The sequence below is a fragment of the Herbidospora solisilvae genome, from assembly GCF_009901565.1.
Lineage (GTDB): Bacteria > Actinomycetota > Actinomycetes > Streptosporangiales > Streptosporangiaceae > Herbidospora > Herbidospora solisilvae.
Genome location: NZ_WXEW01000004.1, coordinates 561,821 through 619,491 on the forward strand (window position 1 = coordinate 561,821; position 57,671 = coordinate 619,491).

The window sequence follows — 57,671 nt, forward strand, 5'->3', positions numbered from 1 at the left end:
CCATCCGCGACCTGCGCCTGCTGCTCCTGCGCGGCGGCGCGCCCGCCTCGCGGCCGCCGCAGCCCATGGACATCGCCCGCTGGCAGGGGTCGGCGGCCGGCCGCCGGGTCGCGGCCGACGCGGCGGCCTACTGGGAGGACGCGCACCGGCGCATCCCGCCTACGATGTTCCACGTGCCGTCGGGCGCCGGGGAGTCGCCGCCCGTCTGGCGGGCGTCGCTGCGCTCCCCCGCCGTCGACCTGGCCGCCCAGCGCATCGCGGTCCGGCACGGCACGAGCACCTCGACGGTCCTGCTGACGGCGGTGACGGCGCTGGTGTCGGAGATGACGGGGCACGAGACGGTGGCGATGCTCCCGATCGTGGGCAACCGGTTCCGGGCCGACACCCGGACGGCGGTGACCACGATGTCGCAGGAGGGGCTGTTCGTCCTGGACGTGGAGAAGGTGCGGTTCGACGAGCTGCTGAGCCTGGCGGGTCCGGCGGCGCTGCGGGCGTACCGGAGCGCCTACCACGACCCCGCCGACCGGTCGGCGGCGTTGGAAAGGGTGGCGGCCGACCGGGGCACGGTCGTGCATCCGTGGTGCTGCTTCAACGACATGCGCTTCGCCGACAACCCCGTCTACCGCGACGAGGCGCTGATCCGCCGGGCGCTCGGCGAGAGCACGCTGAGCTGGCCGATGTCGCAGGACCAGCTCAACTGCCGGTTCTGCGTCCACCTGAGCGGGACCATGGACGTGTCGGTGACCGCCGACACCCGCTGGTTGTCGAAGCCCGACATGGAGCGGTTCCTGCACGGGCTGGAGACGATGCTGGTCGAAGCGGCGCTGCGGTGATCGCCTACGCCGAGGCGACCTCGTGCCCCCAGGGCCGCCCGCTCACCTTCCGGCTCGACGGCGACAGCGGCGTGCACGTCCACGACGCCACCACGGGCGCCCACGTGCTGACGACCCGCGCCACCGGCCCGGTGTGGACCCTCGACATCCCCGGCGACTGGCCGAGCTCGCTCTACCGCGCCCACTTCACCGACGCGCCGTCGTCGGAGGTGCCGAGGGCGACGGGTGAGCTGCCCGGCGTCAACGTCTCCGGCGACGACGAGGTCTACTTCGTCGTGACCCCGTCCGGACCGAAGAAGGACATCCTGGTGTCCATCCCGTTCGGCACCTGGCAGGCCTACAACCGCGCCGGGGTCCCGGGTGAGGGCCTCTACTGGACGGAGGACCCGTCGCGCGCGACGGAGGTCACCTTCGACCGCCCGGGCGGCGGCCCCTCCCCCGAACGCTGGGAGGACGGCTTCCTGCGCTGGCTGCGCCCGGCGGGCTTCGAGGCCGACTTCTGCGACGGCCTCGACCTGTCGCCGGACCTGCTCGACGGCTACCGCCTGCTCGTGGTCAACGGCCACGACGAATACTGGACCCGCGAGATGCGCGACGCCTGCGAGGAGTTCGTCCGGCGCGGCGGCAACATGGCGATCTTCGCCGGGAACACCGCCTGGTGGCAGGCCCGCCTGGAGGGCCGCACCCTGGTCTGCCACCGCGACCCCTTCACCGACCCGGTCGACGACCCGTCGCTGGTCACCGCCGAGTGGTCGGCCGTCGGCCGCCCGGAGAACAGCTTGACGGGCGTGTCGTTCCGCGCGGGCGCGGGCACCTGGGGCCCGTCGATGCCGCTGATGAACGAGGAGTCGTACGTCACGCGTTTCGCCGGCCACTGGGTCTTCGAGGGCACCGGCCTGACCGAGGGCGACAAGTTCGCCCAGGGCGCGCTGGGCTACGAGACCGACGCGGCCGAGTTCGTCGAGGTGGGCGGCGTCCCGAGGGTGACCTCACGCGACGGCACTCCGTCGTCGTTCACCGTCCTCGCCACGGCCGACCTGCGCCACTGGCGCAGCGGCGGCCAGGGCGGCTGGGCGACCATGGGCGTGTTCACCTCGGGCCGCGGCACCGTCTTCAACGCCGCCACGGTGAACTGGGGCAACACCCTCCACGACCCGGTCGTCGACCGCATCACCCGCAACGTGATGACCCGCCTCAGTTCCGTATATGACGGCTGGGACGTGATCGGCGAGCCGTCCGACATCCGCGCCCTGGCCGCCGACGCCCGCGTCCTCTACGGCGTGACCTCCGACGGCGCGCTGATGAGCCGCGAACTGTGCGCCCAGAACCTCCCGTGGCGCCCCATCGGCTGGGCCGGCGACGTGACGTGCCTCGACACCCCGCGCGAGGCGGCGGGCACCCGAGGCGTCCTCCTCTACGGCGTGACCGCCGACGGCGTCCTGCGCTCCCGCGCGGCCGTGGAGGTCCCGGCCCCCTGGACCGACGAGGCCCGCTGCCCGGAGGGCACCGTGGCCCTGGCCATCGCCGACTGCACGTTCTGGGTCGCGACCGCGGAAGGCCGCCTGTGGGCGATGCCCTTCACGGGCGAGGAGTGGCTCGACCGGGGCGCGTGCGACGCGGTGGCGATGAGCGGCATGAACGGCCGCCTCTACGCCCTGACGAGCACGGGAGACCTGGTCACCCGCCGCCCGGACACGACGGATGACTGGCACCCGGCGGGCGACCTCCCGGAGGGCACGACGACGTTCACCGCCCACGCGGGCCGCCTGGTCGCCACCACCCCGGGAGAACCGCTGCGCTGGCGGGCGACCCCGCGGGCCGCAGGTCAGAGCTCGACCGGACCGTAGACCGCCGCCTCCCGCCCCCGCGTCATCGCCCAGTAACGGTCGCCGTAGGACCAGTGCCACCACTCGGTCGGATAGTTGACCAGCCCGACCGCCTCCAGCGCCGTCGCCAGCACCTTCCGGTTCTGCACGGCCTCGGCGGAGATGTCGGTGGACGCCGTGTAGCAGGCCCCGTCGCTCTGCTCCGGCGTCGCGTTCACCTCGGTCCCCATGTCGAGTTCGACGCCGTCGTCGTCGCACAGGGTCAGGTCGACGGCGGCCCCGGCCGTGTGGGGCGCGACCTCGACGGGCGAGACGAACCGGCTCGCCGCCACGTGCAGCTCATCACTCGACATGTCCGGAAACGTCGTGCGCAACGTCTCCCGATACTCCTCGAACCACTTCCGCTGCAGCGACACCGGCCGGTAGCCCTCGACGACCATGAGGTGCACGCCCAGCGGCAGCACCACCCGCCGCAGCCGCTCGGCGACCCCCTCCCGCAGGTGCGCGAACGCACCCGCCGGGTCGGCCAAGCGCGGGTCGACACGCAGGAAAGCGCGCACGTCGACGAGCGGCTCAAGGCAATCGATCACCGGTATGGAGGTCACCCGGGGGTCGGAGATCAGAATGACGTCACCCATCATGATCTCCACGCCTCAGGCGATGAGGGGACCGGAACGGGAGGGTGGTGTGGGCCTGAGCGTGCCCTGACCTGACAGGTTGGCGCATCAGATCTCCGTTTCTCGCTTTGCGGACGCGTGGTGCTGTTAAAAGGATCCTGTGACTCGTCAGTGCGCACTCCTCCGGGCTGCTTCCACGCCGATGCGACGGCCGTCCATTCGCGGCATCCGTGCGTAGGTCGTTCAAGTACCTGCTGCGACCCACCTGTAAGCAGGCCGTCGCACTCGCCGCGTGCCTGGAGGAGCACCGGCAGCTTTACAACGCCGCCCTGGAGCACCGCCGCATCGCCTACCGCAGGGCGGGGGTGACGGTTCGCTACGGCGACCAGTCGGCGGAGTTGAAGCACATCCGCTCGGACGATCCTGAGGGGCAGGGCCGCTGGTCGTTCTCCTCCCAGCAGGCCACTCTGCGCCGTCTGGACAAGGCGTACCGCGCGTTCTTCGCCCGGGTCAGGGCCGGGCGCACGCCGGGTTTTCCCCGGTTCAGAGGTCGGGGCCGCTTCGACTCCGTCGAATGGCCCACGGACGGTGACGGCTGCCGGTGGAACTCCCAGCCCGACCATCCCACCGCCACGTTCGTACGGTTCCAGGGTGTCGGGCATGTCCGCGTCCATCGGCACCGTGCGGTCGAAGGCCACGTGAAGACGGTCAGCGTCAAGCGTGAAGGTTCCCGCTGGTACGTGGTGCTCTCGTGCGACGACGTACCGGCGCGACCACTGCCCGCGACGGGTGCGGCGGCCGGGATCGACATGGGCGTCGCCTCCTTCCTCACGACCTCCGACGGCGACCACGTCGTCAACCGGCGCCACCTGGTCACCTCCGCCGACCGTCTGGCCGAGGTCCAACGAGACCTGGCCCGCAGGCAACAGGGCAGCGGACGGCACCGGAGAACCGTCGCGCGCATCGCCGCGCTGCACGCCAAGGTGCGACGCCGACGACTGGACGGCGCCCACAAGGCGGCGCTCACGCTGGTCCGCGCATATGACGTGATCGTCCACGAGGACCTGCGCATCACCGCTATGACCCGCTCGGCCGCCGGCACGATCGAGCGCCCCGGACGGAACGTGGGAGCCAAGTCGGGTCTCAACCGAAGCATCCTGGACGCGGGCTGGGGGGTGTTCTTGAGAATCCTGACGGACAAGGCTGAAAGCGCCGGTCGCACGCTGATCTCGGTGAACCCTTCCGGCACCTCCCGCATGTGCGCCCACTGCGGGCACAGCGCGAAGAAGAACCGCCCCACGCAGGCAGAGTTCGCGTGTACGGCGTGCGGGCACATCGCCCACGCCGATGTCAACGCGGCGATCAACATCCTCAGGGCAGGGCTTGCCCTTCGCACGGTCGTCAACGCGGCTTAGCGAGAAGCCGCCTCGTCCGGGGGGCGGAGGAGTCACATCGTCAGACCGTATCCGAGAAGACCTGTTCCCTCGCCTCCTCCAGGGCGGCCACCAGCGCCCCCCGGAGCACCGGGTTGCCGTCGACTTCCGTCACCGCCACCCGAGGCCGCGACGGACACACGCGGGCCACCTCGTCCTCCACCCGCGCGGCCAGCTCGTGGCCGCCGGCCCGCCCGACGTCGCCCGACAGGACGATGAGCCCGGGGTCGAGGACCACCGCCACGGCCGCGACGCCGACGGCCAGGCGGCCGGCGAGTTCGTCGAGGAAGCTCCCGTTCCCCTCGGCGACGGCCTTGGCGACCAGTTCGGCCACGGGCGCCTCCCCCGGCTCCACCCCGTGGGCCAGCGCCATGCCGTGCAGGGCGTCCCCGCCGACCAGGCGCTGGAAGGAGCCCGACTGGGGGTCGCGCACGTCGGAGGGCAGCGGCTCGCCCGGCACGGGCAACCAGCCGATCTCGCCCGCGCCGCCGGTGATGCCCCGGTGCAGCCGGCCGCCGAGCATGACGCCGAGGCCCTGCCCTATCCCGGCCCACATGATGACGAAGTCGTCGAGGCCGCGCGCGGCGCCGTGGGCCTGTTCGGCCAGGGCGGCGAGGTTGACATCGTTCTCTATGCGTACCGCCCGGCCCAGGTCGGCGCGGAGTTCGGCCAGCACGCCGAAGTGCCACGCGGGCAGGTCGAAGGAGTAGCGAACGTCCCCGCTGCGGGGGTCGACGACGCCGCGGGTCCCGATCACCAGGCCGCTGAGCTGGTCGAGGACGATCCCGGCGCACTCGCAGGCGCGGAAGAGGGCGTTGTGCACCAGCTTGACGGGGTCGCGGGCCTCACTGGGGTCGACGGTGACCTCGGCGATGGCCCGGCCGGTGATGTCGGCGACCCCGGCGGTCACGCTGTCGGGCGAGACCTCCAGGCCGGCGACGTAGGCCGACTCGGGATTGACGGCGTAGAGCGCCGCGTTCGGGCCGCGGCCGCCGGCCCGTTCGCCGGCCGTCGTGACCAATCCGCGATCTTCCAGCCGGGCCAGCAGCTGGCCTGAGGTGACCTTGCTCAGTCCGGTGAGTTCGCCCAGCTCGGCACGGGTGAGAGGGCCCTGCAGGAGAAGGAGCTCCAGGGCCGATCTGTCGTTTATCTGCCGGAGCAGCCGGGGCGTGCCGGGGCGTCGGGCCACCGCTGTCTCCCTTCTCGTCACGATCCGCTAACGCGGGTTTTTTTTAAGAAAGTTTCTTGTTAGTTTAACGGCAGTCACCCCATAGGCAAGCGATCAAGCCTCTGAGGTGCCACAAACGCCGACCGTCAGCAACCCCAAGGTGCCTGGCCCGCCGACACCTCAACTTGCCTAGACGAGAAGCCGGGAAGGGAGAACCCCCAACGTGAAGATCGTGAAGATCGCCGGCATCACCGCCGCCCTCGCCCTGGGTGTCGCCGCTTGTGGTGGTGGCGAGACCGCCGAGCCGGCCCCCGCCGCCTCCGCCGCCGAATCGGCCCCCGCCGCCTCCGGTCCCAAGTTCGCCGGTCAGACGCTGACCATGTGGCGTCTCGGCGACTCGAACCCGCCGGCCCAGGCCTACATGGACGACCTGAACGCCGAGTTCCAGAAGGTCACCGGCGCCACGGTCAAGCTGGAGTGGATCCCGTGGCCGCAGGTGAACGACAAGTTCACCGCCGCCGCCGCGGGTGGCGCCGGCCCCGACGTCACCGAGATCGGCAACGACCAGGTGCCGCTGTGGGTCAGCCAGGAGGCGCTGAGCCCGATCACGGCGCTCACCAGCGCCGGCGACCAGGCCCAGATCCCGAAGAACCTCTTCGGCCTGGAGACCATCGACGGCGAGGTCTACGCCGTGCCGTGGGGCGCCGGCACCCGCGCGGTCCTCTACCGCAAGGACTGGTTCGACGAGCTGAAGATCGAGGTGCCGAAGACCTGGGACGAGGTCGTCGCCGCCGCGAAGAAGATCCAGGAGGAGAAGGGCAAGGACGTCGACGGCTTCGCCTTCAACGGCGGCTCCGACGCCAACCACCTCCTCGGCGCCATGGCCTGGTCCGAGGGCGGCGACTACGCCGTCAAGGAAGGCGACAAGTGGGTGGGCAAGCTCACCGACCCGACCTTCAAGGCCGGCTTCGAGACGTACACGGGCCTGGTGACCAGCGGTCTGTCGGGCAAGTCGCGGCTGACCCAGAACACCGTGGACATCCGCACCCGCTTCGCCAACGACAAGGTCGGCATGTACCTGACCGCGTCGTGGGACATCCCGGGCATCGAGACCGACTCCAAGGGCAAGGTGAAGGCCGACCAGCTCGCCTTCTTCCCGCTCCCCGCCAAGACCGGCGGTGAGGCCCCGGCCTTCTTCGGCGGCAACGACATCGCCGTGTGGGGCACCACCAAGAACGCCGAGCTCGCCCAGGAGTACATCAAGCTCGCCACGAGCAAGCAGTGGGCCGACCGCTACGCCAAGGACGGCGGTCTGCTCCCGGTCTACCCGGACACGCTGGCCTCGCTGGCCAGCGACCCGGTCCAGGCCCCGTTCGCGGCGGCGTTCGCCAAGGCCCGGTCCTTCCCGGCCGACCCGAACTGGACCGAGGCGGGCGAGACCAAGGCGGTGCTGCAGAACGCGGCCCGCTCGGTCATCGAGGGCAAGGCCTCGGCCGATGAGGCGCTCGCGACGGCCAACAAGGAACTCGAAGACATCCTCAACCAGTAGCGACGATGACCGACACGTCGATCGCCCGCCGCTCTCACCGTCCACCGAAGAAGGCCTCGGGTCTCAACCCGAAGTACATCCCGTACGCGCTGCTCATCCCCGGCATCGCCGTGATCGCCGCGCTGCTGCTCTACCCGATGTTCCAGGTGTTCGTCATCTCGTTCCAGAAGGTCGGGCTACCGCAGATCCGGGACGTCAACCCCAAGCCGGCCGAATGGCTCGGGTGGGAGAACTACACCAAGGTCTTCGAGAACGACATCTTTTGGTCGTCCCTCCGCAACACCATCGGGTTCGCCGTGATCACGGTGACCCTCACCCTGGTCGTCGGCACCGCCGTCGGTGTGCTGCTCAACCAGCTCAGCAAGCGCATGTCCACATTCGTGATCGTCGGCATCATGGCCGCGTGGGCGGTCCCGCCGGTCGCGCAGGGCGTGATCTGGCGCTGGCTGTTCGACGCCGAGGCCGGGATCATCAACTGGGCGCTGAACCTGCTGCCCGACTTCCTGTCCACCGCCCTGTTCGGGCGGGCCGACTGGAGCGGTGAACCGTGGACCAACGAAGCGGTCTCGATCTACGTGATCCTGATCGTGATGGTGCTCTGGTCGTCGTTCCCCTTCGTCGCCGTCTCGGTGCTGGCCGGTCTCAAGGGCATCCCCACGGAGCTGTACGAAGCGGCCCGGGTGGACGGGTCAAGCCCCTGGCGGACCTTCTGGAAGATCACCTTCCCGCTGCTGAAGCCGGTCTTCGCGGTCCTGACGATCCTGTCCATCATCTGGGACTTCAAGGTCTTCTCGCAGCTCTACACCCTGATGAACGGCCCCACGGTGCGTGAGGCGTTCAACCTGTCCGTCTTCTCGTTCGCGGAGGCCTTCAAGGCCCCGCCCAAGATGGGCTCCGGCGCGGCCATCGCGGTGATCCTCACGATCATCCTGCTGATCGTGACCGCGTTCTACGTCCGTCAGATGGTGAAGTCGGAGGAGGTGCAGTGACCGCTCCACCGATTTACCGGAATCAGGACGAGCTCGCCCGCATGCGGAACAACGGCAGGTTCCGGAAGAAGGCCCGCAGGATCGCCCTCAACACGACGGCCACGCTCGTGTTCCTCGTCGCGATGTTCCCCGTGTACTGGATGGTCTCCACGGCCTTCAAGACCAACGACCAGATCTTCACCACGGAGTTCATCCCGTTCCCGACGAGCTTCACCTTCGAGCACATCGACCGGGTGCTCAGCGAGGGCGTCGCCGGCAACTCCATCTGGCTCTACCTGCGCAACAGCGCGATCGTCGCCCTCGGCACGGTCGCGGTGGGCGCGGTCTTCTCGCTGCTGGCCGCCACCGCGGTGGCCCGCTTCAAGTTCAAGGGCCGCACCTCGTTCCTGATCACTCTGCTGGTCGTGCAGATGATCCCGGCCGAGGCGCTGCTGATCCCGCTCTTCCTGAGCGTCAAGCGACTGGGCCTGTACGACCAGTTGCTCGGCCTCATCGTCATCAACGTCGGCCTGACGCTCCCGTTCGGCATCTGGATGCTGCGCACCTTCGTGGCCGCCGTGCCGAAGTCGCTGGAGGAGGCCGCCTGGATCGACGGCGCGAGCCGGATGACGGCGTTCTGGAAGGTACTGTTCCCCCTGGTGGCGCCCGGTCTGGTCGCGACCAGCATCTTCTCCTTCATCACCGCGTGGAACGAACTGATCTTCGCCCTCGTGCTGATGAGCCCCGACGGCTACACCATGCCCGTCGCGTTGCAGTTCTTCTTCGGACAGCGGGGCACCGACTGGGGCGCCATCATGGCCAGCTCCACCCTGATGACGATCCCCGTCGTCGTGTTCTTCCTCCTGGTGCAGCGACGCATGGTCTCCGGCCTCGTCGCGGGCGCCGTCAAGGGCTGACCGCCCAAACCCTGAGCGGGTACGGCCCCGGGACCCGGGGCCGTGCCCTCCCATGTCCATGATCGGAGTCATGAATCCCCATGCCTGAAGTACCCGCGAGCCACAGCGATCGGGGGCTGCGCCGTCTCGCGGCCGGCACGCTGCTCGTGACCTTCCGAGGCCCGGCCGCGCCCGACTGGGTGCTGGACGGCCTGTCCGGAGGTCTCGGCGGCGTCTGCCTCTTCGGCTTCAACGTCGAAGGCCCCGAACAGGTCGCCACGCTCACGTCGAGCCTGACGAACGCCGGCGACCCGGTGATCTCCCTCGACGAGGAGGGCGGCGACGTCACCCGGCTCGCCTACCACGTCGGCAGCGAATACCCGGGCAACGCGGCGCTCGGCGCCGTCGACGACGTCGACCTCACCGAGCGGGTCTACCGCTCGATCGCGGGCGACCTCGTGAAGGCCGGCGTCAACCTCGACATGGCCCCGTCGGCCGACGTCAACACCGCCGACGACAACCCGGTGATCGGCACCCGCTCCTTCGGCTCCGACGCCGCGCTCGTGTCCCGCCACACGGTCGCCGCCGTCCGCGGCCTCCAGTCGCTCGGCGTGGCCGCCTGCGTGAAGCACTTCCCCGGCCACGGCGCGACCACGGAGGACTCCCACCTGGCCATCCCGGTCGTGGACGCCTCCCTGGAACTGCTGCGCGAGCGCGAGCTGGCCCCGTTCCGGGCCGCGATCGAGGCCGGCACCCGGTCGATCATGACCGCCCACGTGGCCGTCCCGGCGCTGACCGGCGACACCCCCGCCACGCTCAGCCCGCGCGCGCTGACCACGCTGCTGCGCGGCGAACTCGGCTACGACGGCGTGGTCGTCACCGACGCCCTCGACATGCACGCCATCACCAAGAGCGTGGGCCTCGGCGGCGGCGCGGTGTTGTCGCTGAAGGCGGGCGCCGACCTGCTGTGCATGGGGTCGATCCCGACGCAGGCGGAGACCGAGGCCGTCATCGGCGCCATCGTGGCGGCGGTCCGGGCGGGCGACCTGGCGGTCGAGCGCCTGGAGGAGGCCGTGGCCCGTGCGCAGCGCCTGCGCGACTGGGCCCGCGAGACCCGGGGCCAGCACACCGAGGACACCGTGATCGGCCTGCAGGCCGCCCGCCGCGCGGTCCGGATCAGCGGGGCCACGCTGCCGCTGCGCAACCCGTTCGTGGTCGAGGTCGACACCCCGCCCACGATCGCCGTCGGCGACGTGCCGTGGGGCGTCGCGCCGTGGTTGCCGGAGGCGGAGATCGTCCGGGTCAAGCCGGAGGAGGCCCACGCCGCCGACCTGCTCACGCGGGCCCGGGGCCGGTCGCTGGTCGTGGTCGTCAAGGACGCCCACCGCTACCCCGCCAGCCGCGACCTGGTGACCGAACTCGTCTCGGCCCGCCCCGACGGCGTGGTCATGGAGATGGGACTGCCGATCTGGCGCCCCGACCACGGCGTGCACATCGCGACCTACGGCGCCGCCCGCGCCAACGCCCGGGCGGCGGTCGAACTCCTCACCGCCTGACTAGGACGCGAAGATCTCCTCGCGCGCCTGTTCTAAAGCGGCGATGACCGCGCCGCGCAGCACCGGGTTGCCGGGCACCTCGGAGGTCACGACCTGCGGCCGGATCGGGCAGATGCGGGCCACCGCCTGTTCGACCCGGCCGGTCAGGGACACGCCTCCGGCCAGCCCGACCTCTCCGGCGAGCACGACCAGCCCCGGGTCGAGCACCACGCACACCGACGCCACCCCGAGCGCCAGCCGGGAGGCGATCTCGTCGAGCAGCCGGTCGCCCTGGTCGCCCGCGTCGACGGCGGCGGTCACGCACTCGGCCGCTGTGGCCCCCTCGAACCCGAGGTCGCGGGCCAGGTCGAGCACCGCGACGGAGCTCACCAGCGACTGCAGACCACCCGCGAGCGAAGGCAGCCGCCCCGGCTCCGACCGCACGTCCTCGGCCAGCGGCACGCCCGGCACCGGCAGGTAGCCGATCTCGCCCGCGCTGCCCGAACGCCCGCGGTGCAGCCGCCCGCCCAGCACGACGGCCAGGCCGATGCCGCGCCCGACCCAGAGCAGCACGAAGTCGTCGGCCCGCCGGGCCGCGCCGTTCGACCGCTCGGCGATGGCGGCGAGGTTCACGTCGTTCTCGATCCGCACCGACCGCTTCAGGTCGCGCGCCAGCGCCTCGTGGATGCCCTCGTGCCAGTGGGGCAGGTCGAAGGAGAACTGCACGTCGCCGGTGCGCGGGTCGACGACGCCGGGCGTGCCGATCACGACGCCCTTCAGCCGCGACAAGGCGACCTTGGCCGACCGGCAGGCCTTCACGACCGCGTTGTGCACCATCGAGACGGGGTCGTCGGAGCCGTTGGGCGTGGCGGTGACCTCGGCCACCACGTCGCCCTTGATGTCGGCGATGGCCGCGGTGACGTGTTCGGGCCCGACGTCGAGCCCCGCCACGTAGGCGCACGAGGCGATCACGCCGTAGAGGGCCGCGTTGGGCCCCCGGTTCCCCGCCTGCTCTCCGACGACCTCGACGAGCCCCCGCTCCTCGAGTCGTGACAACGTCTGGGAGGCGGTCACCTTGGACAGACCGGTCAGGTCACCGATCTGGCCGCGCGTCAGCGGCCCGGAGGCCAGCAGAAGTTCGAGGGCGGCCCGGTCGTTGATCTCCCGGAGCAACCTGGGCACGCCAGGACGTCGCTCCATGCTCCTGCTTTCTATGATCGCCCCCGCGACAACTGTCAACAAACTTTTCCGGCCAGCTTAGCGACTATACGGGCTCCCGGAAATCGACCCTTGATACCGCTCCCACCCGGGCGAAAGGATCACTTCATGCGTCCGGTGGCGGCAGTGACTCTGGGTCTGCTCCTTTTCATGGACGCCGTGCGCGTCCTGTTCCCGTCCCTGATCACCATCTACGGCCAGGCCGGCGACACCCCGCCGGAGCAACTGGGCCTCTTCGCGGCGTTGTGGTTCGTCCTCCCGCTGGCCGCGCTGCTCTTACCGGCGAGATGGGCGCTGCTGGGCGGCGGCGCCGTCCTGGCGGTGGGCCGCCTGGCCCTCCAGGCCACCGACGGCGGTCTCCCCCAGCTCTATGTGAGCGCCGTGTCGGTCACCGCCGGCATCGTCTTCCTGTACGGCGCCGCCAGGCTCGTGGCCGCCCCCCACGCCCGCCTGGCCCTCCCCCTCGGCCTCGCGCTCTCCCAGGCCCTCCACCTGTCGATCGGCCATGTGGACCTGGTCTGGCGCGACGGCCCGCTGCCGTGGATCCCGACGCTGTTGATCACTGCGGCCTTCGCCTGGGCGGTCGCGGGCGTGCGACCCGCCGACGACCCGGCGCCGGGCCACCTGTGGTTCGTCCTCGGCCCGGCGATCCTGCTGACCGGCATGTACCTGGGCCCGGCCGCCCTGATCGGCGACGGCGTGACTCCGGATCTGCGCGGCCCGCTGATCGTCAACCTGGTACTGGTCCTGATCCTGTTGCTGGCGGCCTCCCTGCGAGGCCCGACGGGCTTCCTGGGCCCGCTCGCGCTCCTGCTGGGGATCTGGGCCGCCTACACGGACGGCCGCGTGCATCTGGCCACCCTCCCGATCTTCGTCCTGGGACTCGGCGGTTGTCTCCAGATCAGCGGCTCGGGGCCAGCCGGCCGGCGGGCCGGGGGCGCCCTCCTCGGCGGCATGCTCGTGCTGTTCGCCGGGACCTTCGTGTACTACGCCGCCTATGACCTGAACCTGGGCTTCGACAACGGCCACGTCGTGATCGCCCTGGGAGTGCTGATCGCGGGGACGGCACTCAGCCGGGAAATCCGGCCTCGCTGGCAGTACGCCGTCGCGACCGTGGGCCTGGCCGTTCCCGCGCTGGTCGGGGCGCCGTTCAGCCCGTCCTCCGACCCGGGGCGGCCGATCGCGGGCGACGAGTTCACCGTGATCGCGTACAACATCAGAATGGGGTTCGGCACCACGGGAACCCTGGACCTCGACGCGATCGGCGCATGGGCGCGGTCGAGGAACCCCGATGTGGTGCTGCTGAGCGAGGTCGACCGGGGCTGGTTCCTCAACGGCGGCCACGACGATCTCGACCGCATCGCGTCGGTACTCGGCATGCGCTACTACTTCGCCCCGGCGGCCGACGCCATGTGGGGCGACGCGGTGCTGACGAACCTGCCGGTGTCCGATCTCGTGAGCCACCCGCTCAGGAGCTACGGCTACCCGACCGGCGCCCAGGCCCAGACCTTCACGATCGAGGTCGGGCGGCACCGGGTGGGCGTGCTGAACACCCATCTCCAGTCTCCCGAACGCCAGAGCGCCGACCTGCCGGTCCTCCTGCCGCCCGCGCCCGCCCTGCTCGCCGGCGACCTCAACCTCACCCCGGACGACGCCGCATTCACCGAGTTGCTGCGCCGGACCGGGCTGACCGACCCGCTGACGGCCTTCGGCGACCCGCCGACCTCGCCCGCCGACGATCCGGTCAAACGCATCGACCACGTGCTGCTCAGCCCGGGACTCACGGCCGTGTCCGCCGAGGTTCCCCGGGTGCCGTTCTCCGATCATCTGCCCGTCGTCGTGCGGATCCGCGTCGGCTGAGATGGGGGACCCAGGCCAACCAGTGCCAACCAGGCGGGATAATCGTTTACATGCGACTTTCTGCGCGTGTCGACTACGCCCTGCGGGCGGCGGCCGAGCTGGCCGCGTCCGGCGACGGCCCGACCACGGTGGGCGAACTCGCCAAGGGCCAGGAGATGCCGCCCAAATACCTGGAGAACATCCTGCTCCAGATGCGCCGGGCCGGCCTGGTCCGCGGCCAGCGCGGCCCCGAGGGCGGCTACGTGCTGGCCCGTCCGGCCAACCAGATCTCCCTGGCCGACGTGATCCGCGCGGTCGACGGCCCGCTGGCCAACGTCCGCGGCGAACGCCCCGAACACGTCGGCTACACCGGCGCGGCCCAGGCCCTCCAGCAGGTCTGGATCGCCCTGCGGGCCAGTGAACGGGCCATCCTCGAAGAGGTCACCCTCGACCAGATCGCGACGGGCGACCTCCCGAAGCGGGTCACCGACCTCTCCGACGACCCCTCGGCCTGGGACTCCCCCAACGCGCCCGTCTGATGCCTCAAGGGCCAACGCCCGGAGCCCCGACACCGGAAAGCCCGGTGCCTGAGAGCCCGGTGCCTGAGAGCCCGGTGCCTGAGAGCCCGGTGCCTGAGAGCCCGGTGCCTGAGAGCCCGGTGCCTGAGAGCCCGGTGCCTGAGAGCCCGGTGCCTGAGAGCCCGGTGCGCGATCGTTCCCTGCTCGGGTGTCCGGTCACCGGAGGCGCAGGTGCCTGAGGGCGACGCCGTCTACCGCACCGCGAAACGGCTGCGGGAGGCGCTCGACGACCGGGAGCTGACCCGCTCCGACTTCCGGGTGCCCCGCTACGCCACCGCCGACCTGCGCGGCCGGCGGGTGCTGACCACGGTGAGCCGGGGGAAGAACCTGCTCACCCGGGTCGAGGGCGGCGTGACGCTGCACACCCATCTGCGCATGGACGGATCCTGGCGGGTGACCAAGGCGGGCGCCCCGCTGAGGGGCGGCGACGTCGTCAGGGTCGTGCTGGCCAACAGTGTTTGGCAGGCCGTCGGCATCAAGCTCGGCGTGGTCGACCTGCTGCCCACCGCGAGGGAGGACCAGGTCGTCGGGCATCTCGGCCCCGACCTGCTCGGCCCTGACTGGGACACGGGGAAGGCCGTCGCCAACCTGCTGAAGGATCCTGACCGCACGATCGGGGAGGCGCTGCTCGACCAGCGCAATCTCGCGGGGATCGGCACGATTTGGCGGGCGGAGACGCTCTTCGTCACCCGCGTCGGGCCGTGGCGGCGCACCGGGGACGTGGCGGATCTGGCGGGGCTGGCCGAAACGGCCCACCGCCTCTTGGTGGAGAACAAGAACGAACATGGACCGGTCACGACCGGCGACCCGAGACCGGGTCGTGCGTTGTTCGTCTACGGCAGGGCACACCTTCCCTGCCGCGTCTGTGGAACGATCATCGAACGTGGAGAAATGGGATCACAACCGCAGGAGCGGGTGATCTACTGGTGCCCGCGCTGCCAGCCGGGCTAGGCGGCCACCATGTCCTTGACTTCGGGGAAACCGTCGAACTCCGGACCGGAGGGCACGGTCTCCGTGATGGGCAGGCGCTCACGCTCGGGCACGTCGGCCAAGACAGGCGCGTGCTGAAGCTCGGCGAGCGCGAACTGATCGGAGACTTCCCGCAACACCTGCGAAAGCGGCACACCCAGGGCACCGCAGATCGAGGCGAGCAGCTCGGACGACGCCTCCTTCTGACCACGCTCCACCTCGGACAGATAGCCGAGGGAGACCCGTGCCAGCGTGGAGACCTCGCGCAGTGTGCGGCTCTGCCGCACCCGTAGCCGCCGCAGGACGTCGCCGAGAAGCTGACGCAGCAGGACCATCTGTCGCTCCCTTCCCGGCGCGGGAGCCGTCACGACGCTCCGCGCTTTCGGTTCATATCGCCCGTTCTTTCCACGCCCTTCGTACATACTCCTCGCCGTCATCATTGGCTCGCTCGGCCCCTGCGCCGGGCGCGCCGTGGACTTGCTCCTCGCCGATGGCTCACGGACCTCACTCACAGCTCCACCGTACCTGTATCGAGCGACACCACGGCAGACCATGGTGAGCATGTTCGCTGGGGACGTAACGCGGTAATCACCCCGAATGTTCCCCCGAATTGGCCAGCAGCACACCTAGAAGTAGATCCAAAGCCATCTCACACGTATGGATACGGATGGATGAGCGGTCTCCGGTCAATCGCAGGTCAACGACTTTCGAGACGTCTCCGGGACCACTCAGGCCGCAGAAGACGGTGCCGACCGGCCTGCCGTCCTGGGGCTCGGGGCCGGCCACGCCGGTCACCGCGACCGCCCAGGTCGCCCCGGTGAGCTTCCGAACACCGGCGGCCATCGCGGCGGCCACATCGGGGTGGACGGCGCCCTCGCGGGCCAGCAGATCGGCCGGCACGCCGAGCAGCCGGGCCTTCAGGTCGGTGGCGTAGCTGATCACGCCGCCCACGAAGGCGGCCGAGGAGCCGGCCACACCGGTCACGGTCGCCCCGATGAGCCCACCGGTGAGGGATTCGGCCACGGCGAAAGTCTCACCCCGCTCCGCGAGCAGGGAGATCACCTTCGCTGCGGTCGAGCCGGTCACACCTGTTCCCTCCGGGCCACCTGGCGCAGTCTGACTGCCCGCACAACGTAGTCGACGCCGGTCGCCACCGTCACCAGGACGGCGGTCCCCATGGTGGCCCAGCGCACGACGTCGAGCAGGTCCGGCACGAGGAAGAACCCGACGGCGAAGATCTGCAGGACGGTCTTGATCTTCCCGCCGGTGCTGGCCGGGATGACGCCGAACCGGATCACCACGAACCGCAGCGCCGTCACGCCCAGCTCACGCGCGATGATCACGACGGTCACCCACCAGGGCAGCTCGCCGAGGAGCGACAGGCAGACCAGCGCCGACCCGATGAGCGCCTTGTCGGCGATCGGGTCGGCGATCTTGCCGAAGTCGGTGATCAGGCCGTATCTGCGGGCCAGGAAGCCGTCGAGCTGGTCGGTGATCGAGGCGAACATGAAGACGCCCAGGGCGGCCAGCCGCCAGCCGTCGCCCTCCAGGAACAGGAACACGATGAACGCGGGAACGACCAGCAGCCGCACGACCGTGAGCGCGTTGGCGATGTTCCAGGCGCTCACGGGAGGCGCGGCCGGCTCGACCGGATCGGTCACCACCAGCCGCTCGGGGGCGGCGTCGGCCATGACCGACGGGGCCGAGTCCCGTGGCTGGTCGTTGCTCTGGGTCACGTCGTGGCCTTGATCCTCGCGATCAGGTCAACCCCTTCCGAGTCGACCGCGACGGCGCGGACGATCTGCCCCGGCACCAGGCCGATGCCCTGGACCGTGACCGAGCCGTCGACCTCGGGGCCCTGGTGGGCGGCGCGGCCCTCGTAGCCGCCGTCGCCCAGGTCGTCTTCTACGAGCACCGACAACTCGGTGCCGATGCGCTCCTCCGCCCGCTGGGCGGTGAGCTCCTCGGCCAGTTCGGTGAGGATCGCCACCCGCTCGTCGACGACGTCCTGGTCGAGCTTGCCCTCGAACCCCGCGGCCTCGGTGCCGTCTTCGTCGGAGTAGCCGAACACCCCGATGACGTCGAGACGCGCCTCTTCGAGGAACGCGACCAGCTCGCCGAACTGTTCCTCGGTCTCGCCGGGGAAGCCGACGATGAAGTTGGACCGCACGCCCGCCTCGGGGGCCCGCTCGCGGATCTGCTTCAGCAGGCCGAGGAACTGGGCCGGGTCGCCGAACCGCCGCATGCGGCGCAGCACCGCGTTGCTGGCGTGCTGGAAGGACAGGTCGAAGTAGGGCGCGACGCCCTCGGTGCCGGCGATCACGTCGAGCAGGCCGGGCCGGAGCTCGGCGGGCTGCAGGTAGCTGACCCGGACGCGGTCGATGCCCTCGACGGCGGCGAGCTGCGGCAGCAGCTTCTCGAGCGCCCTGAGGTCGCCCAGGTCCTTGCCGTAGGAGGTGGAGTTCTCGCTGACCAGGACGAGCTCCCGCACGCCCTGACCGGCCAGCCAGGCGGCCTCGGCCAGCAGGTCGTCGGGGCGGCGCGAGACGTAGGCGCCGCGGAAGGCCGGGATCGCGCAGAAGGTGCAGCGCCGGTCGCAGCCCGAGGCCAGCTTCAGCGAGGCGACCGGCCCGCCGGTCAGCCGCCTGCGCAGCGTGCGCGGGCCGGAGGCGGGCGCGAGCCCGGCCGGCAGGTCGCCGTGGCCGGGCACCGCGACGGGCGCGGCGTGCCGCTCGACCGGGCTGATGGGCAGCAGGGTCCGCCGGTCGCGCGGCGTGTGGGCGGTCAGCGCCCGCCCTTCGAGCACGTCGTCGAGGCGGGCGCCGATGTCGGTGTAGTCGTCGAACGACAACACCGCGGCGGCCTCGGGCAGCGCCCCGGCCAGCTCGGTGCCGTAGCGCTCGGCCATGCACCCGGCGGCCACGACCTTGGCGCCCGAGTCGGCCGCCGCGAGGATGGTGTCGATCGAGTCCTTCTTCGCCGACTCGATGAACCCGCAGGTGTTGACCACGATCACGTCGGGGTCGTCGTCGCCCAGCGCCCAGCCTGCGGATTCCAGCCGCGCGGCGAGCTCCTCTGAGTCGACCTCGTTGCGGGCGCAGCCCAGCGTGATCATGGAAACGGTTCGGCGTGAAGACATGATGAAGCTACGGTATCGGGGATCGGCCACTAGCGGGGACGCGGGACCTCGACCCCGTAGGTCCGCTTGACGGTCTCCCCGGGGCGGCCCGGGGCGCCCAGGTCGCGGCCGTTCACGTTGAGCTGCACCGACCCCGCGTTGCCGAAGGTCAGGCGGGCCTTCTCCTTGACCCGGAAGCTGCGGCTGTCGCCGGTCGGGATCACGCCCATGAAGACGTTCTTGTTCTTGGCGTCCCGGACCTGGATCCAGGCCTCGCTGGTGGCGGTGATCTTCACGGTGACGTGGGTGGCCGCCTTGGCCGGGGCCGCCGGAGCGGCCGCCGGAGGCGCCGCCTTGGCCGCCGCCGGCGCCGAGTTGACCTTGACCGCCTGCTTCTCGGGCGTCTTGATCGCGCTGCCCATGATGCGCCCGACGCCGAAGACCGCCACGATGGCGATCGCGACCGCCATCGCGAGCGTCCAGTTGGGCGTTCGGCGTTCGCGCAGCTTGATGCCCTTGTCGATCGGGTACATCGCGCCCACGCCGGGGCGCGGGCCGCCCGTGAGGGCGTCGTACTCGCGGACCAGGGCGTCGCCCTCCAGGCCCAGCTCGCGGGCCAGGGCCCGCAGGTGACCCCGGGCGTAGAAGTCTCCGTTGCACGCGGAGAAGTCGTCGCGCTCGATCGCGGCGATGATCGCCTCGCGGATCCGGGTGCGCCGGCTCAGGTCGGCTACGGACAGCCCCCTGTGCTCACGCGCATCCGAGATCGTTCCACCGATGGACATCTGCGGCCCCCCGCCCATCCCGACGCTGAGTAGTGAGTTACATTCAATCAGTAACATCACTATGTTGTAGCGCCGGGGTCACCACCCCGGAGATCTGCGAGCAACCCGGCGAGTTCGTCCGGCTTCACCATCACCTCACGGGCCTTGGAGCCCTCGCTCGGGCCGACGACGTTGCGCGATTCGAGCAGGTCCATCAGGCGGCCCGCCTTGGCGAACCCGACGCGCAGCTTGCGCTGCAACATCGAGGTCGAGCCGAACTGGGTCGTCACGATCAGCTCCGCGGCCTGGATCAGCAGGTCGAGGTCGTCGCCGATCTCCTCGTCGATCTCCTTCTTGGCGGTCGCCTGGGCGGCCACGTCGGAGCGGTACTCGACCTGCATCTGGGCCTTGCAGTGGCCGACGACCTCGGCGATCTCCTTCTCCGACACGAACGCGTTCTGCAGCCGCATCGGCTTGCTGGCGCCCATCGGGAGGAACAGCGCGTCACCCTGGCCCACCAGCTTCTCGGCGCCGGGCTGGTCGAGGATGACCCGCGAGTCGGCCAGCGAGGAGGTGGCGAACGCCAGCCGCGAGGGCACGTTGGCCTTGATCAGGCCGGTGACGACGTCGACCGAGGGCCGCTGGGTGGCGATCACGAGGTGGATGCCGGCCGCGCGGGCGAGCTGGGTGATGCGCACGATCGAGTCCTCGACGTCGCGGGGGGCGACCATCATCAGGTCGGCCAGCTCGTCGACGATCACCAGCAGGTAGGGGTAGGGCTGGTAGACCCGCTCGCTGCCGGGCGGGGCCACGAGGCTGCCGGCCCTGACGGCCTTGTTGAAGTCGTCGACGTGCCGGAAGCCGCTGGCGGCCAGGTCGTCGTAGCGGCGGTCCATCTCCCCCACGACCCATTCGAGGGCCTCGGCGGCCTTCTTCGGGTTGGTGATGATCGGGGTGATGAGGTGGGGGATGCCCTCGTACGCGGACAGTTCCACCCGCTTGGGGTCGACCAGGACCATCCGGACCTCGTCGGGGGTGGCCCGCATGAGCACCGAGGTGATCAGGCCGTTGATGCAGGTCGACTTGCCCGCGCCGGTGGCGCCCGCGATGAGGATGTGGGGCATCTTGGCGAGGTTGGCCACGATGGTGCGGCCCTCGACGTCCTTGCCGAGGCCGACGATCATCGGGTGGTGGTCGGCCTGGGCCACCTGCGAGCGCAGCACGTCGCCCAGCGACACCAGGTCCTTGTCGACGTTGGGGATCTCCACGCCGATCGCCGACTTGCCGGGGATCGGCGACAGGATGCGCACGTCGGCCGACTTGACGGCGTAGGCGATGTTCTTGGTGAGCGCGGTGACCTTCTCGACCTTGACCGAGGGGCCCAGCTCGATCTCGTAGCGGGTCACGGTCGGGCCGCGCGTGAACCCGGTGACCTGGGCGTCGATGGCGAACTGCTCCAGCACGCTGGTCAGCGCGTTGACGACGGTCTTGTTGGCCTTGGTCTCGGCCTTCGGCGCGCTGCCGGGGCGGAGCATCTGGGTGTCGGGGAGCGTGTAGGGACCGGCCTGCGGCGAGAGCATGAGCTGCTCGACCTTGCGGGGCGCCGGGGTGGGCTCGGGCGGCAGCGTCTGCTGGGGCGCCGGCGGCTCGTCGGCCGGAGGCAGCGGCACGTCGTCGACGAGGCCCGGCACGATCTCCGGCGAGTGGTCGGTCGGCTTCTCCCGCAGTATCGGCGTGTCGTAGGGCTTGACGTGCTCCCCCGGCTCGGGGCGCGCCGGCTTCTTCTTCGGCTTCCTGTCGGAGGAGTTCTCGAAGGGCTTCTGGAACAGCAGCACCTTGATCTCGCCCAGCCGCTCGGGCACCCGGTGGATCGGCGTCGCGGTGACCACCAGCGCGCCGAACCCGGCCAGCATCAGCAGCAGCGGGATCGTGATGAACGACGGCAGGATGCTGTCGGGCGGCGCGGCCACGATGAACCCGAGCATGCCTCCGGCGGCCGAGACCTTCTCCATGCCGTCGTCGGCGGTGCCCGCCGGATAGGGGGTGCCGTGCGCGACGTGCACGATGCCGAGGATGCCGGCCGCCAGCGCGGTGAAGCCGATCAGCATGCGGCCCGTCTCGCCGTTCTGATCGGGGTGGCGCAGCAGCCGCCAGGCGATCAGGCCCATGATCAGCGGCACCGACCAGAAGAGCGAGCCGACCGTGCCCCGCACGACCGCGTCGACCACCGTGGCCACCGAGCCCTTGCTGGTCCGCCACGTCATCGCGGCCAGCACGATCGCCCCCGCCAGCACGGCCAGGCCGAGGCCGTCGCGCCGGTGGGCGGGGTCGAGGTCGCGGGCGCCGTTGCCGATGGCCCGCGCCGCGCCGCCGATCGCGTTCGCGATCAGGGTCCAGATGCCGACGACGAGCTTGCCGATCATCAGGAACACCCACGACAGCGGGTCGTTCCCGGTGCCGGCCGGCCGCCTGGGCGGGGCCGGCTTCCGGCGGGGCGGTGGCGCCTTCTTCTTGACGGTCGGGCGGGGGGCGGGACGTGGCGTCTGCCGAGACGTCGGCCGCTTCCCACCGGAGGACGCACGGGTGGCCATGATGGTCACGGTATTGCGCAACCGCCACATAAACACGTAAGCGCGCCGCCCAACCGCGCATCGCCGTCGTGGGTCTCGAAGTTCCTTTCCGTTACGGCTTCGCGTGGCCGGCCATACGACCGGCTCGGGCCGCAGGCCCGCGCTGGTGCACGCACGCGGGGATGTCCCCGTGGTGGAGCCCGAACCGCCGGCCCGGCGCAGGGAGCTCCGGCCGCGGAGAGGCGCCGGCCCCCGTGAGGGCCGGCGCCTCCCTTTTCCGTGTCGCCCGGTCAGGTCAGGGGACCGGGTGACGCGCTAGACGTTGATCCGGCCCGCGCCCGCGCCGGAGGTCACGATGGACTTGACGCTGGAGGCGGTGTCGAGGGAGTAGGAGTAGGGGATCGACGCGACGCTGCCGCCGGCCTGGCCCGTGCCCGAGTTGACGAAGTGGTTGTTGCGGGCCACCAGGGTGCCGGGGCCGGAGTCGCCCTCGCCCAGGTGGTAGGGGTCTTCGGTGTTCTCGAAGTAGTTGCCCTCGACGAGCACGCCCGCGCCCTCGGTCGAGGCCACGCCGTAGCTGGTCACGCCGCCGTAGTAGTTGTTGTAGACGTGGACCGGGTTGCCGAACCGGACGCGCGGGTGGCGCTGGCCGGTGCCGTCGAACCAGTTGTGGTGGTAGGTCACCCGCAGGTGGCCGCGGTCCTCGGAGCCGTTGCCGTCGTCGTGGCCGAGCAGCATCGACTTGTCGTGGTCGTAGATGCGGTTCCACGAGATCGTCACGTAGTCGCTGGCCCGCTTGACGTCGATGGCGCCGTCGTAGCCGTTCGACAGGGTGTTGTGGTCGATCCAGACCCGCGTGGAGTACTGGACGTTGATCGCGTCGTCGTTCCAGTTCCGGAAGGTCAGGTTGCGGATGATCACGTTGGTGGCCTCCGCGACGTTCAGGCCGCAGCCCTGGATGACCGCCCCGGAGTTGCCGATGATCGTCTTGTTCGAGCCGACCCGGAGCATGCCGGAGCAGGAGATCGTCCCGGAGACCCGGATCACGGCCGCGTTGGTCCCGGACATCGCCGTGGTCAGCGCGCCCGAGCTGGTGACGGTGGTGGCCGAGGCGTTGCCGCCGCCGGTGGTGCCGCCGCCCTGGGTGGCCCAGCCGACCAGTCCGCCGGGCGGCGGGCCGACCGTCGGGGTGACCGTGGGGGTCGGGTTGGGGGTCGGGGTGACCGTCGGCGTGGGCTGCGGGCCGCTCGACGGGGTGAACGTCCAGTGCTTGGTCACCACGTTGTCGCAGGAGTTCTGCTGGATGACGGCGTTGGAGGCGGTGGAGTTGTCGCGTGTGTTCACGCACTTGCCGCCGTTGCCGTTGACGATCCGGGTGCCGCCCGCGGCGTCGGAGAACGTCCAGGTCTGCGAGGCGGACCCGTTGCAGGTCTGCTGGACGATCGCCTTGCCCGCCGAACTGCTGTTGTCCTGGACGCCCAGGCACTTGCCGCTGTGCCCGGCGGTGATGCGGTAGCCGCCGTTCTGGGCGGTCAGGGTGAAGCGCTGGTTGGTGGTGCCGGTGCAGGCGTACTGGATCAGCCCGGCGTTGTCGGCCGTGCTGAAGTTCAGCACGTCGAGGCAGAGGTTGCTGCCCCGGTTGACCACGGAGTACGTACCGGGGCCCGGGGCCGCGTGGGCGCTCGTGGTCAGGGGGACCACGACGCCGGCGACGGCCAGGACGGCGGCGCCGAAGACGGCGAGCAGCCGTCTTCTGACACTCAATCTGGACACGTGTGAAGCTCCTTTCTCAAGGTCGCTGCACAACATAAGCGCCCGTTTCATGTAGTGAAACGATGAGGTCAGATCGATCTTCGCGACATGGGCGTACACAAAATGGGCCGTGAAAGTTTCATGTGGCGGAACGTTTTTCTATGTATTGACACGCCGTTCTGTGTAGTGGAATCTCCAGGCATGTCTGCTCTCGATTGGTCGGTCCTGGCCGCCTACTTCGTCGTGATGATCGGCATCGGCGTCTGGTCCAAGGGCCGCGTCCACACCGTCGTCGACTTCTTCACCGCGCGCGGGCGCATCCCCTGGTGGCTCGCCGGGATCTCGCACCACATGTCCGGCTACAGCGCGATCATGTTCGTCGCGTTCGCGGCGGTCGCCTACGACTACGGCCTGGCCATGTACGTCTGGTGGGCCCTCACCATCGGCATCGGCGTCGGCATCGGGGCCTTCCTGTGGGCGGCGCGGTGGAACCGGCTGCGGGCCGCGCACGGCGTGGCCTCCCCGCTGGAATACCTGGCCCGGCGCTACAACCTGCCGGCCCAGCAGGTGCTCGCCTACAGCGGCGCGCTGCTCAAGGTGGTCGACATCGCGGCCAAGTGGGTGGCCATCGCGATCCTGCTGCGCGGGTTCGCGGGCATCCCGATCTTCTGGGGCATCCTGGTCACCGGGCTCGTCACGATGGTCTACATCACGGCCGGGGGCCTGTGGGCCGACGTGCTGACCGACTTCGGGCAGTTCGTCATCCAGGGCGTCGCCGGGATCGCGATGTTCTTCGCGGTGCTGGGCCACCTCGACGGCCTGCCCACGTTGTGGACGATGTGGGACCGGCTGCCCGAGGGCCACGGCGACCCGTTCGCCGGGCCGTACACGGTGACGTTCTTCCTGGCGCTGCTGTTCATCAAGACCTTCGAGTACAACGGCGGGATGTGGAACCTGGCGCAGCGCTACATGGCCGCGCCGAGCGGCAGCGAGGCGAAGCGGTCGGCGCTGCTGTCGAGCGCGCTCTGGCTGGTCTGGCCGCTGATCCTGTTCATCCCGATGTTCGCCGCGCCGCTCATCGTGCCGGGCCTGGCCGACGCCGAGGAGGCCTACGTGAAGCTGGCGCAGACCCTGCTGCCGCAGGGGGTCGTCGGCCTGGTGCTGGCGGGGTTCTTCTCCCACACGATGGCGATGGTCTCCTCCGACGCCAACGTGATCTCCTCGGTGATCACCCGCGACATCGCGCCCGTGCTGATGCCCCGGTTACGCCGCCTGGCCGACGCGGCGCAGCTCACCTTCGCCCGCGTGACCACCTTCGTGTTCGTGCTGATCAGCATGGTCATCGCGATCACCACCGAGGGCCAGGGGGCGGTGCTGAAGATCGTGGTCGACCTGGTGGCGGCGACGATGGGCCCGATCTCGATCCCGCTGATGCTCGGCATGCTGCCCTGGTTCCGCCGCAGCGGCCCGCTGGCGGCCATCGTGTCGTGGGCGGCCGGCCTGTCGGTCTGGGCCTACGTGAAGTGGATCGCCGGCTCGACCGACCAGGCCGTGGTGGTCGGCGTGCCCCTGGTGACCTCTCTGGTCCTGTACGTCGCCGTCGGCCTCCTGCGGCCCGAGCGCACCCGCGACCGCGACGAACTGGTCGACTCCCTGAACGACGACCACGACCCCGCGCGTACCTGAGGAAGGAAGGCCCCCATGGCGCGGTGGGGGCCTTCGCACGTCTAGCGGTCGGACTCCAGGACGCCGCCGTTGGCGACGTCGGACTTCTCGATCTCCCAGTACACGATTCGCACCGCCTCGGGGCGGGCCTTCAGAATGTCGACGGCGGCCTCGGTGACGGCGGCGACGAAGTCCCTGCGCTGGTCCATGGTCCGGCCGGACAGCAGTTCCACGGTGATGTTGGGCATGACGTCCTCCCTAGGCGTTGCGTAAAATAAGACCATATTCCACTACATGGAACAACAGAAGAAGGTGCGCATGGATGTGGTCGTCGCAGGCGAACCGCTGGTCGAATTCTCCGCCGACCATCCGCTGACCGAGGCCGAGACCTTCCGCCTGTCCTTCTCCGGCGACGCCCTGAACGTGGCGGTCGCCGCGGCCGCCGCCGGGGCCCGCACCGCCCTGGTGTCCCGGCTGGGCGACGACGAGTTCGGCGAACGGCTGATCCGCTTCGCCGCCGGCCACGGCGTCGACACCCGCTGGCTGACCCCCGGCACCGGCCCGACGGGCGCCTACGTGGTGGGCGCCGACCCGTCGGGCGAACGTGCCTTCGCCTACCTGCGGCAGGGGTCGGCGGCCTCCCGCCTGACACCCGCCGACCTGACCGACTCCCCCGCGGCGCTGGCCCGCGTGCTGGTGCTGAGCGGCATCACCGCCGCGTTGTCGGAGAGCTGCGACCAGGCGGTCAGATCCGCCTCCGCGAACGCCACCGGCCAGGTCGTCTACGACGCGAACTTCCGGGCCCGCCTGACCGCCCCGGAAGCCGCCGCCGCGACCCTGCGCGCCGTCGCCCCCCACACCGCGATCGTGAAAATTTCAGCCCCCGCCGACAGCATGGCCCTCGTGGGCACCGCCGATCCGGTCGAGACGGCCCGCCGAGTGCGCGACCTGGGGGCCCCCTCCGTGGCGGTGACCCTGGGTGCCGACGGGGTGCTGCTGGCGGAGGGCGAGGTCTTCCACGAGATCCCGGCGGTCCCGGCACGACTGGTCGTGGACCAGACGGGCGCCGGTGACAACTTCACCGGCGCGATGGCGGCCTGGCTGGCCCGAGGGGCGTCGCTACCGGACGCGGTGCGGGCGGGCACGGCGGCGGCGTCGCTCTCGCTGGCGGGCCGGGGCGGAACGGGCCGGGTCGCGGCGGCCGCCGAGATCGAAGACCTGCTGGGAGACCCGGTCAGCGGCGGGTGAGGGTCGTCGGGGCGCCGAGCGCCAGCGACACCTCGCGGGCCGCCGAGACGATCTCGGGGGCCAGTTCCCGCAGCGCCTCGGGCTCCAGGTCCATCGCCAGCGTCGAGATGGAGATGCCGCCGAACACCTGGCCGGTGTGGTCGAAGACGGCCGCGCCGACGCAGCGGATGCCCGGCACGTTCTCCTCGTCGTCGACGGCGTAACCCGCCGCGCGCACGCCGACCAGGTGGGCGAGCAGTTCCTCCTCGCCCACGACGGTGTTGGGGGTCAGCTTGACCGGCTGGGTGCGGGCCACGATGGCGCGGACCTCGTCGTCGTCGAGCTGGGCCAGCACCGCCTTGCCGATGGCCGTCGAGTAGAGGCGCAGGCTCATGCCCACCCGCGAGGGCATCTGGTAGGGGCGGCGGCCCTCCAGCTTCTCGACGTAGACGGCCTCGTCGCCGCTGCGGATGGCGAAGTGGGTGGTGAAGCCGGTGCGTTCGTGGAGGGCGCGCAGGGCCGTGGCGGCCTGGCGGGCCGGGTCGAAGCGGCTCATCACGCGCCCGGCCAGGGTGAGGATGCGGGGGCCCGGTTCGTAGCCGCCGTTGCCGTCGGTCCGGGCGAAGTCCCACTCCACCAGCGACTGGAGGATGCGGTGCACCGTCGACTTCGAGACGCCCGTGGCGGCCGCGATGTCGGTGATCCGGTGATGTTCGGCGATCGCCTCGAGGACCGCGAGCGCCTTGTCGATGGAACTGCCTTCCCTGACCACGCCCCGAGCCTACTAGCGGGCCAGCCAGCCGCCGTCCACGGCCAGAACGTGACCGTTGACGTAATTCGACGCGGGGCCCGCCAGGAACACGGCGGCCCCGGCGACGTCCTCGGGGGTGCCCCACCGCCCGGCGGGGATGCGCGCCCTGATCGCGGCCTCGCGCGAGGGGTCGGCCCGGAGGGGCGCGGTGTTGGCGGTGGCGACGTATCCGGGGGCGACGGCGTTGACCTGGACCCCGGCCGCCGCCCATTCGCAGGCCAGCGCCTTGGTGAGCCCGGCGACGCCGTGCTTGGCGGCGGTGTAGCCCGGGACGGTGACGCCGCCCTGGAACGACAACATCGAGGCCAGCATGACGATCTTGCCGCTGCCCCGGGCCAGCATGGGGGCCCCGAACGCCTGGCACAGCAGGAAGACGGCGTCGAGGTTCACCCCGAGCACCTCCCGCCAGTCCCGGTACGCGTGCCCTGTGGCCGGGGCCCGCCGGATGACGCCGGCGTTGTTGACCAGCACGTCCACCCGCGTGGACGCGAGCAGTTCGGCGGCGGCCTCCGGGATCGCCTCGGGCGCGGACAGGTCGAGCACCCAGCGCCGGGCCACGCGGCCGAGCGCCGTCACCTCGGCCTCCACCTCGTCGAGGTCGTCGTGATGACCGTGCAGGACGAGATCGGCCCCGGCGCGGGCCAGCCCGACGGCGACGGCCCGGCCGATGCCGGTCCGGGCCCCGGTGACCAGGGCGGTCACGCCCTCCAGGGAGAAGGGGTTCACCGCAGGTCGCCGATCGCCACCGGCACCATGTCCTGGTAGTCCTGGTTCTCGCCGCCCATGGCCCAGACGAAGGCGTAGCCGCGGGTGCCGAAGCCGCAGTGCACCGACCATGGCGGCGAGACGACCGCCTCCCGGTCGGCCACCACCAGGTTGCGCGTCTGCGCCGGTTCGCCCATCAGGTGGATCACGCGGTCGTCGGGTCCGAGGTCGAAGTAGAGATAGGCCTCGGTGCGGCGGTGGTGGGTGTGGCAGGGCATGGTGTTCCACATGCTCCCGGGGGCGAGCACCGTCACGCCCAGCACGAGCTGGCAGCTGCGGATCCCGCCCTCGTGGATGTGCTTGTGCACGACCCGCTCGTTGGCGCCCTCCCGGCCGCCGAGGGCGAGCCGTTCGGGGTCCGTCGACAGCGTGGTCGGGTGGCTCGTGTGGGCGGTGGTGGAGACCAGGTAGAAGGCGCCGCCCTCGAACGTCACGTCGCGAGTGCCCCGGCCGACGTAGAGGACGTCCCGGCCGCCCAGCTCGAACACCGAGCCGTCGACCGTCACCGTGCCGGGCGGGCCGACGTTGACCACGCCCAGCTCACGGCGTTCGAGGAAGGTCGCCGAACCCAGCGCCGACGGGTTCGGCAACGTCAGAGGCCCGGCGGCCGGGAGCGCGCCGCCGAGCACGAGCCGGTCCTCGTGGGAGTAGAGCAGCCGGACCTCTCCCGGCCGGAACAGGCCGTCGGCCAGGAACCGCGCCCGGAGCTGCTCGGTCGTCATGCCGGGGATCTGGTCGGGGGCGGTGGCGTGCCGGACGTCCATCTCTCAGCCTTCCCGTATGACGGAAGTGCGTACCGCTACATAGAACACACTAGCGTATGGGGAAGCGATACTCCGTCCACGACCGGAACTCCTCGCCCGGCCGGAGCACGACCGAGGGGAAGCCCGGGTTGTTGGGCGAATCGGGGAAGTGCTGGGTCTCCAGGCATAGGCCGGCGTGGGGGCCGTAGGGCGTGAGCTCGGGTGAGAGCATGCCGCCGGCGTAGAACTGCACGCCCGGCTGGTCGGTGGCCACCTCCATGACCCGGTCGCCGCACTCGACCCGGATCAGCCCGCCGGGGTTGAGCACGTAGTTGTGGTCGTACGCACCGCCCATCCGCGCGCCCACGGCAGCGGGTGAGCGGAAGTCGAACGGGGTGCCCTCGACCGGGGCCAGCTCCCCCGTGGGGATCTTGTGCTCGTCGACCGGGGTGTAGGCGTCGGCGTCGATCGTCACCACGTGGCCGAGCACGTCGCCGCCCCCGGCCAGGTTGAAGTAGCTGTGGTTGGTCAGGTTGAGCACGGTCGGGGCGTCGGTGACGGCGGCGTAGTCGATGCGGAGGGCACGGGCGGCCAGGGTGTAGGTGACCTCGACCGACAGGGTGCCGGGGTAGCCCTCCTCGCCGTCGGGGCTCACGTGCCGCAGCACGATCGTGTCGGCCGCCGCCGAGGCCGACCAGACCCGCTTGTCGAACCCGCGCACGCCGCCGTGCAGGGCGGCCGTGCCGTTGTTGCGGGCCAGCCGGTAGGTGGTGCCGTCGAGGTCGAAGCGGCCGCCGGCGATGCGGTTGCCGTAGCGGCCGACGACCGCGCCGAAGTAACGGCTGCGGGTCAGGTAGTCGCCGAGGGTGTCACAGCCCAGCACGACGTCGACGCCGTCGACCTCCAGCGACTGGATCACGCAGCCGTAGGTGAGCACCGCGGCGGTCAGGCCGCCGCCGGTCAGGACATGCCGTTCGACCTTCTCGCCCTCAGGGGTCTGTCCGAAGTTCACGCCTCACCGGTCCCGTCGAGTCGCGGATGATCAGGTTGGTGGCCAGGGTGGCGAGCGCCGGAGTGGCCGTCTCCCCCGCGCCGACGAGCTGGAGCAGCAGGTCGACGGCGGTCCGCCCGGCGGCTTCGGCGGGCATGGCGACCGTGGTCAGCTTGGGCCGGCTGACGCGCCCGGCCACGATGTCGTCTATGCCGACCACGCTGACCCGGCCGGGCACTTCGACGCCGAGAGCGGTCAGGCCCTCGACCAGGCCGATCGCCATCAGGTCGTTGTAGGCCAGCACCCCCGTCACGTCGGCCGACGCGACCGCCTCGGCCAGCGCCAGGCCGCCGTGCTCGGTCGGGGAGTTGGGGCCGAAGACGGTCAGGTCGATGCCGGGCACCGCGTGGGCCGCGTCGGTGATCTCCCTGGACGTCCACGACCCCGCCGGGCCCGCCAGCAGGGCGATCCGGCGGTGGCCGAGCGACACCAGGTGGCCGATGGCCTCGCGGGCGCCGCTGCCGACGTCCATCAGCACGTTGGACATGCCCTTCATGCGCCGGTTGACCACGACGAACGGGACGTCCTCGCGCAGCTTCTCGATGACCCGGTTGGACAGCCGCGGGGAGCACAGCAGCACGCCGTCGACCTGTTTGGCCAGCGTCTGGATGAGCTCCTCCTCGACCTGCGGGTCCTCGTCGGTGTCGGCGACGAACACGTGGTAGTCGCGGGTCCGGGCGTGGGCCTGGGCGCCCTTGATCAGGTGGGAGAAGAACGGGTTGGCGATGTCGGCCACGATCAGGCCGAGGTTGTGGGTGCGCCCGGTGGTCAGGGCGCGGGCGGCCCGGTTGGGCCGGTAGCCGAGATCCTCCGCCGCGGCCAGGACCCTGTTCCTGGTCTCGGTGTTGACCAGGTGCGGCGCCGAGAACGTGCGCGAGACGGTCGACACATGCACCCCGGACGCCTGCGCCACGTCACGGATCGTCGCTGCCACGGAGCTCCTCTCCTCCCTGTCTCCAGGGCAGGTCCCAGACGCGGACCACGGTCGCCCGCGTCCCGCTCTGCCGAGAATTAATGCAAACGGTTGCATCAGTGTCAAGGCGGAAAGGCCTCCTCCAAATTGACCCCTTGACGTTTCCGACGAGTGAAGGGAATGTTTCGTGCAACCGGTTGCAGTATCACGTGTCTCGCTTCCCCGGCCCCTCTTCTAAGGAGTCACGGCCATGCGTGTCGCACGGTCGCGCACCCCCTATGTCCTGATCGCCCCGGCGGTGATCGCGATGCTCGGGTTCCTCGTCTACCCGATGGGCAGCGTGATCTATTACAGCCTGCAGCACTACGACGTCACCCAGCCCTGGGACAACGGCTTCGCCGGCCTGGGGAACTTCCGCGTCCTGCTGTTCGAGGACCCGCTGTTCTGGCAGAGCCTCGGGTTCAGCGTGAAGTGGGTGGTCGTCGAGGTCGTGCTGCAGCTGCTCTTCGGGCTGGCGCTGGCCCTGATCGTCAATGAGACGTTCATCGGCCGCGCGATCTCGCGGGCCCTGGTGTTCTCCCCGTGGGCGGTGTCGGGGGTGCTCACGACCGGGATCTGGATCCTGCTCTACAACCCCTCGACCGGGATCTTCCGCTACCTCGCCGACATCGGCGTCGGCGGTTACGACACCGCGCCGCTGGCCGACCCGTCGACGGTGTTCGCGGCCGCGGTGGTCGCCGAGTTGTGGCGCGGGGTGCCGTTCTTCGCGATCCTGCTGCTCGCCGACCTGCAAACGGTCTCAGGCGAGTTGTACGAGGCCGCGTCGGTCGACGGCGCGAGCCGGATCCGCCGGTTCGTGCACATCACGCTGCCGCACCTCAAGGACGCGATCATCCTGTCCACCCTGCTCCGCGCGGTGTGGGAGTTCAACAACGTCGACCTGCTCTACACGCTGACCGGCGGCGGTCCCGCCCACCAGACGACGACCCTGCCGCTCTACGTGGCCGCCAAGGCCGTCCAGTCGCACGACTTCGGCTACGGCTCGGCGCTGACCACGGCCGCGTTCCTGGTGCTGACCTTCTTCTCGATCGCCTATCTGAGGCTGAGCAAGTTCGGAGCCCGCTCGTGACCACGACCCTGATCCGGCCCGTCGCGCAAGCGGCGCCGCCGATCACCCGAAAACCCGCGAACCGGGTGAGCCGCTGGCAGATCTACCTGCCGCTGGGCCTCTACCTGCTGTTCACGCTGGTCCCCTTCTACTGGATGGTGGTCTTCGCGTTCCGGCCGCGCGGCTCGGACTCGCTGCTGCCGTGGCCCGTCACGCTCGACAACTTCGAACACGTGTGGACCGGCATGGGGTTCTCGGTCTTCTTCCAGAACTCGCTGCTGGTCGGCGTGGCCTCGCTGATCTCGACCACGGTGATCGCCCTGGCCGGCGGCTACGCCCTGGCCCGCTACGACTTCCGGGGCCGGCAGGCGTTCCTGGTCGGCATGCTCTGCACCCAGTTCATCCCGGGCGCGATGATGCTGATCCCGCTGTTCGAGATCTTCCGGACGCTCGGGCTGGTCAACTCGCTGTGGGCGCTGGTGATCGCCGAGACCGTCTTCCAGCTTCCGCTGTCGCTCATCCTGATCAGCGGATTCGTCAAGAACATCCCGATCGAGCTGGAACAGGCGGCCTGGGTCGACGGCTGCTCGCGGCTGCGCGGCTTCTTCGCGGTCGTGCTGCCGATGTTGCGGCCCGCGCTCGTCGCGGTCGGGTCGTTCGCGTTCATCCACTCCTGGAACAACTTCCTCTTCGCGCTGATGTTCGTGAACGAGCAGGACAAGTTCACCCTGCCGGTCGGGCTGGCGTTCACGATCGGCGAGTTCAGCGCCGACTTCGGGGCGCTGGCCGCCGGCGGCGTGGTCGCGGCGGTGCCGGTCGTGCTCGTCTTCGCGGTCATCCAGCGCTATCTCGTGCAGGGCCTGTCGGCGGGGGCGGTGAAGGGCTGATGAGAGTTCTGGTCACGGGCAGCGCCGGCCGGTTCGGGCGCAGCGTGGTGACGGCGCTGGCCGACGCGGGCCACGAGGTGGTCGGCATCGACACGGTCGCGGGCACTCCCCCGCAGGCGCTGTGGTTGCCGGCCGACCTGACCGATCCCGGTGAGGCGTTCGGGGTGATGAGCCGGTTCCGGCCCGACGCCGTCGTCCACCTCGCCGCCGTCGCGACGCCGTTCTCGCGTACGGACGGGCTGACCTTCCGGGTCAACACGCAACTGGCCTTCAACGTGTGCGACGCGGCGACGGCGCTCGGGGTCGGCCGGGTGGTCGTGGCCTCCAGCCCGACCGTCATCGGCTACGGCGCGCCCGGAGGGTGGACGCCGTCCTACCTGCCGATCGACGAAGACCATCCGACCCGGCCGTGGAACGCCTACGCGGTGTCCAAGCTGGTGGCCGAGCAGGTCATGGCCTCGTTCGCGCGGTCGGGGACCGGCACGCACTTCGCGGCGGTGCGGCCCTGTTTCGTGGTCGCCCCCGAGGAGTGGGAGGGCGCGCCGACGCAGTCGGGGCACACGATCAGGGAGCGGCTCGACCGGCCCGGCGTCGCCGGGGTGTCGCTGTTCAACTACGTCGACGCGCGCGACGCCGCAGACCTGGTGCTGACCCTCGTCGACCGGATGCACGAGGTGCCCAGCGGCGAGGTGTTCTTCGCCGGGGCGTCCGACGCGCTGGCCAGGGAGCCGCTGGCCGACCTGCTCCCCCAGGTGATGCCGTCGACGGCCGGCCACGCCGCCGTGCTGACGGGCACCTCCCCCGCGTTCTCCGCGGCCAAGGCCGGGCGGCTGCTCGGCTGGCAGGCCAAGCGGAGCTGGCGTACCGAGATGGGAGACATCTGAATGGACCTCAGCGGGGTTCTCTTCTTCCCCGTCACCCCCTTCGACGCCGATGGCCGGGTGGCGGAGGGCATGCTGGCCGAGCACCTGCGCGGCGGCCTGGCCCACGGGCCGGGCGCGGTGTTCGCGGCGTGCGGCACCGGCGAGTTCTCCTCCCTCTCCGAGGAGGAGCACGCGCGGGTCGTCGCGGTCGCCGCCGAGCAGACGGCCGGGCGGGTGCCGCTCTTCGCCGGGGCCGGCGGGCCGCTCGGGGCCGCGCTCCGGCACGCCCGCACCGCGCGGGAGGCCGGGGCCGACGGGGTGCTGCTGCTGCCGCCCGCCGCCCGGGGCCCCCGCTACGCCGACTACGTGCGGGCGGTGGCGGCCGAGGGGGTGCCGGTCATCCTCTACGCCCGCGACCACCTGGTGCTCTCGCCCCAGGAGGTGCTCGACCTGGCCGCCATCCCGGGCGTCGTCGGGCTGAAGGACGGCGTCGGGGACATCGACCGGATGCAGCGGATCGTGCGGGCGATGGACGGGCGCGACTTCACCTTCTTCAACGGGCTGCCGACGGCCGAGCTGACCATGCCGGCCTACCGGGCGATCGGGGTCGGCCTGTACTCCTCCGCGGTGTTCGCGTTCGCGCCGGAGATCGCGATGGCGTACCGCGCGGGGAACGAGCGGCTGCTCGGGGAGTTCTACGTGCCGCTCGTGGAGCTCAGGTCGAAGGTCGCCGGGTACGCCGTCTCGCTGGTCAAGGCCGGGGTGCGGCTGCGCGGGCTGGACGCCGGGGCGGTCCGGCCGCCGCTGGCCGACCTCGCGCCCGACCACCTGGCCGAGCTCGACCGCCTCATCAAGATCGGGCTTGAGCTGACATGACGCGGATCGCGGGCCTGCACACGCTCCCGCTGCGGGCGGACCTGCCCCGGCCGTGGGGGCCCGACGTGCCGTACAACCACGTGATCGCCTGCACGCTCGTCCTCGACGACGGGCGGACCGGCACCGGCTTCTCCTGGACCCCCTCGATCGGGGCGGCGGCGGTGACCGCCCTGCTCGACCACGACATCGCCGCGTTCGTGAAAGGGCTGCCGCCGCATCCCGAGGTCGTCTGGGACCACCTGTGGCGGCACCTGCGCGAAGCGGGCGGCGGCGGCGTCACGACCATCGCGATGGCGGCGGTGGACATCGCGTTGTGGGACCTGCGGGCGTCGGGCCAGGGGCTCGGGCTCGCCGACACGATCGGCCGCCGCCGCGACACCGTGCCCGTCTACGCGAGCGGGGTGAACCGGCACTACCCGCTCGGCGAGCTCGTCGAGCAGGCCCGGCGCTGGATCGGCTACCCCGCCGTGAAGATCAAGGTGGGCCGCGACGACGACGTCGAGCGGGTGGCCGCCGTCCGGGAGGTGCTCGGGCCGGGCACCTCGCTGATGGTCGACGCCAACCAGCGCTGGGACCTCTTCCGGGCCCGCGCGATGATCCGGGAGCTGGAGCCCTTCGGGCTCACCTGGGTCGAGGAGCCGCTGCCCGCCGACGACCTGCACGGGCTGCGGCGGCTGCGCGAGTCGGTGGACGTGCCGATCGCCGCCGGCGAGAGCCTCTACACCGTCCACGAATTCCGCGCCCTGCTGGAGGCGGTCGACGTCGTGCAGCCCAACGTCGTCAGGGTCGGCGGCGTCACCCCGCTGCTGCGCATCGCCGAACTGGCCCGCGTCCACGGCGTGCCCACCTTCCCGCACCTGCTGCCCGACCTGTCGGCGCAGCTCGCGCTGGCGCTCCCGCTGCCGTGCATGGTCGAGGACGTCGAGGACGCCTCCCTGGCCGCGCTCGGCCTGCTCGACGGGCCGCCGCCGGTCGAACTCGGCCCCGGCGGGGCCCGGGTCGGCACCCACTCAGGTCATGGCCTGCGCTTCGTTTCCAGGCAGATTCCGAGCGCCCTGGAGGGCCGATCATGAACGGCACCACCACACGAACCGTCCCGGTGGTCCTGGCCGGGGCCTACGGCCACGGCTGGTGGCACCTGGAGAACCTGCGGCGCCTGGCCGGCGGCGGGCAGGTCCGGCTGGCGGGCGTCTGCGACGTACGGGAGATCGAGCCCGGCCTGCTGCGCGGGCTCGGCGACCCCGAGCAGTCGGCCGACCTCGGGCGGCTGATCGAACGGACCGGCGCCGAGGTGACCATCCTCGTCACGCCCATCCACACCCACCGCGACCTGGCGATCCGCGCGCTGGAGGCCGGGTCGCACCTGCTGCTGGAGAAGCCGCCCGCCGCGACCCTGGCCGGGTTCCACGAGATCGGGACGGCCGTCCGGCGGACCGGCCTGGCCTGTCAGGTCGGGTTCCAGAGCCTCGGCTCGGCGGCGATACCCGCGATCCGCCGCCTTGTCGCCGAGGGCGTCATCGGCCGGGTGCGCGGCATCGGCGTCGCCGGCGCCTGGGAGCGCCCCTCGGCCTACTTCACCCGCTCGGCGTGGGCGGGCAGACGCCGCGCCGGGCGGGTCGACGTCATGGACGGCGCCCTCACCAACCCGTTCGCGCACGCCGTCGCGACCGCCCTGGCCGTGGCCGGGAAGGGCGCGGCCGACGACGTCGCCGGCATCGACGCGGAGTTGTTCCACGCCAACCCGATCGAGGCCGACGACACCTCCTGCCTGCGCATCCGCCTGTCGGATGGCCCGCCGATCACCATCGCGGTGACCCTCACGGCCGACCGCAGGCACGAGCCCTACGTGACCGTCCACGGCACCGAAGGGCGGATCACGTTGACGTACACCCTGGACCAGGTGCGGGTGGAGAGCCGGGCGCGCGGCGTGTCCACCACCACCTACGCCCGCGCCGACCTGCTGGAGAACCTCCTCTCCCACGTCCGCGACGGCGTGCCGCTGCTGGTGCCGCTGCACCGGACGGGCGCGTTCATGCGGGTGCTGGAGGAGATCCGGCTCGCGCCCGACCCGCTGCCGATCCCCGACGCCCACCAGGAGATCGAGCACGAGAACGGCGTCGTGGTCCGCCGCACCATCCCCGGCGTCGCCAACCTGACCGCGCGCAGCGCCGAGCACCTGGCGCTGTTCTCCGAGCTCGACGTGCCGTGGGCGGCCCCGCGCGCGGTGCTGAAGGCGGCCGGGCGGGTGGTCGCCGAGTACAACTGGCGGCCCGAACTGGCCACCACGCTCTCGCCCCGCCCCTACCTGCATCCGGTGCGGACGCTGGCCGGCGTCCCGGTGACCGAGGTCAACCCGGCCGACCACGTCCACCACCTGGGGGCCTCGATCGCGGTCGCCGACGTGTCGGGCCGCAACTTCTGGGGCGGCCGGACCTACGTCCGGGGCCGCGGCCCCACCTGGCTGAACAACCACGGCGTGCAGAACCACGTCGCGTTCACCCGCCGCGACGAGCACGGCTTCACCGAGACCCTGCGCTGGACCGGCGTCGACGGCCTGGACCTCATCGAGGAGACCCGCCGGGTCACGGCCCGCCCGCTGCGCCGGGGCTGGGCCCTCGACGTGGAGTTCACGCTGGCCAACCTCACCCGCGAGCCGCTCACCATCGAGAGCTCGGCCACCAAGGGCCGCGCCGGCGCCGGGTACGGCGGCTTCTTCTGGCGGGCCCCCGGCGCGTCGGCCGACCGGACCGCGTTCACCGCGTGGGACGACGAGCCGCACGGCAGCCGCGCGCCGTGGCTGGCGATGTCGGCCGACGACTGGACGCTGATCTTCGTCCAGGACGCCGACCCGTGGTTCGTGCGCGTCGACGAGTATCCGGGCGCCGGACCGGCGCTGGCCTGGGAGGTCCCGCTCGTCGTCGAGCGCGGGCTGACCCGCCGGATCGTCACCATCATCGCCGACGGCCGCCTCACTCCCGCCGAGGCCGCCGATCTGGTCACAGACATCGGGGACATCCAACGAGAAAGGTAGACACGATGGCCAGACGCCTGCTGTGTGCCCTGTTGATAGGCGCCGGTCTGACCATGACCGGATGCGGCGGCGACCCCGCCCCGTCCGGCGACGGCACGACCACCATCACCTTCTGGGACGACAACGGCGGCCCCGCCCGCACGCCGGTGTGGCAGCACATCATCGCCGAGTTCCAGAAGGCCAACCCGAAGATCAAGGTCGAGTACGTGGGCATCCCGATCGCCCAGGTCCAGCAGAAGTACGACACCGCCATCGCCGGCGGCGGCCTGCCCGACGTGGGCGGCGTGTCGACGGCGATGCTGGCCAACCTCGTGGCGCAGAAAGCGCTCGACCCGGTCGACCTGACCGGCCTGCCCCTGAACGAGCAGGTGGTGAACTCGGTCAAGTCGACGGTGCCCGACGGGAAGACGTACATGGTGCCGATGTCCACCAACATGGGGGTCTTCTGGTACCGCACCGACTGGTTCAAGGAGAAGGGCATCACCCCGCCCGAGACGTGGGACCAGTTCTTCGACGCGGTCGCCGCGCTCACCGACAAGCCGCAGAACCGCTACGGCTTCACCATCCGCGGCGGCGCGGGCTCGATCGCCCAGGCCATGGAGGTGCTGTACGGCCAGTCGGGCATCCCCGCGATGTTCGACGCGAACGGCGTCTCGACGGTGAACGACCCCAAGAACGTGGCCGCGCTGGAGCGGCTGGCCGGCCTGTTCAAGACCAGCACGCCCGAGGCCGACGCGACCAACGACTACGCCAAGATGGTCGCCCAGTTCGACGGCGGCTCGATCGCGGTCATGCAGCACAACCTGGGGTCCTACAACGACCACGTGAAGACGCTCGGCGCCGACAAGGTCGCCGCGCTGCCCGTCTTCCGCCCGGCCGACGGCGCCCCCCGCGCGGTCTTGTCGAACCCGATCGCCGGCATCGGCCTGTTCGCGAGCGGCGAGAAGAAGGACGCCGCGCTGGCGTTCGCCACGTTCGCCGCGAGCAAGGCGATGAACAGCTACTGGGCCGACAAGACGGGCGTGCTGCCCGCCAACACCGAGGTGAACTCCGAACCGTGGATCAAGGAACGCCAGCACGTCTCGGCGGCTCTGGACGTGCTGAACGACCCGGCCACGACGGTCGTGCAGATGCCCTACCACCTGCCGGAGTTCAACGCCATCACCAAGACCGACGCCGAGCCGAACTTCCAGAAGGTGCTCCTCGGGGAGCTCTCGGCCAAGGAGTTCCTCGACGGCATGGCGACCGCGCTGACCGAGGCCCAGGCCAAGTGGAAGCAGCGCAACGGCGGCTGATCCCGTTCTCCCGTACGTCTCCCGCCTCCTGACCTGGCGGGAGCCGTACGGGCTCTCTCTGTTCTTTCAGGCAGATTCATGACGCGAGCCACGGCCGGCCTTCGGCCGTCCGCGTCTCGCTTACCAGGAGACACCCGTATGCGCAGCATGCTCGTTTTCGCCCTGACGGCCGGCATCCTGGCCGGGCCAGGCCCCGATCCGGGACGGCAGGTGCTGGGGCCCGGGGACGGCTGGGGCTCCCACGGCGCCGGCACCACCGGCGGTTCGGCGGCGCCCGCCGCGAACGTCCACACCGTCTCGACCCGCGACCAGCTCGTGGCCGCCCTTTCCGCGCCCAGCCCGAAGATCATCAAGATCAGGGGCACGATCGACGGTAACCTGCCCTGTTCGTCGTACACGACCGGCGGCTACTCCCTCGACGCCTACCTCCAGGCCTACGACCCCGCCACCTGGGGCCGCGTCGACCCCTCGGGACCGCTGGAGGAGGCCCGCGCGGCCTCGGCCGCCCGGCAGACCGCCCACATCAAGCTCAAGGTCGGCTCCAACACCACGATCGTCGGCGAGGGGAGGACCGCCCGCATCAAGGGCGTCAACCTGCACGTCGACAAGGCCGACAACGTCATCATCCGCAACATCACGTTCGAGGACGCCCACGACTGCTTCCCCCAGTGGGACCCGCTCGACGGCGCCGAGGGCAACTGGAACTCCCTCTACGACAACATCTCACTGACCGGCTCGACCCACGTGTGGGTCGACCACAACACCTTCACCGACGGCGCCAACCCCGACAGCGCCCAGCCGGTCCACTTCGGCCGCCCGTGGCAGGTGCACGACGGCCAGCTCGACATCACCAGCGGCAGCGACCTGGTCACCGCGTCGTGGAACCGCTTCACCGGCCACGACAAGACGATGCTGATCGGCTCGACCAACAACCCGTCACAGGACCTCGGGAAACTCCGGGTCACCGTCCACCACAACCACTTCGAGAACACCCTCCAGCGGCTGCCCCGGGTCAGGTTCGGCCAGGTGCACGTCTACAACAACTACTACGAGGTGTACGACCCGGCGTCCTTCGTCTACGCGCTCGGCGTCGGCGTGCAGTCGCAGATCTACAGCGAGAACAACTTCTACCGCCTGGGCCGCGGCGTCGACCCGGCGAAGATCCTCTACAACTGGGGCGGCACCACGCTGACGGCCAGGGGCGACCTGCTGCGCGTCGGCGGCACGGTCACCCCGTTCGACCCGATCGCCGCCTACAACGCGGCCAACGACCCGGACCTGGGCGCCGACGCGGGCTGGACCCCGACGCTGCACACGGGCGTCGACCCGGCCTCGGAGGTGCACAAGGACGTGTCGAGACACGCGGGCGCGGGCGAGATCGCCTAGACCGGCGGTTCCACGCCTCGACTTGCGGGAGGCGTGGAACCGTCACCGGCATGCCCTACCCGGCCGACAGAACGCCGTCGACCCGGCGCGGGACGCCCAGCGGGTTGTCCTCGCGCAGTTCGAGCGGCAGCAGCGCGTCGGGCAGGTCCTGGTAGGCGACGGGGGTCTGCCAGCGCCGGATCGCCGTCGCGCCCACCGAGGTGTGCATCGGGGTGGTGCTGGCGGGCCACGGCCCGCCGTGGTGCATGGCCCACGTCACGGCGACGCCGGTCGGCCAGCCGTTCCAGATGACGCGGCCGGCCAGCCGGGCCAGCTCGGGCACCAGCGGGGCCGCCTCGACCGGATCGGCCGAGTGGACGGTGGCCGTCAGCGAGCCGGGCAGGTCGCGGAGCACCTCCGGGAGGTCGGAGATCTCCTTGTACGTCACCACGATCGCCGACGGCCCGAAGGTCTCCTCGGCGAACTCGGGCAGGCCCATCGAGAAGGTGGTCAGGTCGGCGGTGTGCACCCTCGGCGCGACGGCGCCCTCGGCCGGGCCGGCCAGGCCGCGGGCCAGCTCGGTCAGGCGCCCGTCGAGCCGGGAGACGCCCGACTCGAAGCCCTCGCAGATGGCGGGGGTCAACATCGGGCCGCCGGTGGTGGCCGAGACGGCGGCCGTGATTGCCTTCAGCAGTTCGGCGTCGTCGGGCACGAACAGCAGGCCGGGGTTGGTGCAGAACTGCCCGACCCCGAGGGTGAGGGAGGCGGCGAAGCCCTCGGCGAGGCGGACCGGGTCGGACAGGGCCGAGGGCAGCACGACCACCGGGTTCACGCTGCCCAGTTCGCCGTAGAACGGGATCGGGTCGGGCCGCTCGTCGATCAGCGCCTGGATCGCCTTCCCGCCGCGCAGCGAGCCGGTGAACCCGACGGCCGACACGAGCGGGTGCTGCACGAGCTCCCTGCCGGCGTCGAACCCCTCGACCAGCCCGAGCAGGTCGGGGTCGGGCAGGGCCGCGCGGATCACCTCGGCGACCCGCCGCGACAACACCGGGTGCCCGGGGTGGGCCTTGACGACGACCGCGCAGCCCGCCGCCAGGGCGGAGGCCACGTCGCCGCCGGCGACCGAGAACGCGAAGGGGAAGTTGGAGGCGGCGAACACCCCGACCACACCGGGCACCGGCTGGAACATGCGCCGCACGTCGGGCCTGGGCGGGGTCGCCGACGGGTCGGCGTGGTCGATGATCGCCTCGACGTGCCCGCCGTCGCGCAGCACCCCGGCGAACAGCCGGAACTGGATCGCCGAGCGGGCGATCTCGCCGCGCAGCCGCACCTCGCCGAGCGAGGTCTCCTCGGCCGCGACCGGCCAGAGGTCGTCTTCGGCGGCCAGCAGCGCGTCGGCGACCCGGTCGAGCACGTCGGCGCGCTCGGCGGCCGGGCGGGTGCGCCAGACCTCCCCGGCACGGGCGGCTTCGTTGATCATCGAAATCCTCCGGTTTGTACTATGTAACATTTTTATACAGGGAGCCGGAAAAATCTTCGGGGCGGGTTGTCGATTTCGCGAACCTCCGGTCGTCGGATAGGCGAAGGTAACGAAAAAACGATCAAGGAGATCCCCATGCCCCAGTACGCCGTCATCATCCACTCGCCCGCTCCGGCCGACCCGATGGACCTCACTCCCGACTACCTTGCCCTCCTGGAAGGCTACGGCCAGAAGGTGGCCGAACTGGGCGGCACCATCGTCACCGGCTTCGGCCTCCAGCCCAGCACCACCGCCACCTCGATCCGCGGCGACGTCGTCACCGACGGCCCGTTCACCGAGGCCAAGGAGGTCGTGGCCGGGTTCTTCATCCTGGAGGCCCCCGACCTCGACGTGGCCCTGGCCGTCGCCAAGGCCAACCCGGCGTGCATCGACGGCGGCGTGGAAGTCCGCCCGCTGTTCACGCCGCCCGCCGAGTGAACGGGTGAACGACGTCGAAGAGGCGGTCGCCGACGCGCACCGCCGTGAGTGGGCCTTCGTGCTCGCCGCGACGGCGCGCGTCACCGGCGACCTCGACCTCGCCGAGGAATGTGTCCAGGACGCCTACATCGCCGCCCTGGACGCCTGGGCGCGCGACGGCGTCCCGAGGAAACCGGGCGCCTGGCTGACCCAGACGGCCAAACGCAAGGCGCTCGACCTGCTGCGCAGGGACAAGGTCTTCCGCGCGAAGATGCCCCTGCTCGTCGAACCGGACGCGGATATGAATGTGACGACCGACGAAACGGACGAGATCCCCGACGACCGGCTCCGCCTGATCTTCACCTGCTGCCACCCGGCGCTCGCCCGCGAGGCCCAGGTGGCGCTGACCCTGCGGCTGGTGTGCGGCGTCGCCACGCCCGACATCTCCCGCGCCTTCCTGGTGTCCGAACCCACCATGGCCGCCCGGCTCACCCGGGCCAAGAAGAAGATCGCCGCGGCCCGCATCCCCTACCGGGTGCCCGCCGCGGCCGACCTGCCCGAGCGGCTCGACGCCGTGTTGTCGGTGATCCACCTTCTCTACACGACCGGCCACACCGCCCCTTCGGGCGCCGACCTGGTCCGCGCCGACCTGGTCGAGCGCGCCGTCGCGCTGGCCCGCATGCTGCTGGCCCTCATGCCCGACGAGCCGGAGGTCCGCGGCCTGCTGGCGCTGCTGCTGCTCACCGACGCCCGGCGGGCGGCGCGGACCGACGCCCGGGGAAGGCTGGTCGTCCTGGAGGACCAGGACCGCTCGTTGTGGGACCGGGCCGCCGTCGCCGAGGGCCGCGACCTGGCCGTGGCCGCCTTCCGCACCGGCCGGGTGGGACGGTACGCCGTCCAGGCGGCCATCGCCTCGCTGCACGCCGTCGCCCCGAGCACCGAGGCGACCGACTGGAGGCAGGTGGTCGGGCTGTACGACGTCCTGCTGAGAATCTGGCCCTCCCCCGTGGTGGCCCTGAACCGGGCGGTCGCGGTCGCCATGGTCGACGGCCCGGAGAAGGCTCTGGAGGAGGTCGACCTGCTCGCCACCGACGACCGGCTGGCCGGATACCACTACCTTCCGGCGGTCCGGGCCGACCTGCTGCGCCGCCTGTCGCGCTTCGGCCAGGCCGCCGACGCCTACCGCGCCGCCGTCGCGCTGGCCGACAACGACGCCGAAAGGGAATTCCTCGAAATCCGTCTCGCCGAGGTTGTCGATTCGGCGGAGGGGCGTTCGTCGGGAGGGTAGACGAGAAGAAGGAGACCCCCGATGAAGGCGACCCGCCGCGAATGGCTCGGCCTGACGGTCCTGGCCCTGCCGACGCTGCTGATGTCACTCGACGTCAGCGTGCTCTACCTGGCGCTCCCCCACCTCAGCCGCGACCTCGGGGTCAGCGGCACCGAGCAGCTCTGGATCCTGGACGTCTACTCGTTCATGCTCGCCGGGTTCCTGGTCACCATGGGCACCCTCGGCGACCGGATCGGCCGCCGGAGGCTGCTGCTGATCGGCGCGGCGGCCTTCGGGCTCTGCTCGGTGGCGGCGGCCTACGCGAGCAGCCCGGAGATGCTCATCGCGGCCCGCGCGCTGCTCGGCGTGGCCGGGGCGACGCTGATGCCGTCGACGATGGCCCTGATCAGGAACATGTTCCGCGACCCGAAGGAGATGGCCGCCGCGATCGGCGTCTGGTTCTCCTGCTTCATGGGCGGCATGACCCTCGGCCCGCTGGTCGGCGGCGCGCTGCTCGACCACTTCTGGTGGGGGTCGGCGTTCCTGCTCGGCGTGCCGGTGATGGTGCTGCTGCTGGTGGTCGGCCCGGTCCTGCTGCCCGAACACCGCGCCCCGCAGGCCGGCCGCCTCGACCTGACCAGCGTCGCCCTGTCGCTGGCCGCGATCCTCCCGGTCGTCTTCGGCCTGAAGGAGATCGCCCGGACCGGCGTGAGCGCCGCCTCCCTGGCCGCGGTCGCCGCGGGGCTCCTCGCGGGATTCGCCTTCGTACGCCGCCAGGGACGCCTCACCAGCCCGCTGCTCGACCTGAAACTCTTCCTGAACCGCTCGTTCGGCAGCGCCCTCGGCACCTCGCTCGCCCTCGGCGTGGTGATGGCCGGCATCACCCTCGTCACCTCGCTCTACCTGCAGAGCGTCGCCGGCCTGTCGCCGCTCGAGGCCGGGATGTGGATGATCCCGCAGGCCGTCGCGATGGCCGCCGGCATGACGATCGCGCCCCGCCTGGCCGCCCGCGTGCGGCCCGCCCACCTGATGGCGGCCGGGCTGCTGGTGGCGGCCGCGGGCATGTTCGTCCAGACGCAGACCAGCGTGGCGACCGTGGTCGTCGGCCTGTCGCTGGCCGGGATCGGCATCGCCCCCACCATGGCCCTGACGATGAACCTGATCATGGCCTCGGCCCCGCCGGAGAAAGCCGGTTCGGCGGCGTCCCTGTCGGAGACCGGCGGCGAGTTCGGCGTCGCCATGGGCATCGCCACCCTGGGCAGCCTGGCCACCTACGTCTACCGCTCGTCGATCACCGTCTCCGACGAGCAGGCCCGCCAGGGCATCACCGAGGCCGCGCTCGCCGCGCAGCGCATCGGCGGGGCCGCCGGCGAGCAGGTGCTGGAGGCGGCCCGCGCGGCCTTCACCTCGGGCCTGGTCGTGGTGGCCGGGACGGGCACCGTGGTCTTCGCCGCCCTGGCCGTGCTGGTCGGCGTGGCCTTCCGGCACCTGCCCGCCATGAGCGCGCCGGCCGCCGAGGAGGAGCAGGCGCGGGAGCTCGTCAGCGTGTGACGAGCCCCTCCAGCTTGTCGAGCCAGCCCCGATGGACGCGCCCGAAAGGCTCCCGCCTCTCGGTGACCGCGTCCATCAGCCATTCGGCGGCGCGTTCGGCCTGCTCGACGACGTCGGGCGGGTAACCGAACCGCACCTGGTGCTCCTGGAACTCGTCGGCGTCGTCGAGGAAGATGCGCCCGTCGGTCTTGCGGATCACGTCGAGGTCGAGGTCGATCATCGTGATGTCGACGTCGGAGACGACCGGGACGGTGGTCACGTCGACGTAGACCTCGGTCTGGTGGGGGTAGGCGTTGAACGAGGCCGTCCACCAGGCGTTCCGCGGGAACAGCATGACGAACGGGAAGTCGTAGACGAACTTCGGCTCGTGCCCCTTGCGGCCCACGATGCCCTTGCGGTGGCCGGTCCAGACGCCGTGCTCGTCTTCGCCGAGGAGGACGCCGGGGAAGTTCCAGTGGAGGGATTCGTCGTACTTGCGGTAAACGATCGCCAGGTCCGTCACGCCATCCGACCCTAACGGAAGGTGCGACAGAATCGGAGGTATGCGTTTCGGCATTCTGGGCCCCCTCGACGTGCGCCGCGACGACGGCACCCCCGTCGAGCTCACCGGCCCGCGCGGACGCACCCTCCTCGCCACCCTCGCCCTCGACGCCGGCAAGGTCGTCCCCGCCTCCCGCCTCATCGACGTCCTCTACGGCGCCACGCCCCCCGCCGGGGCCGCCAACGCGCTCCAGGCCCAGGTCAGCCGGCTCCGCACCGCGCTGGGCGGCCACATCGCCCACACCCCCGCGGGCTACCGCCTCGACACCGACCCCGGCGACGTCGACGCCCTCCGCTTCGAGCGCCTGACGGCCGAACGCCGCTTCGCCGAGGCGCTGGCGTTGTGGCGCGGCCCGGCCCTCGACGGCCTGCCGGAGACGCTGCACGGCGCCGCCGCCCGCCTGACCGAACTCCACCTGACCGCCTACCTGGGCCTGCTCGACACCGAGCCGGCCACCCCCGCCCTGCTGACCGGGACCGGTTCCGTCCCGGGCCTGCCCGAGATGATCAGCCGCCACCCGCTGCACGAGGGCCTGCGGGCCCGCCACATCCGGCTCCTGGCCGCCGTGGGCCGCCCCGCCGAGGCGCTGGCCGCCTACGAGGAGGCCCGCCGCCTCCTCGACGAGGAACTCGGCACGATTCCGTCGGCGGAGCTGACGGCGGCCCACCTGTCGGTGCTGCGCGGTGACGACCCAGCGGCGGCGCCGGGACCAGCGGCACGACCGGTCCGAGCGGCCCCCGGCCACGACACGTCCGGCCGTTCCACCGCCGAGGAGCCGCGCCCGTCCCCGCCTGGCGCGGCATCTCGTGACACCACGCCCGAGCGTGTCGGGGTGCCCGTGCAGTTCACCGCGCTGGTCGGCCGGGAGGCCGAGCTCGCCGCCATCCGGGAGATGATGTCCGCCGCCCGGCTGGTCACCCTGACCGGCCCCGGCGGCACCGGCAAGACGCGGCTGGCCGCCGAGGCGTGCGCGCACGCCCCCGCCCCCGTCTACTTCGTCGAGCTCGCCCCGATGGCCGACGCCGCCGAGCTGCCGCAGGCCGTGCTCAGCACGCTCGGCCTGCGGGAGGGACGGCTGCTCAAGCAGGGCGCGCAGCCCGTAGCCGACCCGGTCGACCGCATCGTGGCCGGGATCGGCGACCGCCCCATGCTCATCGTGCTCGACAACTGCGAGCACCTCGTCGAGGCCGCCGCCGGGTTCGCCGGACGGCTGCTGGCCGCCTGCCCGGGGCTGCGGATCTTGGCCACCAGCCGCGAGCCCCTCGCCATCGCCGCCGAGCGGCTCTGCCCGATCCCGCCGCTGGCCCTCCCGCCGTCGGGGGTCGATCCCGCCGACGCCCTCTCCTATCCCTCGGTACGCCTGTTCGCCGAGCGCGCCGCCGCCGTGCGACCGGGCTTCTGGGAGTCGGCCCACCCCGGCGAACTCGACGCCGTCATCAGGATCTGCCGCGCCCTCGACGGGCTGCCGCTCGCGATCGAGCTCGCCGCGGCCCGGGTCCGCACCCTGCCCGTGACCGACATCGCCGACGCCACCGACCCGTTCGCGGTGCTGGCGCGCGGGAGCCGGACCGCCGAACCCCGGCACCGCACCCTGCGCGCCGTCATCGCCTGGAGCTGGGACCTGCTCGACGACGACGAACGCACGCTCGCCCGCCGCCTGACCGTCTTCCGGGGCGGCGCGACGCTCAAGGCGGCGCAGGAGGTCTGCGGGCTGCCCCGGCACGACGTGCTCGACCTGCTCGCGGGCCTGACCGACAAGTCGCTCATCGAGGTCGCCGGCACCCACTACCGCATGCTCGACACCATCCGGGCGTTCTGCGCCGAACAACTCGCCGAAGCGGGCGAGGAGGAGCGGTTCCGGCAGGCCCACGCCGCCTGGTTCCGCGACTTCGCGCTGGCCGCCGACCCCCACCTGCGCACCGGCGACCAGCTCGAATGGCTGCGCCGCATGGACGCCGACCACGAGAACATGCTGGCCGCCCTCCGCCACGCCCCTCCGGCCGACGCGCTGCTGCTCTACTCCGGCCTGACCGGCTACTGGTGGCTGCGCGGCCTGCGCAGCGAGTCGATCGCCTCCGCCCTCGAACTCCTGGCCCGGCTCGGCCCGCAGCCCGAGATGTCCGAGGAGTTCGCGGTGTGCGTGCTGAGCGCCGTCGTCGGCGGCGTCGCCGACCCCGTGCTGCGCGCCCACCTCGACCGTGTCGGCGACTGGCTCGACGGCTTCCGGGCGCCGCACCGGCAGCCGCTGCTCTGGGTGCTCTGGTCACAGGCCGTGGGCCCGCCCGATCCGGCGGCGGCCGACGACCTGATCGCCGTCCAGGCCACCTTCGAGCTCGACCCGTGGACCCGCTCCCTGTCGCGGTTCGGCTGGGGCCTGCTGGCCCTGTTCGAGGGCGACCACGTGCGGGCGGAGGAGAACCTCCTCCCGGCCCTGGCCGGGTTCACCACGATCGGCGACCGCTGGGGCATGTCGATGACGACGACCGGCCTGGCCGAGATCGCCGAGTGGACCGGCCGCCGCGCCGAGGCCCTCGACCTCATCGACCGGTCCCTCGGCCTCCTCCAGACGCTCGGCACCACCGTCGACATCGCCGAGCTGCTGTGCCGCCGGGCCCAGAACCGGCTCGTGTTGTCCGAACGCTCGGGCCCGGCCCTGCACGCCGAGGTCCACGCCGAGGTGCACGCCGACTTCACCCGCGCCGCCGACCTGGCCCGCGAGGCCGGCGCGGTCGAGATGATCGGCCGGGCCCACATCGGCCTGGCCGACCTGGCCCGCCTCCACGGCTCCCTCGACGAGGCCCGCGAACTGGCCGAACAGGTCCTGGCCGAATGCGGCGGCGACTGGTTCAGCCTCGACGAGATCCGCGTCGCCGCCAACCTCACCCTGGGCTGGATCTCCTACGCCGAAGGCGACCCCGACCGCACCGAACACCACCACCGCCAGGCCCTGTCGTCGGTGTACGTCCAGCGCAACCGCCTCCAGGCCGCCCGCGTGACCGAGGGCCTGGCCGGCGCGGTCTTCCTCCGCGACGACCCGGCGGGCGCGGCGGCCCTCCTCGGCATCAGCACCGCCCTGCGCGAGGGCCTGCCCAGCGACGAACCCGACCCGATCCGCCTGGCCGCCCGCTGCCGCGCCGTGCTCGGCGAGGCCACCTATGCCGCCGCCCACGCGAGGGGCCTGGCGATGCCGAAGGACCGGCTCATCCCGGTCGTGCTGGAACTCGCCCCGCCCGGCTGAGCGGGCGTCAGCGACCGGTCAGCGTGCCGTCAGCGGCGTCAGCGGGTGGTCAGCCGCAGGTCAGCGGCCCGGCCCACCCTGATGTCATGACTTCCACCACCCCCGCCGCCGCCGGGAAGAAGTGGGGCACGCTGGTCATCTCGTGCCTCGCCATGCTGCTGCTCGCCCTTGACCTCACCGTTCTCCACCTGGCCACGCCCAAGCTGGTCGAGGACATGACCCCGTCCGCGACCCAACTGCTCTGGATCCTGGACGTCTACGGCTTCGCCCTGGCCGGCCTGTTGATCACCTTCGGCAACATCGGCGACCGGATAGGACGCAAGAAGCTCCTGTTGATCGGCACGGTCGCGTTCGGCGCCGCCTCCGCGCTGACCGCCTACGCGCCCACCCCGGAGTTGCTCATCGCCGCACGGGCGCTGCTGGGCGTGGCCGGGGCGACGATCATGCCGTCGACCTTGTCGATCATCCGGAACGTCTTCACCGACCCGAAGGAGCGCACCGCCGCCGTCGGCATCTGGAGCAGCGTCTCGGCCCTCGGTTTCGCCATCGGCCCGGTGGTCGGCGGCGCCCTGCTCGACCACTTCTGGTGGGGTTCGGTGTTCCTGATCAACGTCCCCATCACGGTCGTGCTGGTCGCGGTCGGCGCCGTCGTCCTGCCGGAGTCGCGCAACCCGAACCCCGGCCGCCTCGACGTCGTCAGCGTCCCCCTGTCGATCGTCGGCGTCATCTCGTTCGTGTACGCCTTCAAGGTCGCCGCCCACGACGGCATCGCCGAGCCGGCGGTCTGGATCTCCACCGCGATCAGCCTGATGACCATGATCGTGTTCGTCCGCCGCCAGACCCGGCTGGCCGAGCCTCTGATCGACGTGCGGCTGTTCAGGGTGCGCGCGTTCTCCGGGGCCGTCGGCGCCAACGTCGCCGTCATCTTCGGCACGTTGTCGATCTCGGTGGCCTTCGCCCAGTACTTCCAGCTCGTGCGTGGCTGGTCTCCCCTGATCTCGGGCCTGGCGGGCCTGCCGGGCGGCGTCGGCGCCGCCGTCGCCGGCGGCCTGGCCGGCACCCTGATCATGGCGATCGGCCGGGCCAAGACAGTCGCGCTGGGCCTGTTCCTGACCTCGGTCGGCTTCTTCTTCTACGGCCTGATCGACGTCGACACCAGCTACGGCTTCATGCTGCTCTCGATGATCGTCGCCGGTTCCGGCATGGGCTTCACCTTCGCCGTGACCAACGACACGATCATCGCCTCGGTCCCCCGCGAACGCGCCGGAGCCGCCTCCGCGATCTCCGAGACCGCGACCGAGGTCGGCGGCGCGCTGGGCATCGCCGTCCTGGGCAGCGTCCTGGGCGGCCTCTACACCGGCAACCTGACCGTCCCGGCCGGGATCCCCGCCGAGGCGGCCGACGTGGCCAGCGAGTCCCTGGGCGGCGCCGTGCACGTGGCCTCCCAGCTCCCCTCCCCACTGGGCACCCAGCTCCTGGACGCCGCCCAGCGCACCTTCGTCGACTCGATGCAAACGACCCTCGTGATCGGCGCGGTCTCGATGATCGTCCTGGCTGGAGCGTGCCTGTGGGCCCTGCGCGGCACCCCGAAGGAGATCCCCGAGGTCATCCTCGACGACACCGGCCGCGTCGAGGAACCGGTCGGCTGACCCACCACCCGAAAACGGCCCTTCTACGGGGGAAGGGCCGTTCTCTCGTTCATGGGGACCGGCCGTCTCCTGCCGGACCGGCCCGTCGCTGAGTCGCCTCCTCCCTGATCCGGCCCAAGTCGGGCCGGAGTTCGGTCGTCGCGAGGTCGGGCCGGAGCGGCTGAGGAGCGCCGGTTGCGGGGCGAGGCGGGGGCGGCGGGCGGTGCCGGGGTGGGCGGAGCCGTAACGGAGCAAAAAGGCCCTTCCCGAGCGGGAAGGGCCTTGCGCGCGTCAGGCTTCGACGACCACCGGGATGATCATCGGCCGGCGGCGGTAGGTGTCGCTGACCCAGCGGCCGACCGTTCGGCGGACGACGCGGCGGATCTGCAGCACGTCGGCCACCCCGGCCGCGGCCGACTCCTGGAGCGCCTTCTCGATCTGGGGGATCACCGCGTCGAGGGAGTCGGGGTCGATGCCCGATCCGCGCGCGGTGATCTCGGGACCGCCCGTGAGGCGGCCGGTGGTCGAGTCGACGACCACCACGATCGAGATGAAGCCCTCGTCGCCGAGGATGCGCCGGTCTTTCAGCGCCACCTCGGTGATGTCGCCGACCGAGGTGCCGTCGACGAAGACATAGCCGGCCGGGACCGCGCCGACCACCTTCGCCTGCCCGTCGACCAGGTCGACCACGACCCCGTCTTCGGCGATGACGACGTTCTCCTCGGGCACCCCCGTGAGCCGCGCGAGCCGCGCGTGGGCCCGCAGGTGCCGCCACTCGCCGTGGACCGGCATGAAGTTCGACGGCTTGGTGGCGTTGAGGACGTAGAGCAGCTCCCCGGCGGCGGCGTGACCCGACACGTGGACCAGCGCGTTGCCCTTGTGGACGACCTTCGCGCCCCACCGGGTCAGCCCGTTGATGACCTTGTTGACGGCCGTCTCGTTGCCCGGGACCAGCGACGACGCCAGCAGCACCGTGTCGCCCTCGGCGATGCGGATCGGGTGGTCGCGGTTGGCCATGCGCGACAGCGCCGCCATCGGCTCACCCTGCGAACCGGTGCAGATGAGCACCACGTCTTCCGGCGGCCACTCCTCGATCTCCCGCGAGTCGACCAGGATCCCGGCCGGCACCTTGAGATAACCGAGCTCACGCGCCACGCCCATGTTGCGGACCATCGACCGCCCGATGAGGGCGATCTTGCGGCCGTGCTTCTGGGCCGAGTCGACGACCTGCTGCACACGGTGGATGTGGGACGCGAAGCACGCCACGATGATGCGCTTGTCGGCCACCCGGATCACGTCGTCGATCACGGGCGCGATGTCGCGCTCGCTGGTGACGAACCCGGGCACCTCGGCGTTGGTCGAGTCGGACATCAGCAGGTCGACGCCCTCGGCGCCGAGCCGGGCGAACCCGCCCAGGTCGGTCAGCCGGCCGTCCATCGGCAGCTGGTCCATCTTGAAGTCGCCGGTGTGCAGCACGATGCCGGCGTGGGTCCGCACGGCGACCGCGAGCGCGTCGGGGATCGAGTGGTTGACCGCGAAGAACTCGAGCTCGAACGGCCCGAACCGGCGCCGCTCCCCCTCGACGACCTCGACCGTGATCGGCTGGATGCGGTGCTCGGTGAGCTTGGCCTCGATGAGCCCGAGGGTCAGCTTCGCCCCGACGAGCGGGATGTCTCGCCGCTCGCGCAGCAGGTAGGGCACCGCGCCGATGTGGTCTTCATGGGCGTGGGTCAGCACGACGGCCTCGACCTGGTCGAGGCGGTCGCGGATGTATTCGAAGTCGGGCAGGATCAGGTCGACTCCGGGCTGGTCGACCTCGGGGAACAGCACCCCGCAGTCGACGATCAGCAGGCGGCCTTCGTGTTCGAAGACCGCCATGTTGCGGCCGATCTCCCCGAGCCCGCCCAGGGCGACGATCCGCAACCCTCCTTCGGGAAGCGGCGGAGGCGGGCCGAGTTCCGGATGGGGATGACTCATGCACGCACCCCGTGATCATGGGGTGTAGCCAGCAGCACTCAATCTCCTATGACCTTCAGGCCGCCCGCGACGAGGTCGGCGCGGAGCAGCGCGATCTGTTCTGGTGTTGCCTCGACCAGCGGCAGCCGGCTCGGACCGGCTTCCTGGCCGACAAGTCTCAGTGCGGCCTTCGCCATGATCGCCCCACCGGCCTGGTTCATGATCCCCGAGATGACGGGGGTCAGGCGCAGGTGGATCTCGCGGGCCCCCGCGACGTCACCCTGGCGATACCGCTTGATCATCTCCGCGAGGTCGGCCCCCGCGACGTGACCGATCACGCTCACGAACCCGGCCGCCCCGATCGACAACCACGGCAGGTTCACCGCGTCGTCGCCCGAGTAGAAGGCCAGGTCGGTCGCGAGCATGACCTCGGACGTGGTGTGGAAGTCGGCCTTGGCGTCCTTCACCGCGACGATCCGCGGATGCTGGGCCAGCCGGATCAGCGTCTCACGCGCGATGGGGATGACCGACCGCCCGGGGATGTCGTAGAGCATCACCGGCAGCTCGGTCGCGTCGGCGATCGCCGCGAAGTGGCGGTAGACCCCCTCCTGCGGCGGACGGCTGTAATAAGGCGTCACCGCCAGCAGCCCGTGGGCCCCGGCCCGCTCGGCCGCCTTCGCCGCCTTCACGCTGTGGGCGGTGTCGTAGGTGCCGACGCCCGCGATCACGAAGGCCCGGTCTCCGACGGCCTCGACCACGGCCCGGACGAGGAGCTCTTTCTCCTCGTCGCTGGTCGTGGGGCTCTCGCCCGTGGTTCCGCTCACGACGAGGCCGTCATTGCGCTGCTCGTCGACGAGGAAGCCGGCCAGGCGCTGCGCCGCGTCGTAGTCGACGGCTCCGTCGACGGTGAAAGGGGTCACCATCGCGGTCAGCATGCGGCCGAAGGGGGCGTCAGAGGTTCCAGTTGGCGATGCCATAGACCGAACGGTACCCGGATCCGCCCAAACGGTGGACCCCGCCACCCCGCCTGTGGATAACGGCGTGGGCCTCCGGGCACGAAAGAGGCCGCCGATATGTGCTCGGGGGTACACACATCAGCGGCCTCTATCCCTCAATCGAGCCGTCTTACGGCCGCGTTACAGACTCTTGGAACTTATTTTCCCGCGTTGACATGCAGCCGTTTGGCTGCCTATCGTGCGATGGCGTGGACGACGAGGTTTTCCGGGCGCTGGCCGACCCCAGCCGCCGCCTGCTGCTCGACCGGCTCAACACCGCCAACGGCCAGACCCTGCGTCAGCTGTGTGACGGCCTGACGATGGCCCGGCAGTCGGTGAGCAAACATCTGGCCGTCCTGGAGTCGGCCGGACTGATCACCACGACCCGGCGCGGCCGCGAAAAACTCCACTACCTGAACGCCGAACCGATCAACGCCATCGCCGACCGCTGGCTCGGCCGATATACCAGGGCAAGGGCGAGCGCCCTGGCCGACCTCAAGACCGCATTGGAGCACCGGCCCATGACCACGACCGAGTTCGCCTACACGACCTACATCAAGACCACCCCCGAACGCCTCTGGGAGGCCCTGACCACGCCGGAGTTCACCCGCCGCTACTGGGGCGTGTCGCTGGAGTCGACATGGGAGGTCGGGGCGCCGGTGACGTGGGGCATGGGCGAGGTCCGCATGGACGACCCGACGCAGCAGGTCGTGCTGGAGTCGAAGCCCTACGAGCGGCTCTCCTACACCTGGCACACCCTGACCGACGAGTTCGCCGCGGCCGTCGACCTGACCGGGGAGAAACTGGCGGCATGGCGGGCCGAGCCCCGGTCGAAGGTGACGTTCAGCCTGGAGCCGATGGGCGAACTGGTGAAGCTGACGGTGATCCACGACGACTTCATGGAGGGCTCGGCGATCCTGCCGGAGATCGGAAAGGGCTGGCCGGCGATCCTGTCGAACCTGAAGACCTACCTGGAGACGGGCGAGACCCTGCCCGCCCTGAGCTGACCCACCGACCTGGGGGCACGAACCCCGAGCACCGCCCCGAATCAGCGCGCACCGTGCCCACCCCGAGCCGAGCCTCCGACCTCAGGGTCACGAAGAGCGGGCGTTGTCCCGAATCGGCGTGGCAGGTGGGCCGAAATTTCGCTTCAGACGGACATCTAACGCTCTCGCGACGGGAGCCCGCGCAGCAGGTCGCCCGGGGAGAGCGGCCCGACCGCGGTCAGCGGCAGGTCGCGCGCGGGCGCCGATGGGGACGGGCACCAGCCAGGCCCGATCTCCGGCAGGAGACGGAGCCGGGCCCCGGGGTCGTCAAGTTGGGCCCACGAGGTGACGTACACATCCCCCAGCCCTTCATGTCCCCAGGCCGTGGCCATCGTGCGGACGATCCCCAGGCCCCGGCCGTGTTCGTCGCCGGGCGACGGGCGTTTCTCGCGGGGCACCGTGACCCCGCCTCCAGAATCCGTCACTTCTATACGAATGGAGCGTTCCATCTTAATAACGCATACGCGGACAATACCGCCATTAGGGCTTCTGCTATAGCGAATGGCATTCGAGAAGAACTCGGAAACGACGACCTCGGCATCATGGACAAGCGGGTGCCCATCGAGGTAGCGGCGGACGAATAGCCTGGCCACGGCGGCCATCGAAGCTCGTCCAGGCAGGGACAAAGCATGACGATCCACGACAGGATCCTCCACAGGTCAAGAGTAAAGTTGGAATCACAACTGATGGCCATTACTCTGGGTTGTGCATCGGATACGGGAGGATCGGAATTAACGCTTTACAGTCCAAGGATGGATAAGTGGCCAACTCCGATCCGGTTTACCTGCGTGTTGTCGAAGACCTCCGCCGTCAGATAACGGAGGGCCTGTTGCAACCCGGAGCGCCGATTCCCTCACGGCACCAGATCACCCGGAAGTACGGCGTCGGCGAAACCGCCGCTCGCCACGCGCTTCGAGTGCTGGCCCAAGAAGGGTTGATCATCGGCCGCGTCGGGTCGGGCCATCGGGTCCGTCAACGGCCGGACCTGCTCCCGCTCCACCGTGCACAGGCCCACTTCTCGACCGACATGCACGCCGTCGGGCGCCGCCCGACGTGTGACGTCAAGACCGATTCCGCCGAGGCCAGGCCCGACATCGCCGTACGCCTGCGCATCGCCGCCCAATCCCCCGTCACGAGAACGCGCATCGTCTATCGCAGCGACGGCAAACCCGTGCAGCTCGCGGTGTCGTACGAACCCATCGTCTACAACGACGGCACCGACGACATCACCCAGGTCGCCCACCGCCTCGGCGGCAACGGCCTGAAGCTGACCGAGGTGACCGAACACGTGTACGCGCGGGTGCCTCAGCCCGTGGAAAGCGACGTCCTGGACCTTCCGGCCGGTGTTCACGTGCTTCACGTGGAACGCACTCACTGGGCCGGGGACAAACCCGTGGAGACCAGCGATGTGATCATTCCATGCGACCAGTTCCGGCTGGTTTACACCCTCCCTGCTCCTTACGGGGAGCAGACCAACCGCTGAGGCCCTCCCTCCAACGGGCTTCTCTGTTATGTGTACGAACGGGTCGCGGGAACCTTCCTTCTGGTGGGTTCCCGCGGCTTGTTGTGTGCGGGGGTGGGGCGGTTCGGGGAGTCGGCATGTGCCGGCTTCGGGATGGCGGTTGTCGTCGGCAGCCTGATGTCCGAGGCGAGGTGCTATCTGTCCTGTCCCTAAGGTCACTCCGCTTCTGCTGGCCGCCCTCCGGGCGTAACTCGGCGCATGAGGTTCCACGCTGGCTACTCGCCGTCAGAAGGCAGGTGCCGCTCGCGCCTTCCCTCGGAACCTGTTCGCGAGATGGCGAATGGCCGACTCGCGGGGAGCCTTCGGAGGGCAACCAGTTGCGACTCAAGCTCTGCGGCGGGCCGCCAACGATGGAGGCGAGCACCTACGCGCAGTCTTCACACGTCGTTCAGAGCGCTTGTTCGTCGCATGCATGGCGAGGCTCTACCGGAAAGTGCAGTCCCGACGCGCTCGTGAGCGTTCAAAGGGTTCTACTGGGCTCTCGGGCGAATCTACGCATTCCTCGCTTGGCTGGATCCGCGTGCGAAGTTGCAAGCTCCCCATCAGTCAGCGGGACTGGAACGCCAAACTACACGCGCTGACCAAAGATTCTTGCGAAGAACTCCGGCCTCGCTGGGCTCTGCGATACAAGCCAACGAAACTTCACCGTGACCAGCTCGGCCCTTCAGTCCCGCATGCACGGAACGCAGCCATCCAATGGCACGTACCGAGCCTTGGGGGGCAACCGTTCTGTGCCGGCACCTCACGCCTTCAAGCACCTACTCGATTCGTTTCGCCCGATTTCTTGCACGACCAGATGACCCAGCCAGCTTAAGCCGACGTGCGGGATATGGCCGGTCGCCGGAGCCGCCCGATAGGCACCAGCGACCGGCCCCCTCGCCGCTCAAGCGCACCAATCGCGAGCAGCGAGAGATCAATGGGACATCGGGCCCCCTGTATCAGCGCTCAGCAAGCACGCCAAACCGGGCACAGGTCCAGAAGAGTGGCCGGAGTCTCAGTGACGCGGTCGCATCAAGCCTGCCAACTCGGGCTACACACCCCGCTGCGATCAGACCACGAAATCCTCGTCTCAAAACAAGACCGCACATCAGGCCAGCCTTCGATGCCGCGCTCGCGCCGTACCATGCACGTCGCGGCGAAGCTGAGATTCGCTTTCCACTCCACCAGGTTCAAGCTCAACCATCACGAATGACCAAGAACTTCCAGCCACCGCGATCCACCGAGCCGCAGATGAAGCACGGGCACCTCGACATGGAGGTCAACCGGCCGCTGGAAGTTGCCGCGCGTTCCAGCGGCCGGCCCCTCACCACCTGGCAAGGCAAGGCAGGTGGCGAGTGCCTGTGGGACCTCCTCAAGCACCGCCGAACAACTCGACGACACCAGAAAGCCCACGCCGACGTCGCAAGAGGTGTGCCGGTCGCTGGAACTCTCCCTCGTTCGTTCCAGCGACCGGCCGCTCGCCGCTCCACTAGTGGGGGCGATGTGGGGCGGCGAGTGTATTGGGGGCGATTCGGCGCAAGCGGTTGACCGCCTTGTCGGGAAGCTGGGAAGGCGATCGCTGTGCCGTGGTTCGATCATCCGAAGCGGGCCGGGGAACCCGAAGGCGGCGACCATTCTCTGTAGTCAAGCGAAGCCCGTCGCTCGAGACCCAGCCACATCCCCACATAGCGGGATGGCGGTCGATTCAGCCCTGCGGAAGGCATCCCCATGCTCTCAACGCGGGCGCACAACAGGCTCCCCGGCCTCTCGGCCAGGTCG

The 57,671-nt window shown here is 70.8% G+C and carries 48 protein-coding genes (1 of these 48 cut by a window edge); 27 read left to right on the forward strand and 21 right to left on the reverse strand.

The window, feature by feature from the left end; all coding sequences use genetic code 11:
- Both GT755_RS15965 and GT755_RS15970 read left to right on the forward strand, forming a co-directional pair.
- On the forward strand, window positions 1-833 hold the 3' portion of the coding sequence (locus GT755_RS15965; RefSeq protein WP_161480482.1) for a condensation domain-containing protein. Its footprint begins 439 nt before the window's first position; 833 of the gene's 1,272 nt are visible here — the last part of the coding sequence; the start codon falls outside the window, past its left edge; the stop codon is at window positions 831-833.
- Window positions 830-2,680 carry a N,N-dimethylformamidase beta subunit family domain-containing protein gene (locus tag GT755_RS15970; RefSeq protein WP_161480483.1) on the forward strand — a complete coding sequence of 617 codons (1,851 nt, stop codon included), beginning with the start codon at window positions 830-832 and terminating at the stop codon, window positions 2,678-2,680. Before GT755_RS15965 ends, GT755_RS15970 begins: the two co-directional genes overlap by 4 nt.
- Here GT755_RS15970 and GT755_RS15975 read toward each other — a convergent pair.
- On the reverse strand, window positions 2,659-3,297 hold the full coding sequence (locus GT755_RS15975; RefSeq protein ID WP_161480484.1) for a M15 family metallopeptidase: 639 nt from the start codon (window positions 3,295-3,297) through the stop codon (window positions 2,659-2,661). The genes GT755_RS15970 and GT755_RS15975 overlap by 22 nt on opposite strands.
- 209 nt (window positions 3,298-3,506) lie before the next feature.
- Between GT755_RS15975 and GT755_RS15980 the strand changes: the two genes are divergently transcribed.
- On the forward strand, window positions 3,507-4,691 hold the full coding sequence (locus GT755_RS15980; RefSeq protein ID WP_161480485.1) for an RNA-guided endonuclease InsQ/TnpB family protein: 1,185 nt from the start codon (window positions 3,507-3,509) through the stop codon (window positions 4,689-4,691).
- A gap of 40 nt (window positions 4,692-4,731) precedes the next feature.
- Here the strand turns inward: GT755_RS15980 and GT755_RS15985 are convergent, their stop codons facing one another.
- A complete protein-coding gene (locus GT755_RS15985; protein ID WP_161480486.1) occupies window positions 4,732-5,898 on the reverse strand; it encodes an ROK family transcriptional regulator in 1,167 nt (388 codons plus the stop codon).
- A 202-nt stretch (window positions 5,899-6,100) separates the two neighbouring features.
- On the opposite strand from GT755_RS15985, the gene GT755_RS15990 reads away from it, so the two are divergent.
- The 4 genes from GT755_RS15990 (at window position 6,101) to GT755_RS16005 (ending at window position 10,846) form a co-directional block, all read left to right on the forward strand.
- Window positions 6,101-7,426: an extracellular solute-binding protein gene (locus tag GT755_RS15990; RefSeq protein WP_161480487.1), complete on the forward strand. Its 1,326-nt coding sequence runs from the start codon at window positions 6,101-6,103 to the stop codon at window positions 7,424-7,426.
- A gap of 5 nt (window positions 7,427-7,431) precedes the next feature.
- Window positions 7,432-8,415, forward strand: coding sequence for a carbohydrate ABC transporter permease (locus tag GT755_RS15995; protein WP_161480488.1), 984 nt, complete (start codon window positions 7,432-7,434; stop codon window positions 8,413-8,415).
- Between the two features lie 41 nt (window positions 8,416-8,456).
- On the forward strand, window positions 8,457-9,311 hold the full coding sequence (locus GT755_RS16000) for a carbohydrate ABC transporter permease (RefSeq protein WP_161480645.1): 855 nt from the start codon (window positions 8,457-8,459) through the stop codon (window positions 9,309-9,311).
- Window positions 9,312-9,391: 80 nt separating this feature from the next.
- Window positions 9,392-10,846 carry a glycoside hydrolase family 3 protein gene (locus GT755_RS16005; protein ID WP_161480489.1) on the forward strand — a complete coding sequence of 485 codons (1,455 nt, stop codon included), beginning with the start codon at window positions 9,392-9,394 and terminating at the stop codon, window positions 10,844-10,846.
- Here the strand turns inward: GT755_RS16005 and GT755_RS16010 are convergent, their stop codons facing one another.
- Complete coding sequence (locus tag GT755_RS16010) at window positions 10,847-12,025, reverse strand: ROK family transcriptional regulator (protein WP_161480490.1); 1,179 nt, start codon at window positions 12,023-12,025, stop codon at window positions 10,847-10,849.
- Window positions 12,026-12,193: 168 nt separating this feature from the next.
- Here GT755_RS16010 and GT755_RS16015 point away from each other — a divergent pair, with 168 nt between their 5' ends.
- The 3 genes from GT755_RS16015 (at window position 12,194) to GT755_RS16025 (ending at window position 15,411) form a co-directional block, all read left to right on the forward strand.
- Complete coding sequence (locus tag GT755_RS16015) at window positions 12,194-13,903, forward strand: endonuclease/exonuclease/phosphatase family protein (RefSeq protein WP_161480491.1); 1,710 nt, start codon at window positions 12,194-12,196, stop codon at window positions 13,901-13,903.
- Window positions 13,904-13,953: 50 nt separating this feature from the next.
- On the forward strand, window positions 13,954-14,421 hold the full coding sequence (locus GT755_RS16020) for an RrF2 family transcriptional regulator (RefSeq protein WP_062340711.1): 468 nt from the start codon (window positions 13,954-13,956) through the stop codon (window positions 14,419-14,421).
- A gap of 210 nt (window positions 14,422-14,631) precedes the next feature.
- Window positions 14,632-15,411, forward strand: coding sequence for a DNA-formamidopyrimidine glycosylase family protein (locus GT755_RS16025; RefSeq protein ID WP_161480492.1), 780 nt, complete (start codon window positions 14,632-14,634; stop codon window positions 15,409-15,411).
- On the opposite strand, the gene GT755_RS16030 is transcribed toward GT755_RS16025, so the two are convergent.
- The 7 genes from GT755_RS16030 to GT755_RS16060 all read right to left on the reverse strand — a co-directional run bounded on the left by GT755_RS16030 (window position 15,408) and on the right by GT755_RS16060 (window position 23,654).
- Complete coding sequence (locus tag GT755_RS16030; protein ID WP_030450836.1) at window positions 15,408-15,764, reverse strand: helix-turn-helix domain-containing protein; 357 nt, start codon at window positions 15,762-15,764, stop codon at window positions 15,408-15,410. The two genes, GT755_RS16025 and GT755_RS16030, sit on opposite strands and share 4 nt — an antisense overlap.
- Window positions 15,765-16,017: 253 nt before the next feature.
- Window positions 16,018-16,515 (reverse strand): CinA family protein, encoded by a 498-nt coding sequence (locus GT755_RS16035; protein WP_161480493.1) that lies wholly within the window; start codon window positions 16,513-16,515, stop codon window positions 16,018-16,020.
- Window positions 16,512-17,120 carry a CDP-diacylglycerol--glycerol-3-phosphate 3-phosphatidyltransferase gene (gene pgsA, locus GT755_RS16040; protein WP_161480646.1) on the reverse strand — a complete coding sequence of 203 codons (609 nt, stop codon included), beginning with the start codon at window positions 17,118-17,120 and terminating at the stop codon, window positions 16,512-16,514. Before pgsA ends, GT755_RS16035 begins: the two co-directional genes overlap by 4 nt.
- 41 nt (window positions 17,121-17,161) lie before the next feature.
- Window positions 17,162-18,568 carry a 30S ribosomal protein S12 methylthiotransferase RimO gene (rimO, locus tag GT755_RS16045; protein WP_161480494.1) on the reverse strand — a complete coding sequence of 469 codons (1,407 nt, stop codon included), beginning with the start codon at window positions 18,566-18,568 and terminating at the stop codon, window positions 17,162-17,164.
- A gap of 29 nt (window positions 18,569-18,597) precedes the next feature.
- Window positions 18,598-19,332 (reverse strand): helix-turn-helix domain-containing protein, encoded by a 735-nt coding sequence (locus GT755_RS16050; RefSeq protein WP_161480495.1) that lies wholly within the window; start codon window positions 19,330-19,332, stop codon window positions 18,598-18,600.
- A gap of 59 nt (window positions 19,333-19,391) precedes the next feature.
- Window positions 19,392-21,902: an FtsK/SpoIIIE family DNA translocase gene (locus GT755_RS16055; RefSeq protein WP_161480496.1), complete on the reverse strand. Its 2,511-nt coding sequence runs from the start codon at window positions 21,900-21,902 to the stop codon at window positions 19,392-19,394.
- 294 nt (window positions 21,903-22,196) lie between these two features.
- Entirely contained in the window at window positions 22,197-23,654 is a 1,458-nt protein-coding gene (locus GT755_RS16060; RefSeq protein WP_328794358.1) for an RICIN domain-containing protein, read from the reverse strand.
- Window positions 23,655-23,834: 180 nt separating this feature from the next.
- On the opposite strand from GT755_RS16060, the gene GT755_RS16065 reads away from it, so the two are divergent.
- Complete coding sequence (locus GT755_RS16065) at window positions 23,835-25,319, forward strand: sodium:solute symporter family protein (protein WP_161480497.1); 1,485 nt, start codon at window positions 23,835-23,837, stop codon at window positions 25,317-25,319.
- Window positions 25,320-25,360: 41 nt separating this feature from the next.
- On the opposite strand, the gene GT755_RS16070 is transcribed toward GT755_RS16065, so the two are convergent.
- Window positions 25,361-25,546 (reverse strand): tautomerase family protein, encoded by a 186-nt coding sequence (locus GT755_RS16070; RefSeq protein ID WP_030450844.1) that lies wholly within the window; start codon window positions 25,544-25,546, stop codon window positions 25,361-25,363.
- Window positions 25,547-25,592: 46 nt separating this feature from the next.
- Between GT755_RS16070 and GT755_RS16075 the strand changes: the two genes are divergently transcribed.
- A complete protein-coding gene (locus GT755_RS16075) occupies window positions 25,593-26,546 on the forward strand; it encodes a sugar kinase (protein WP_202610051.1) in 954 nt (317 codons plus the stop codon).
- Here GT755_RS16075 and GT755_RS41120 read toward each other — a convergent pair.
- Genes GT755_RS41120 through GT755_RS16100 form a run of 5 tightly spaced genes read right to left on the reverse strand, consistent with a single transcriptional unit; the run spans window position 26,533 to window position 30,829 of the window.
- Window positions 26,533-27,297 (reverse strand): IclR family transcriptional regulator, encoded by a 765-nt coding sequence (locus GT755_RS41120; protein WP_161480498.1) that lies wholly within the window; start codon window positions 27,295-27,297, stop codon window positions 26,533-26,535. The two genes, GT755_RS16075 and GT755_RS41120, sit on opposite strands and share 14 nt — an antisense overlap.
- 12 nt (window positions 27,298-27,309) lie before the next feature.
- Window positions 27,310-28,062 (reverse strand): SDR family oxidoreductase, encoded by a 753-nt coding sequence (locus GT755_RS16085; RefSeq protein WP_161480499.1) that lies wholly within the window; start codon window positions 28,060-28,062, stop codon window positions 27,310-27,312.
- Complete coding sequence (gene kduI, locus GT755_RS16090) at window positions 28,059-28,865, reverse strand: 5-dehydro-4-deoxy-D-glucuronate isomerase (protein WP_161480500.1); 807 nt, start codon at window positions 28,863-28,865, stop codon at window positions 28,059-28,061. Before kduI ends, GT755_RS16085 begins: the two co-directional genes overlap by 4 nt.
- A 49-nt stretch (window positions 28,866-28,914) precedes the next feature.
- A complete protein-coding gene (locus tag GT755_RS16095) occupies window positions 28,915-29,856 on the reverse strand; it encodes an aldose epimerase family protein (RefSeq protein ID WP_161480501.1) in 942 nt (313 codons plus the stop codon).
- On the reverse strand, window positions 29,834-30,829 hold the full coding sequence (locus tag GT755_RS16100) for a LacI family DNA-binding transcriptional regulator (RefSeq protein ID WP_137251968.1): 996 nt from the start codon (window positions 30,827-30,829) through the stop codon (window positions 29,834-29,836). Before GT755_RS16100 ends, GT755_RS16095 begins: the two co-directional genes overlap by 23 nt.
- 229 nt (window positions 30,830-31,058) lie before the next feature.
- Between GT755_RS16100 and GT755_RS16105 the strand changes: the two genes are divergently transcribed.
- The 8 genes from GT755_RS16105 to GT755_RS16140 all read left to right on the forward strand — a co-directional run bounded on the left by GT755_RS16105 (window position 31,059) and on the right by GT755_RS16140 (window position 40,254).
- The gene (locus tag GT755_RS16105; RefSeq protein WP_161480502.1) at window positions 31,059-31,937 is read left to right on the forward strand and encodes a carbohydrate ABC transporter permease; all 879 of its coding nucleotides are present in this window, start codon (window positions 31,059-31,061) and stop codon (window positions 31,935-31,937) included.
- Window positions 31,934-32,803: a carbohydrate ABC transporter permease gene (locus GT755_RS16110; protein ID WP_161480503.1), complete on the forward strand. Its 870-nt coding sequence runs from the start codon at window positions 31,934-31,936 to the stop codon at window positions 32,801-32,803. Before GT755_RS16105 ends, GT755_RS16110 begins: the two co-directional genes overlap by 4 nt.
- Window positions 32,803-33,687 (forward strand): NAD-dependent epimerase/dehydratase family protein, encoded by an 885-nt coding sequence (locus GT755_RS16115; RefSeq protein ID WP_161480504.1) that lies wholly within the window; start codon window positions 32,803-32,805, stop codon window positions 33,685-33,687. The genes GT755_RS16110 and GT755_RS16115 overlap by 1 nt, the downstream gene beginning before the upstream one ends.
- Window positions 33,688-34,542, forward strand: coding sequence for a 5-dehydro-4-deoxyglucarate dehydratase (locus tag GT755_RS16120; protein WP_161480505.1), 855 nt, complete (start codon window positions 33,688-33,690; stop codon window positions 34,540-34,542).
- Window positions 34,539-35,615 (forward strand): mandelate racemase/muconate lactonizing enzyme family protein, encoded by a 1,077-nt coding sequence (locus GT755_RS16125; RefSeq protein ID WP_161480506.1) that lies wholly within the window; start codon window positions 34,539-34,541, stop codon window positions 35,613-35,615. Before GT755_RS16120 ends, GT755_RS16125 begins: the two co-directional genes overlap by 4 nt.
- Window positions 35,612-37,573: a DUF6807 family protein gene (locus GT755_RS41125; RefSeq protein WP_161480507.1), complete on the forward strand. Its 1,962-nt coding sequence runs from the start codon at window positions 35,612-35,614 to the stop codon at window positions 37,571-37,573. The genes GT755_RS16125 and GT755_RS41125 overlap by 4 nt, the downstream gene beginning before the upstream one ends.
- A gap of 5 nt (window positions 37,574-37,578) precedes the next feature.
- Window positions 37,579-38,868: an ABC transporter substrate-binding protein gene (locus tag GT755_RS16135; protein WP_161480508.1), complete on the forward strand. Its 1,290-nt coding sequence runs from the start codon at window positions 37,579-37,581 to the stop codon at window positions 38,866-38,868.
- Between the two features lie 138 nt (window positions 38,869-39,006).
- Complete coding sequence (locus tag GT755_RS16140) at window positions 39,007-40,254, forward strand: pectate lyase family protein (protein ID WP_161480509.1); 1,248 nt, start codon at window positions 39,007-39,009, stop codon at window positions 40,252-40,254.
- A gap of 55 nt (window positions 40,255-40,309) precedes the next feature.
- On the opposite strand, the gene GT755_RS16145 is transcribed toward GT755_RS16140, so the two are convergent.
- Window positions 40,310-41,713, reverse strand: coding sequence for an aldehyde dehydrogenase (NADP(+)) (locus tag GT755_RS16145; protein WP_235966700.1), 1,404 nt, complete (start codon window positions 41,711-41,713; stop codon window positions 40,310-40,312).
- A 135-nt stretch (window positions 41,714-41,848) separates the two neighbouring features.
- Between GT755_RS16145 and GT755_RS16150 the strand changes: the two genes are divergently transcribed.
- Genes GT755_RS16150 through GT755_RS16160 form a run of 3 tightly spaced genes read left to right on the forward strand, consistent with a single transcriptional unit; the run spans window position 41,849 to window position 44,987 of the window.
- The gene (locus tag GT755_RS16150) at window positions 41,849-42,190 is read left to right on the forward strand and encodes a YciI family protein (protein WP_161480511.1); all 342 of its coding nucleotides are present in this window, start codon (window positions 41,849-41,851) and stop codon (window positions 42,188-42,190) included.
- Between the two features lie 4 nt (window positions 42,191-42,194).
- Window positions 42,195-43,457 carry an RNA polymerase sigma factor gene (locus GT755_RS16155; protein ID WP_285578732.1) on the forward strand — a complete coding sequence of 421 codons (1,263 nt, stop codon included), beginning with the start codon at window positions 42,195-42,197 and terminating at the stop codon, window positions 43,455-43,457.
- A gap of 21 nt (window positions 43,458-43,478) precedes the next feature.
- Window positions 43,479-44,987 carry an MFS transporter gene (locus GT755_RS16160; protein ID WP_161480512.1) on the forward strand — a complete coding sequence of 503 codons (1,509 nt, stop codon included), beginning with the start codon at window positions 43,479-43,481 and terminating at the stop codon, window positions 44,985-44,987.
- Here the strand turns inward: GT755_RS16160 and GT755_RS16165 are convergent.
- Entirely contained in the window at window positions 44,977-45,489 is a 513-nt protein-coding gene (locus tag GT755_RS16165) for a DUF402 domain-containing protein (RefSeq protein ID WP_328794360.1), read from the reverse strand. The two genes, GT755_RS16160 and GT755_RS16165, sit on opposite strands and share 11 nt — an antisense overlap.
- A gap of 40 nt (window positions 45,490-45,529) precedes the next feature.
- Here GT755_RS16165 and GT755_RS16170 point away from each other — a divergent pair, with 40 nt between their 5' ends.
- Together GT755_RS16170 and GT755_RS16175 are read left to right on the forward strand one after the other, a co-directional pair.
- Window positions 45,530-48,766 carry an AfsR/SARP family transcriptional regulator gene (locus GT755_RS16170; RefSeq protein ID WP_161480514.1) on the forward strand — a complete coding sequence of 1,079 codons (3,237 nt, stop codon included), beginning with the start codon at window positions 45,530-45,532 and terminating at the stop codon, window positions 48,764-48,766.
- An 86-nt stretch (window positions 48,767-48,852) separates the two neighbouring features.
- Window positions 48,853-50,415, forward strand: a complete 1,563-nt coding sequence (locus GT755_RS16175) for an MFS transporter (RefSeq protein WP_161480515.1) — start codon at window positions 48,853-48,855, stop codon at window positions 50,413-50,415.
- A gap of 270 nt (window positions 50,416-50,685) precedes the next feature.
- Here the strand turns inward: GT755_RS16175 and GT755_RS16180 are convergent, their stop codons facing one another.
- Together GT755_RS16180 and dapA are read right to left on the reverse strand one after the other, a co-directional pair.
- Window positions 50,686-52,371 (reverse strand): ribonuclease J, encoded by a 1,686-nt coding sequence (locus GT755_RS16180; protein WP_161480516.1) that lies wholly within the window; start codon window positions 52,369-52,371, stop codon window positions 50,686-50,688.
- Window positions 52,372-52,409: 38 nt separating this feature from the next.
- Window positions 52,410-53,327, reverse strand: coding sequence for a 4-hydroxy-tetrahydrodipicolinate synthase (dapA, locus tag GT755_RS16185; RefSeq protein WP_161480517.1), 918 nt, complete (start codon window positions 53,325-53,327; stop codon window positions 52,410-52,412).
- Between the two features lie 227 nt (window positions 53,328-53,554).
- On the opposite strand from dapA, the gene GT755_RS16190 reads away from it, so the two are divergent.
- A complete protein-coding gene (locus tag GT755_RS16190) occupies window positions 53,555-54,352 on the forward strand; it encodes an ArsR/SmtB family transcription factor (RefSeq protein ID WP_328794361.1) in 798 nt (265 codons plus the stop codon).
- A gap of 155 nt (window positions 54,353-54,507) precedes the next feature.
- Here the strand turns inward: GT755_RS16190 and GT755_RS16195 are convergent, their stop codons facing one another.
- Complete coding sequence (locus tag GT755_RS16195; protein ID WP_161480519.1) at window positions 54,508-54,993, reverse strand: ATP-binding protein; 486 nt, start codon at window positions 54,991-54,993, stop codon at window positions 54,508-54,510.
- Window positions 54,994-55,151: 158 nt separating this feature from the next.
- On the opposite strand from GT755_RS16195, the gene GT755_RS16200 reads away from it, so the two are divergent.
- Window positions 55,152-55,874 carry a GntR family transcriptional regulator gene (locus GT755_RS16200; RefSeq protein WP_030450869.1) on the forward strand — a complete coding sequence of 241 codons (723 nt, stop codon included), beginning with the start codon at window positions 55,152-55,154 and terminating at the stop codon, window positions 55,872-55,874.
- Window positions 55,875-57,671 lie beyond the last annotated feature (1,797 nt).

What these genes read in the sequence shown, in the direction of transcription:
- rimO (WP_161480494.1), bottom strand. Translation starts at nt 18,568, where the DNA reads ATGTCTTCACGCCGAACCGTTTCCATGATCACGCTGGGCTGCGCCCGC.
- GT755_RS16030 (WP_030450836.1), bottom strand. Translation starts at nt 15,764, where the DNA reads ATGGTCCTGCTGCGTCAGCTTCTCGGCGACGTCCTGCGGCGGCTACGG.
- GT755_RS16180 (WP_161480516.1), bottom strand. Translation starts at nt 52,371, where the DNA reads ATGAGTCATCCCCATCCGGAACTCGGCCCGCCTCCGCCGCTTCCCGAA.
- GT755_RS16105 (WP_161480502.1), top strand. Translation starts at nt 31,059, where the DNA reads ATGCGTGTCGCACGGTCGCGCACCCCCTATGTCCTGATCGCCCCGGCG.
- GT755_RS16145 (WP_235966700.1), bottom strand. Translation starts at nt 41,713, where the DNA reads ATGATCAACGAAGCCGCCCGTGCCGGGGAGGTCTGGCGCACCCGCCCG.
- GT755_RS16140 (WP_161480509.1), top strand. Translation starts at nt 39,007, where the DNA reads ATGCGCAGCATGCTCGTTTTCGCCCTGACGGCCGGCATCCTGGCCGGG.
- GT755_RS16005 (WP_161480489.1), top strand. Translation starts at nt 9,392, where the DNA reads ATGCCTGAAGTACCCGCGAGCCACAGCGATCGGGGGCTGCGCCGTCTC.
- GT755_RS16020 (WP_062340711.1), top strand. Translation starts at nt 13,954, where the DNA reads ATGCGACTTTCTGCGCGTGTCGACTACGCCCTGCGGGCGGCGGCCGAG.
- GT755_RS16125 (WP_161480506.1), top strand. Translation starts at nt 34,539, where the DNA reads ATGACGCGGATCGCGGGCCTGCACACGCTCCCGCTGCGGGCGGACCTG.
- GT755_RS16010 (WP_161480490.1), bottom strand. Translation starts at nt 12,025, where the DNA reads ATGGAGCGACGTCCTGGCGTGCCCAGGTTGCTCCGGGAGATCAACGAC.
- GT755_RS16135 (WP_161480508.1), top strand. Translation starts at nt 37,579, where the DNA reads ATGGCCAGACGCCTGCTGTGTGCCCTGTTGATAGGCGCCGGTCTGACC.
- dapA (WP_161480517.1), bottom strand. Translation starts at nt 53,327, where the DNA reads ATGGCATCGCCAACTGGAACCTCTGACGCCCCCTTCGGCCGCATGCTG.
- GT755_RS16070 (WP_030450844.1), bottom strand. Translation starts at nt 25,546, where the DNA reads ATGCCCAACATCACCGTGGAACTGCTGTCCGGCCGGACCATGGACCAG.
- GT755_RS41125 (WP_161480507.1), top strand. Translation starts at nt 35,612, where the DNA reads ATGAACGGCACCACCACACGAACCGTCCCGGTGGTCCTGGCCGGGGCC.
- GT755_RS16175 (WP_161480515.1), top strand. Translation starts at nt 48,853, where the DNA reads ATGACTTCCACCACCCCCGCCGCCGCCGGGAAGAAGTGGGGCACGCTG.
- GT755_RS15975 (WP_161480484.1), bottom strand. Translation starts at nt 3,297, where the DNA reads ATGGGTGACGTCATTCTGATCTCCGACCCCCGGGTGACCTCCATACCG.
- GT755_RS16050 (WP_161480495.1), bottom strand. Translation starts at nt 19,332, where the DNA reads ATGTCCATCGGTGGAACGATCTCGGATGCGCGTGAGCACAGGGGGCTG.
- GT755_RS16150 (WP_161480511.1), top strand. Translation starts at nt 41,849, where the DNA reads ATGCCCCAGTACGCCGTCATCATCCACTCGCCCGCTCCGGCCGACCCG.
- GT755_RS16065 (WP_161480497.1), top strand. Translation starts at nt 23,835, where the DNA reads ATGTCTGCTCTCGATTGGTCGGTCCTGGCCGCCTACTTCGTCGTGATG.
- GT755_RS16160 (WP_161480512.1), top strand. Translation starts at nt 43,479, where the DNA reads ATGAAGGCGACCCGCCGCGAATGGCTCGGCCTGACGGTCCTGGCCCTG.
- GT755_RS16015 (WP_161480491.1), top strand. Translation starts at nt 12,194, where the DNA reads ATGGACGCCGTGCGCGTCCTGTTCCCGTCCCTGATCACCATCTACGGC.
- GT755_RS16170 (WP_161480514.1), top strand. Translation starts at nt 45,530, where the DNA reads ATGCGTTTCGGCATTCTGGGCCCCCTCGACGTGCGCCGCGACGACGGC.
- GT755_RS16120 (WP_161480505.1), top strand. Translation starts at nt 33,688, where the DNA reads ATGGACCTCAGCGGGGTTCTCTTCTTCCCCGTCACCCCCTTCGACGCC.
- GT755_RS16000 (WP_161480645.1), top strand. Translation starts at nt 8,457, where the DNA reads ATGCGGAACAACGGCAGGTTCCGGAAGAAGGCCCGCAGGATCGCCCTC.
- kduI (WP_161480500.1), bottom strand. Translation starts at nt 28,865, where the DNA reads ATGGACGTCCGGCACGCCACCGCCCCCGACCAGATCCCCGGCATGACG.
- GT755_RS15995 (WP_161480488.1), top strand. Translation starts at nt 7,432, where the DNA reads ATGACCGACACGTCGATCGCCCGCCGCTCTCACCGTCCACCGAAGAAG.
- pgsA (WP_161480646.1), bottom strand. Translation starts at nt 17,120, where the DNA reads ATGGCCGACGCCGCCCCCGAGCGGCTGGTGGTGACCGATCCGGTCGAG.
- GT755_RS16115 (WP_161480504.1), top strand. Translation starts at nt 32,803, where the DNA reads ATGAGAGTTCTGGTCACGGGCAGCGCCGGCCGGTTCGGGCGCAGCGTG.
- GT755_RS16055 (WP_161480496.1), bottom strand. Translation starts at nt 21,902, where the DNA reads ATGGCCACCCGTGCGTCCTCCGGTGGGAAGCGGCCGACGTCTCGGCAG.
- GT755_RS16075 (WP_202610051.1), top strand. Translation starts at nt 25,593, where the DNA reads ATGGAACAACAGAAGAAGGTGCGCATGGATGTGGTCGTCGCAGGCGAA.
- GT755_RS16195 (WP_161480519.1), bottom strand. Translation starts at nt 54,993, where the DNA reads ATGGCCGCCGTGGCCAGGCTATTCGTCCGCCGCTACCTCGATGGGCAC.